Origin of the sequence: Streptomyces sp. NPDC048584 (genome assembly GCF_043199595.1) — a bacterium.
In the GTDB taxonomy this organism is placed as follows: Bacteria; Actinomycetota; Actinomycetes; order Streptomycetales; family Streptomycetaceae; genus Streptomyces; species Streptomyces edwardsiae.
The window spans coordinates 1-55,354 of the sequence record NZ_JBICWF010000002.1 but is presented as its reverse complement, the minus strand read 5'-3'; the positions used below and the strand labels follow the sequence as shown (position 1 = coordinate 55,354).

Annotated in this window: 53 protein-coding genes, 4 tRNA genes and 4 pseudogenes (1 of these 61 cut by a window edge); 16 read left to right on the top strand and 45 right to left on the bottom strand. The window is 69.7% G+C overall.

Features of this window, described 5'->3' with window-relative positions:
• A protein-coding gene (gdhA, locus tag ACGFR9_RS04445; protein ID WP_393202862.1) for an NADP-specific glutamate dehydrogenase crosses the window boundary here: on the bottom strand, positions 1-886 show its 5' portion. It extends 473 nt beyond the left edge of the window; the window shows 886 of its 1,359 coding nt (coding positions 1-886); its start codon is at positions 884-886; its stop codon lies beyond the left edge, outside the window.
• A gap of 243 nt (positions 887-1,129) precedes the next feature.
• On the opposite strand from gdhA, the gene ACGFR9_RS04440 reads away from it, so the two are divergent.
• Both ACGFR9_RS04440 and ACGFR9_RS04435 read left to right on the top strand, forming a co-directional pair.
• A complete protein-coding gene (locus tag ACGFR9_RS04440) occupies positions 1,130-2,356 on the top strand; it encodes a sensor histidine kinase (RefSeq protein ID WP_393202860.1) in 1,227 nt (408 codons plus the stop codon).
• Positions 2,353-3,015 (top strand): response regulator, encoded by a 663-nt coding sequence (locus ACGFR9_RS04435; protein ID WP_393202858.1) that lies wholly within the window; start codon positions 2,353-2,355, stop codon positions 3,013-3,015. The genes ACGFR9_RS04440 and ACGFR9_RS04435 overlap by 4 nt, the downstream gene beginning before the upstream one ends.
• Positions 3,016-3,082: 67 nt before the next feature.
• On the opposite strand, the gene ACGFR9_RS04430 is transcribed toward ACGFR9_RS04435, so the two are convergent.
• A complete protein-coding gene (locus ACGFR9_RS04430) occupies positions 3,083-3,544 on the bottom strand; it encodes a hypothetical protein (protein ID WP_393202856.1) in 462 nt (153 codons plus the stop codon).
• A gap of 229 nt (positions 3,545-3,773) precedes the next feature.
• Positions 3,774-3,935 carry a DUF397 domain-containing protein gene (locus ACGFR9_RS04425; RefSeq protein WP_393202854.1) on the bottom strand — a complete coding sequence of 54 codons (162 nt, stop codon included), beginning with the start codon at positions 3,933-3,935 and terminating at the stop codon, positions 3,774-3,776.
• Between ACGFR9_RS04425 and ACGFR9_RS04420 the strand changes: the two are divergent.
• Together ACGFR9_RS04420 and ACGFR9_RS04415 are read left to right on the top strand one after the other, a co-directional pair.
• Positions 3,892-4,026: pseudogene (locus ACGFR9_RS04420) on the top strand (transcriptional regulator); the annotation flags it as partial. The gene ACGFR9_RS04425 and the pseudogene ACGFR9_RS04420 sit on opposite strands and share 44 nt — an antisense overlap.
• Positions 4,023-4,121, top strand: a pseudogene (locus tag ACGFR9_RS04415) (DUF397 domain-containing protein); the annotation flags it as partial. The pseudogenes ACGFR9_RS04420 and ACGFR9_RS04415, both read left to right, overlap by 4 nt.
• A gap of 87 nt (positions 4,122-4,208) precedes the next feature.
• On the opposite strand, the gene ACGFR9_RS04410 reads toward ACGFR9_RS04415, so the two are convergent.
• From ACGFR9_RS04410 to ACGFR9_RS04400, 3 genes are all read right to left on the bottom strand, one after another.
• Positions 4,209-5,372, bottom strand: a complete 1,164-nt coding sequence (locus ACGFR9_RS04410; RefSeq protein WP_393202852.1) for an endo-1,4-beta-xylanase — start codon at positions 5,370-5,372, stop codon at positions 4,209-4,211.
• A gap of 97 nt (positions 5,373-5,469) precedes the next feature.
• Complete coding sequence (locus ACGFR9_RS04405) at positions 5,470-6,369, bottom strand: LLM class flavin-dependent oxidoreductase (RefSeq protein WP_393202850.1); 900 nt, start codon at positions 6,367-6,369, stop codon at positions 5,470-5,472.
• A 19-nt stretch (positions 6,370-6,388) separates the two neighbouring features.
• Entirely contained in the window at positions 6,389-7,405 is a 1,017-nt protein-coding gene (locus ACGFR9_RS04400; RefSeq protein WP_393202848.1) for an aldo/keto reductase, read from the bottom strand.
• A gap of 146 nt (positions 7,406-7,551) precedes the next feature.
• Here ACGFR9_RS04400 and ACGFR9_RS04395 point away from each other — a divergent pair, with 146 nt between their 5' ends.
• On the top strand, positions 7,552-8,157 hold the full coding sequence (locus ACGFR9_RS04395; protein ID WP_393202846.1) for a TetR/AcrR family transcriptional regulator: 606 nt from the start codon (positions 7,552-7,554) through the stop codon (positions 8,155-8,157).
• A gap of 50 nt (positions 8,158-8,207) precedes the next feature.
• Here the strand turns inward: ACGFR9_RS04395 and ACGFR9_RS04390 are convergent, their stop codons facing one another.
• The 5 genes from ACGFR9_RS04390 to rpsL all read right to left on the bottom strand — a co-directional run bounded on the left by ACGFR9_RS04390 (position 8,208) and on the right by rpsL (position 13,206).
• Entirely contained in the window at positions 8,208-8,651 is a 444-nt protein-coding gene (locus ACGFR9_RS04390) for a hypothetical protein (RefSeq protein WP_393202844.1), read from the bottom strand.
• Between the two features lie 181 nt (positions 8,652-8,832).
• On the bottom strand, positions 8,833-10,026 hold the full coding sequence (gene tuf, locus ACGFR9_RS04385; RefSeq protein ID WP_393202842.1) for an elongation factor Tu: 1,194 nt from the start codon (positions 10,024-10,026) through the stop codon (positions 8,833-8,835).
• A 169-nt stretch (positions 10,027-10,195) separates the two neighbouring features.
• Positions 10,196-12,322 carry an elongation factor G gene (gene fusA, locus ACGFR9_RS04380; RefSeq protein ID WP_393202840.1) on the bottom strand — a complete coding sequence of 709 codons (2,127 nt, stop codon included), beginning with the start codon at positions 12,320-12,322 and terminating at the stop codon, positions 10,196-10,198.
• Positions 12,323-12,361: 39 nt separating this feature from the next.
• Positions 12,362-12,832 carry a 30S ribosomal protein S7 gene (rpsG, locus tag ACGFR9_RS04375; RefSeq protein ID WP_005481264.1) on the bottom strand — a complete coding sequence of 157 codons (471 nt, stop codon included), beginning with the start codon at positions 12,830-12,832 and terminating at the stop codon, positions 12,362-12,364.
• Between the two features lie 2 nt (positions 12,833-12,834).
• Positions 12,835-13,206, bottom strand: a complete 372-nt coding sequence (rpsL, locus tag ACGFR9_RS04370; RefSeq protein ID WP_003948652.1) for a 30S ribosomal protein S12 — start codon at positions 13,204-13,206, stop codon at positions 12,835-12,837.
• Between the two features lie 413 nt (positions 13,207-13,619).
• Between rpsL and ACGFR9_RS04365 the strand changes: the two are divergent.
• Positions 13,620-13,955 (top strand): annotated as a pseudogene (locus tag ACGFR9_RS04365) (cyclic nucleotide-binding domain-containing protein); the annotation flags it as partial.
• A 66-nt stretch (positions 13,956-14,021) separates the two neighbouring features.
• Here ACGFR9_RS04365 and ACGFR9_RS04360 read toward each other — a convergent pair.
• From ACGFR9_RS04360 to ACGFR9_RS04305, 12 genes are all read right to left on the bottom strand, one after another.
• A complete protein-coding gene (locus ACGFR9_RS04360) occupies positions 14,022-14,552 on the bottom strand; it encodes a DUF1707 and DUF4190 domain-containing protein (RefSeq protein ID WP_393202838.1) in 531 nt (176 codons plus the stop codon).
• A gap of 177 nt (positions 14,553-14,729) precedes the next feature.
• Entirely contained in the window at positions 14,730-18,641 is a 3,912-nt protein-coding gene (locus tag ACGFR9_RS04355; protein ID WP_393202836.1) for a DNA-directed RNA polymerase subunit beta', read from the bottom strand.
• A 94-nt stretch (positions 18,642-18,735) separates the two neighbouring features.
• On the bottom strand, positions 18,736-22,221 hold the full coding sequence (gene rpoB / locus ACGFR9_RS04350; RefSeq protein WP_393202834.1) for a DNA-directed RNA polymerase subunit beta: 3,486 nt from the start codon (positions 22,219-22,221) through the stop codon (positions 18,736-18,738).
• Positions 22,222-22,477: 256 nt separating this feature from the next.
• Positions 22,478-22,654, bottom strand: a complete 177-nt coding sequence (locus tag ACGFR9_RS04345) for a hypothetical protein (protein ID WP_158713695.1) — start codon at positions 22,652-22,654, stop codon at positions 22,478-22,480.
• Positions 22,655-22,800: 146 nt separating this feature from the next.
• The gene (gene rplL, locus ACGFR9_RS04340; RefSeq protein WP_030220906.1) at positions 22,801-23,181 is read right to left on the bottom strand and encodes a 50S ribosomal protein L7/L12; all 381 of its coding nucleotides are present in this window, start codon (positions 23,179-23,181) and stop codon (positions 22,801-22,803) included.
• A 147-nt stretch (positions 23,182-23,328) separates the two neighbouring features.
• Entirely contained in the window at positions 23,329-23,859 is a 531-nt protein-coding gene (gene rplJ, locus ACGFR9_RS04335) for a 50S ribosomal protein L10 (RefSeq protein ID WP_030220903.1), read from the bottom strand.
• Between the two features lie 297 nt (positions 23,860-24,156).
• Entirely contained in the window at positions 24,157-25,095 is a 939-nt protein-coding gene (locus ACGFR9_RS04330) for a hypothetical protein (RefSeq protein ID WP_393202832.1), read from the bottom strand.
• A gap of 169 nt (positions 25,096-25,264) precedes the next feature.
• Positions 25,265-25,990 carry a 50S ribosomal protein L1 gene (gene rplA / locus ACGFR9_RS04325; protein WP_030220897.1) on the bottom strand — a complete coding sequence of 242 codons (726 nt, stop codon included), beginning with the start codon at positions 25,988-25,990 and terminating at the stop codon, positions 25,265-25,267.
• 82 nt (positions 25,991-26,072) lie between these two features.
• Positions 26,073-26,507: a 50S ribosomal protein L11 gene (gene rplK, locus ACGFR9_RS04320; protein ID WP_004927359.1), complete on the bottom strand. Its 435-nt coding sequence runs from the start codon at positions 26,505-26,507 to the stop codon at positions 26,073-26,075.
• A gap of 167 nt (positions 26,508-26,674) precedes the next feature.
• Positions 26,675-27,529, bottom strand: a complete 855-nt coding sequence (gene nusG, locus ACGFR9_RS04315) for a transcription termination/antitermination protein NusG (protein WP_393202829.1) — start codon at positions 27,527-27,529, stop codon at positions 26,675-26,677.
• Between the two features lie 80 nt (positions 27,530-27,609).
• A complete protein-coding gene (gene secE / locus ACGFR9_RS04310; protein ID WP_030220886.1) occupies positions 27,610-27,897 on the bottom strand; it encodes a preprotein translocase subunit SecE in 288 nt (95 codons plus the stop codon).
• 111 nt (positions 27,898-28,008) lie between these two features.
• Positions 28,009-28,081, bottom strand: a tRNA-Trp gene (locus ACGFR9_RS04305).
• Between the two features lie 271 nt (positions 28,082-28,352).
• Here ACGFR9_RS04305 and ACGFR9_RS04300 point away from each other — a divergent pair.
• Both ACGFR9_RS04300 and ACGFR9_RS04295 read left to right on the top strand, forming a co-directional pair.
• Positions 28,353-29,579, top strand: coding sequence for a pyridoxal phosphate-dependent aminotransferase (locus ACGFR9_RS04300; RefSeq protein ID WP_393202827.1), 1,227 nt, complete (start codon positions 28,353-28,355; stop codon positions 29,577-29,579).
• A gap of 123 nt (positions 29,580-29,702) precedes the next feature.
• A complete protein-coding gene (locus ACGFR9_RS04295; protein ID WP_393202825.1) occupies positions 29,703-30,773 on the top strand; it encodes an adenosine deaminase in 1,071 nt (356 codons plus the stop codon).
• Between the two features lie 192 nt (positions 30,774-30,965).
• Here ACGFR9_RS04295 and ACGFR9_RS04290 read toward each other — a convergent pair whose 3' ends face one another.
• The 6 genes from ACGFR9_RS04290 to ACGFR9_RS04265 all read right to left on the bottom strand — a co-directional run bounded on the left by ACGFR9_RS04290 (position 30,966) and on the right by ACGFR9_RS04265 (position 33,518).
• On the bottom strand, positions 30,966-32,021 hold the full coding sequence (locus ACGFR9_RS04290) for a UDP-N-acetylmuramate dehydrogenase (protein WP_393202823.1): 1,056 nt from the start codon (positions 32,019-32,021) through the stop codon (positions 30,966-30,968).
• A gap of 51 nt (positions 32,022-32,072) precedes the next feature.
• Complete coding sequence (locus ACGFR9_RS04285) at positions 32,073-32,501, bottom strand: MaoC family dehydratase (protein ID WP_393202821.1); 429 nt, start codon at positions 32,499-32,501, stop codon at positions 32,073-32,075.
• A 5-nt stretch (positions 32,502-32,506) separates the two neighbouring features.
• Positions 32,507-32,959, bottom strand: a complete 453-nt coding sequence (locus ACGFR9_RS04280; RefSeq protein ID WP_393202819.1) for a MaoC family dehydratase N-terminal domain-containing protein — start codon at positions 32,957-32,959, stop codon at positions 32,507-32,509.
• Between the two features lie 113 nt (positions 32,960-33,072).
• Positions 33,073-33,237, bottom strand: a complete 165-nt coding sequence (gene rpmG / locus ACGFR9_RS04275; protein WP_003948671.1) for a 50S ribosomal protein L33 — start codon at positions 33,235-33,237, stop codon at positions 33,073-33,075.
• Positions 33,238-33,326: 89 nt separating this feature from the next.
• Positions 33,327-33,399: transfer RNA gene (locus ACGFR9_RS04270), tRNA-Met, on the bottom strand.
• Positions 33,400-33,445: 46 nt separating this feature from the next.
• Positions 33,446-33,518 (bottom strand) — tRNA-Thr (locus tag ACGFR9_RS04265).
• 212 nt (positions 33,519-33,730) lie between these two features.
• On the opposite strand from ACGFR9_RS04265, the gene ACGFR9_RS04260 reads away from it, so the two are divergent.
• On the top strand, positions 33,731-34,996 hold the full coding sequence (locus tag ACGFR9_RS04260) for an amidohydrolase family protein (RefSeq protein WP_393202817.1): 1,266 nt from the start codon (positions 33,731-33,733) through the stop codon (positions 34,994-34,996).
• 64 nt (positions 34,997-35,060) lie between these two features.
• Positions 35,061-35,717 carry an NAD(P)H-binding protein gene (locus tag ACGFR9_RS04255; RefSeq protein ID WP_393202815.1) on the top strand — a complete coding sequence of 219 codons (657 nt, stop codon included), beginning with the start codon at positions 35,061-35,063 and terminating at the stop codon, positions 35,715-35,717.
• Between the two features lie 14 nt (positions 35,718-35,731).
• Here ACGFR9_RS04255 and ACGFR9_RS04250 read toward each other — a convergent pair whose 3' ends face one another.
• Positions 35,732-35,944: a hypothetical protein gene (locus ACGFR9_RS04250; RefSeq protein ID WP_393202813.1), complete on the bottom strand. Its 213-nt coding sequence runs from the start codon at positions 35,942-35,944 to the stop codon at positions 35,732-35,734.
• A gap of 111 nt (positions 35,945-36,055) precedes the next feature.
• Positions 36,056-36,137, bottom strand: a tRNA-Tyr gene (locus ACGFR9_RS04245).
• 228 nt (positions 36,138-36,365) lie between these two features.
• On the opposite strand from ACGFR9_RS04245, the gene ACGFR9_RS04240 reads away from it, so the two are divergent.
• Complete coding sequence (locus ACGFR9_RS04240; protein ID WP_030220858.1) at positions 36,366-36,854, top strand: YajQ family cyclic di-GMP-binding protein; 489 nt, start codon at positions 36,366-36,368, stop codon at positions 36,852-36,854.
• A gap of 85 nt (positions 36,855-36,939) precedes the next feature.
• Here ACGFR9_RS04240 and ACGFR9_RS04235 read toward each other — a convergent pair whose 3' ends face one another.
• On the bottom strand, positions 36,940-37,206 hold the full coding sequence (locus ACGFR9_RS04235) for a GlsB/YeaQ/YmgE family stress response membrane protein (RefSeq protein ID WP_030220856.1): 267 nt from the start codon (positions 37,204-37,206) through the stop codon (positions 36,940-36,942).
• Positions 37,207-37,299: 93 nt separating this feature from the next.
• On the opposite strand from ACGFR9_RS04235, the gene ACGFR9_RS04230 reads away from it, so the two are divergent.
• Entirely contained in the window at positions 37,300-38,544 is a 1,245-nt protein-coding gene (locus ACGFR9_RS04230) for an APC family permease (protein WP_393202810.1), read from the top strand.
• Positions 38,545-38,661: 117 nt separating this feature from the next.
• On the opposite strand, the gene ACGFR9_RS04225 is transcribed toward ACGFR9_RS04230, so the two are convergent.
• From ACGFR9_RS04225 to ACGFR9_RS04165, 13 genes are all read right to left on the bottom strand, one after another.
• Complete coding sequence (locus ACGFR9_RS04225) at positions 38,662-39,228, bottom strand: SMI1/KNR4 family protein (RefSeq protein WP_393202808.1); 567 nt, start codon at positions 39,226-39,228, stop codon at positions 38,662-38,664.
• Positions 39,229-39,343: 115 nt separating this feature from the next.
• The gene (locus ACGFR9_RS04220; protein ID WP_030220849.1) at positions 39,344-39,745 is read right to left on the bottom strand and encodes a YccF domain-containing protein; all 402 of its coding nucleotides are present in this window, start codon (positions 39,743-39,745) and stop codon (positions 39,344-39,346) included.
• Positions 39,742-40,602, bottom strand: coding sequence for a zinc metalloprotease HtpX (gene htpX / locus ACGFR9_RS04215; protein ID WP_393202806.1), 861 nt, complete (start codon positions 40,600-40,602; stop codon positions 39,742-39,744). Before htpX ends, ACGFR9_RS04220 begins: the two co-directional genes overlap by 4 nt.
• A gap of 213 nt (positions 40,603-40,815) precedes the next feature.
• Entirely contained in the window at positions 40,816-42,315 is a 1,500-nt protein-coding gene (locus ACGFR9_RS04210; RefSeq protein WP_393202804.1) for an NADH-quinone oxidoreductase subunit N, read from the bottom strand.
• Positions 42,312-43,886, bottom strand: coding sequence for an NADH-quinone oxidoreductase subunit M (locus tag ACGFR9_RS04205; protein ID WP_393202802.1), 1,575 nt, complete (start codon positions 43,884-43,886; stop codon positions 42,312-42,314). Before ACGFR9_RS04205 ends, ACGFR9_RS04210 begins: the two co-directional genes overlap by 4 nt.
• Positions 43,887-43,892: 6 nt before the next feature.
• Positions 43,893-45,887: an NADH-quinone oxidoreductase subunit L gene (locus ACGFR9_RS04200; RefSeq protein WP_393202800.1), complete on the bottom strand. Its 1,995-nt coding sequence runs from the start codon at positions 45,885-45,887 to the stop codon at positions 43,893-43,895.
• Positions 45,884-46,291 carry an NADH-quinone oxidoreductase subunit NuoK gene (gene nuoK, locus ACGFR9_RS04195; RefSeq protein ID WP_393202798.1) on the bottom strand — a complete coding sequence of 136 codons (408 nt, stop codon included), beginning with the start codon at positions 46,289-46,291 and terminating at the stop codon, positions 45,884-45,886. The genes ACGFR9_RS04200 and nuoK overlap by 4 nt, the downstream gene beginning before the upstream one ends.
• Positions 46,291-46,923, bottom strand: a complete 633-nt coding sequence (locus ACGFR9_RS04190) for an NADH-quinone oxidoreductase subunit J (RefSeq protein WP_393202796.1) — start codon at positions 46,921-46,923, stop codon at positions 46,291-46,293. Before ACGFR9_RS04190 ends, nuoK begins: the two co-directional genes overlap by 1 nt.
• Positions 46,920-47,471 (bottom strand): NADH-quinone oxidoreductase subunit I, encoded by a 552-nt coding sequence (locus ACGFR9_RS04185; RefSeq protein ID WP_030220831.1) that lies wholly within the window; start codon positions 47,469-47,471, stop codon positions 46,920-46,922. Before ACGFR9_RS04185 ends, ACGFR9_RS04190 begins: the two co-directional genes overlap by 4 nt.
• The gene (locus ACGFR9_RS04180) at positions 47,471-48,439 is read right to left on the bottom strand and encodes an NADH-quinone oxidoreductase subunit H (protein ID WP_393202794.1); all 969 of its coding nucleotides are present in this window, start codon (positions 48,437-48,439) and stop codon (positions 47,471-47,473) included. Before ACGFR9_RS04180 ends, ACGFR9_RS04185 begins: the two co-directional genes overlap by 1 nt.
• Complete coding sequence (locus ACGFR9_RS04175) at positions 48,436-49,905, bottom strand: NADH-quinone oxidoreductase subunit C (protein ID WP_393202792.1); 1,470 nt, start codon at positions 49,903-49,905, stop codon at positions 48,436-48,438. Before ACGFR9_RS04175 ends, ACGFR9_RS04180 begins: the two co-directional genes overlap by 4 nt.
• Positions 49,902-50,537, bottom strand: a complete 636-nt coding sequence (locus ACGFR9_RS04170) for an NADH-quinone oxidoreductase subunit B (protein ID WP_393202790.1) — start codon at positions 50,535-50,537, stop codon at positions 49,902-49,904. Before ACGFR9_RS04170 ends, ACGFR9_RS04175 begins: the two co-directional genes overlap by 4 nt.
• On the bottom strand, positions 50,528-50,929 hold the full coding sequence (locus ACGFR9_RS04165; RefSeq protein WP_393202788.1) for an NADH-quinone oxidoreductase subunit A: 402 nt from the start codon (positions 50,927-50,929) through the stop codon (positions 50,528-50,530). The genes ACGFR9_RS04170 and ACGFR9_RS04165 overlap by 10 nt, the downstream gene beginning before the upstream one ends.
• 231 nt (positions 50,930-51,160) lie before the next feature.
• Here ACGFR9_RS04165 and ACGFR9_RS04160 point away from each other — a divergent pair, with 231 nt between their 5' ends.
• The 4 genes and pseudogenes from ACGFR9_RS04160 to ACGFR9_RS04145 form a co-directional block, all read left to right on the top strand.
• Positions 51,161-52,420 carry a sensor histidine kinase gene (locus ACGFR9_RS04160; protein ID WP_393202786.1) on the top strand — a complete coding sequence of 420 codons (1,260 nt, stop codon included), beginning with the start codon at positions 51,161-51,163 and terminating at the stop codon, positions 52,418-52,420.
• Between the two features lie 110 nt (positions 52,421-52,530).
• On the top strand, positions 52,531-53,895 hold the full coding sequence (locus tag ACGFR9_RS04155) for a sensor histidine kinase (protein ID WP_393202784.1): 1,365 nt from the start codon (positions 52,531-52,533) through the stop codon (positions 53,893-53,895).
• Between the two features lie 442 nt (positions 53,896-54,337).
• The gene (locus ACGFR9_RS04150) at positions 54,338-55,009 is read left to right on the top strand and encodes a response regulator transcription factor (protein ID WP_030220815.1); all 672 of its coding nucleotides are present in this window, start codon (positions 54,338-54,340) and stop codon (positions 55,007-55,009) included.
• 148 nt (positions 55,010-55,157) lie between these two features.
• Positions 55,158-55,354, top strand: a pseudogene (locus tag ACGFR9_RS04145) (2-oxoglutarate ferredoxin oxidoreductase subunit alpha); the annotation flags it as partial.

Here is a 55,354-nt window from a genome sequence, read left to right as displayed (position 1 = left end):
TGACCCGGCCGCGCTCGACCTCCTTGATCTGCCGCAGCAGCTCCAGGTCGATGCCCTTCTCGTCGACGACATAGCCGCCGGAGTCCGAGCAGGTCACCGGGTTGGCGCCGAGGGCGGTCAGCTTCTGGATGGTGTAGATCGCGACGTTGCCGGAGCCGGAGACGACGGCGGTCTGGCCCTCCAGGTCCTCGCCGCGCTCGCGCAGCATCGCCTCGGCGAACAGCACGTTGCCGTAGCCGGTCGCCTCGGGCCGGATCAGCGAGCCGCCCCAGCCGGCGCTCTTGCCGGTGAGCACGCCGCCCTCCCAGCGGTTGGTGATCCGCCGGTACTGGCCGAAGAGGTAGCCGATCTCGCGGGCGCCCACGCCGATGTCACCGGCCGGGACGTCGGTGTACTCGCCGATGTGGCGGTGCAGCTCCGTCATGAAGGACTGGCAGAACCGCATCACCTCGGAGTCGCTGCGGCCCTGCGGGTCGAAGTCGCTGCCGCCCTTGCCGCCGCCGATGCCGAGACCGGTCAGGGCGTTCTTGAAGATCTGCTCGAAGCCGAGGAACTTGATGATCCCGAGGTTCACCGAGGGGTGGAACCGCAGTCCGCCCTTGTACGGGCCGAGGGCGCTGTTGTATTCGATCCGGAAGCCCCGGTTGACGTGAACCCGGCCCTGGTCGTCCTGCCACGGCACGCGGAACAGGATCTGCCGCTCCGGCTCGACCAGCCGTGCGACAAGCCCCGGCTCGGCGTATTCCGGGCGCGCGGCGAGCACCGGGGCGAGGGTGTCCAGCACCTCGCGGGCGGCCTGGTGGAACTCGGGTTCGGCCGGGTTACGGCGCTCGATCTCGGATCGCAGCAGGTCCAGCGAGGTCTTGGGGTCGGGTCGTGAGGTCACGAGGTCCCTTTCTGGCGCGGCTGACACCGGTACGGGGACCGGTGATGGGCGCTCGGCGCCGTTGCCGCGCGCAGGACAGCGGCCGCTCGGGGGCGTGAGGGGAAGGTTGCCCGAAGCGGCCAGCCTTTCAGTGTTACCTCTGTGTAAACCGGAACGGCAAGAACCGCGCACGATTGTCCGCTATTTGAGACCCGTTGTGCGGGGACCGGGACGGCCCGCCGGGGTCGGCCGTAGCATCCCGCGATGACCCCGTCTCGATTACGCCGCCTGCCGCCTGTCCTGGCCGACACCGCCGTCGCCGTCGGTTTCGCGGCGGTCGGCTGTATCGCGGGCGCCTACTACCGGCCGCCCGGCTGGCACGCCTTCGACGGGCCCGGCTACGCCCTGTCCTGTCTGACCGCGCTGCCGCTGGCGGTACGACGCCGGCTCCCGGTGACGACGGTGCTGGCGTCGGCGGCCGCGTACGCGGTGTATCTCGGCCTCGGCTACCAGCCGTCCGTGAACGTCTGGACACCGGTCGTCGGCCTGCTCAGCGTGGCCGGATGCCGTCCGCTCGCCGTCTCCTGGGCGGCGGCCGCCCCGGTGGCCGGGGTCATGGCGCTGAGCGGTCTCTCCGGCCGCCTCCACCCCGCGCTGGTCGTCGCCCAGGCCGCCCTCGTCCCGGTGGTGGCCATCGCCTTCGGCCATACTCGCTACCTCCTCGTCCGCGCCAACGCCCGGCTGCGTGAGGTCACCGCGGACCTGGTGGCCGAGCAGGAGGCGCGCGCCCGCAACGCCGTCACGCTGGAACGCATGGCGATCGCACGGGAGTTGCACGATGTGGTGGCCCACCACATGTCGGTGATCACCATCCAGGCGGGGCTCGCGGAGACGGTGCTCACCTCGGACGTCCCGGCGGCGCGGAGCGCTCTGCGGACCGTCGCCGAGACCGGGCGCGGCGCGCTCGACGAACTGCGGCGCCTGCTCACCGTCCTGCGCGTCCAGTCCGACGACGACGGCCAGGACGCCCCGTACGAGGCGGCGCCCCGCCTCGACAGGCTGCCGGAACTGGTCGGCGGCGCCGCCGCGGCGGGCCTGGACATACGGTTCACGGCGGCGGGCGAACCGGTCCCTCTGCCGCCCGTCGTCGACGTGTGCGTCTACCGGGTCGCCCAGGAGGCACTCACCAACGTCATCAAGCACGCCCCCGGCGCGCGGGTGGACCTCACTCTCGAGTACACCCCTGACCAGGTCGTTCTCGCGATCCGCGACGACGGCGGCGCGCACGGTCGCGTTCGTACGGGTGAGCGACCTGAAACCGTCCCCGGCTCGGGACTCGGCTTGATCGGCATGCGGGAACGGGCCAGGATCTGCGGGGGACGCCTGTCCGCGGCGCCGCGGCACGGAGGCGGGTTCGACGTCGAGGTGGCCCTCCCGCTGCGTGAGCCGCGCCGTACGCGCCGGGAGGAGTCGGAGGAGCAGGGACCATGACACGCGTACTCGTGGTGGACGACCAGGAACTGGTCAGAGCCGGCCTGGCCTCCCTGCTCCGTACGGCTCCGGACATCACCGAGGTGCGGGAGGTCTCCGACGGCGAGACGGCCGTCGACGCGGCGGACCGCGAGCGGTTCGACGTCGTCCTCATGGACATCCGGCTCCCCGGCATGAACGGCATCGCCGCCACCGAGGCGATCCTGCGGAAGGTGCCGGACCCGCCGCATGTGATCGTGCTGACGACGTTCGACGTCGACGAGTACGTGTACGCGGCGTTACGCGCCGGCGCCAGCGGCTTCCTGCTCAAGGACACCTCGCCGCGGCGGCTCATCGAGGCTGTCGGCGTCGTGACCCGCGGCGAGATGCTCTTCGCCCCGGCCGTCACCCGCCGCCTGGTGGAGGCCTACACCTGCCGGCCCGCCTCGGCGGTCGAACCGGAGACGGTGTCCGGCCTGACCGCGCGCGAGCGGGAGGTCCTGCGGCTGGTCGGCCTGGGCATCGACAACGAGGCCATCGCCGGGCAACTGCACGTCACCGAAGGCACGGTGAAGACACATCTGCACCGGATCATGACCAAGCTCTCCCTCAACAGCCGTGCCCAGGCGGTCGTCATGGCGTACGAGAGCGGGCTGGTCGTCCCCGGCCAGGCCCGCTGACCCGCCGACCCGCCGACGGCGTGGCGCACCACTCCCCCCTCGGTGGTGCGCCACGCGCTTCCACACGTCAGCCGTCGACGCTCACGTGCGAGGCCTCGGCACAGCTGCTGAGCGTGTTGTTGCTGTTGAAGAGGCACACCTTGATGCCCACCCTGTCACCGGGGAGAACGTTGTCGTACGCCTTGAAGGGGTCCCAGACGACAGCGGCGCCGGCCAGCCCGTTGGTGTTGTTCTTGGCCCCGAGGTAGACATTGCCGATGATGTCGTTGGAGAGCCATGCGTACGCCCGGACGCCCTTGCCGTCGCTGCAGTAGTCGTGGATGACGAGGTAGTCGTCGTTGTTGCCGCCGCCCGGGGCGCCGGCGCCGTAGTCGACGAAGTCGACCGCGCCGCATCCGCCGCCCGTCGTGCCGACCGAGAAGCTGTCGTTGGTGCCGGCGACGGCGGCCTGGGCGCCGAACAGCATCGCCGCGGTGACGAACGCGGACGTGGTGAACGCCGCCCGGGCGGCCCTGACACGGAAGTTCATGGTGCTTCCCCCAATTCGGTGTGGTCGGCCGCCGCGTCCCTTGTCGCGCCGGCCCAGGCCCTTCGACCTGCGCATGACACTACGAGCGCCGCTCCACACCGTCGTCCAGCCCAGACCTGAGATGTACGGCCCGCCGTGTGTTCAGGGCCGTATACCGGTGGTTGACCCCCACGGCAACGCGCCCCGCCCCCGACGTCAACCGGGGGCGGGGCACGCTCGGTTCGGAGCGTCAGCGCTCCGAGCTGTACGCCACGAAACTCGCCCAGGCGACGGGGTCGACCGCGAGCTGTGGGCCTGCGGCGTTCTTGGAGTCACGGATGTGAATCGTGCGGGGCGCTATGGCGATCGCGTACAACGGTCGCCCCACCTCGGATCCGAGGCAGCTCCGCATCCTCGAACTGCGGTATGGCACCATCCGGGCGCCGGCGCTCCCGCCCGAGGAGTCGCTGGCCTTCATCGAGCAAGTGCTTGGAGAGACATGACACGCATGGCCTCTGCCGGAGACACCTCCGAGCTGAAGTGGTTCAAGAGCAGCTACAGCAGCGGCCCCGACGGCGATTCCTGCGTGAGGGCGGCACGCTCCTGAGCGTGCCGCCCCGGGACCCGGGCGGCCGAGCTGCTGACGGTCAGGCGCGGGCGGTGCGAGCTGGACCCGCGTGCGGGGTCAGGGCTTGTGGTGGTTGCCGCAGTCGTCCTTTCGGGCCGCCTCCTTCAGGGTGTCCCGCAGGGCGTAGAAGGCAGGCTTGCGGGTGTAGTCGTCGGTCATGACGTTCGCGAAGCCCTCGCCCTCGAAGAACACCGGGACCCACGAGTACTTGTCGGTGAAGCCCCAGATGGTGAACGAGTTGCAGCCGTCGACGGCCAGGCACGCCTCGAGCGTCCGCTGGTAGTAGTCGGCCTGCTGCCGCTCCTGTGCCTCGGTGGGTGTGCCGCCCTCCGGGACGTCCATACGGACGTCCAGTTCGGTGACGGCGGTCTCCAGGCCGAGCGCGTCGAACCGGCGCAGGTTGTCCTCCAGGTCGCCCGGGAAGCCGTACCGGGTGCTCAGGTGCCCCTGGACGGAGAAGCCGTGCACCGGCACCCCCTGGTCGAGCAGATCCCGGATGAGGGCGTAGTACGCGTCGCTCTTCGCGTTGACGCTCTCGACGTTGTAGTCGTTGAAGAACAGCTTCGCCTTCGGGTCGGTCTTGTGGACCCACCGGAAGACGTCCGCGACGATGCCCGGCCCCAGCTCGCGGATCCATATGTTGTCCTGCGTGCGCAGGTTGCCCTGGTCGTCGAAGATCTCGTTGGCGACGTCCCACTGCTGAATCCGGCCGGCGTAGCGGCCGACGACGGTGGTGACGTGCTCGCGCAGGATGGCGCGCAGCTCCTTCTTGGAGAAGTCGCCCTGCTCCAGCCATGCCGGGTTCTGGCTGTGCCACAGCAGGGTGTGGCCCCGTACGACCTGGTGGTTGCGCCGGGCGGACTCGACGATCGCGTCGGCCTGCTCGAAGTCGTACCGGTCCCGCTCCGGGTGGATGTAGTCCCACTTCATCTGGTTCTCTGGGGAGACCGAGCTGAACTGGCGCCCCAGGATCTTCCGGTACTCCTTGTCGTAGGTGAAGGGGTCCGGGTAGTCCTGCTCCAGGTGGTGGCCGCCGCCCGCCACCGCGGTACCCACGACGAAGCCTTCCGGAGCTGCCGAACGCAGCCGGTCATGCTTGGCGTTGGAGTGCGGGGCGGCCTTCCGGCCGGCCGACGGGTCGGCGGCGGCCGAGCCCGTCATCAGGGGCAGGGCCAGGGCGGCGGTGGCGAGGGCCACGGTGGCGAAACGAATGGATCTCATGCGGGGAGTCTCATTCCCATCGTCGTTCTCGAATGTTTCGATGACTGATGCGAAACATTAGGGATGGGCGGACCGTACGGTTCGGCCGAGTGGCGCGTCAATACCCGTGCACGCGGTCGCTCCCCCGGTGTGCGCCGATGAGCTCGTCGGCGACCCACCGCGCGACGCCTGCGGGATACGGTGCTCCCAGCCCGAGGACGATGTGCCCGAACCCCGCGTCAACCGCTTCGCCGATCGCCTCGATCGTTTCGCTGGGCCGGTCGTAGTCCACGGGCAGATGGATCGAGCGGACGATCGAGGACGGGTCGCGGCCGATGTCCGCGCAGTAGCGGTCCAGCAGGGCACCGCGGCGGACCACGTCGTCGATGTCGCCGCCCGGGATGTTCCACAGGTCCGCGTGCTCGGCGACCACACGCAGGGTCGCCGCGGAGCGTCCGCCGATGAGGATCGGCGGGTGGGGCCGCTGCACGGGCTTCGGGCTGCCGAAGGCCCCGGTGAGCCGGTGGTGGGTGCCGTGGAAGTCGAAGGGTTCCTTCTCGGTCCACAGCCGCCGGATCACCGTGCAGGCCTCGGCGAGGCTCTCCACCGCCTGCGCCGGGGGCTGGAAGGGCAGTCCGTGCGCCGGGTACTCGCGCCAGGCCTGGGGCGGGTTCGGACGGGAGCCGACGCCGATGCCCAGGTCGAGCCGACCGCCGGAGACGATGTCGACGGTCGTAGCGATCTTGGCGAGCAGCGCCGGCGGCCGGAACCGGTTGCTGGTCACCATCACCCCCAGGCGCAGCCGCCGGGTCTGCGCCGCGAGGGCCGAGAGCAGTGTCCAGCCCTCGTAGGTGGGTCCGTCGGGGTCTCCGAAGATGGGCATGAGGTGGTCGAACAGCCAGGCGTGCTCGATCTCCGGGACCGCGTCCGCCTCGCGCCAGACGCTCAGGATGTTGTGGTAGTCGACCTGCGAGGGAGCGGTCATGATCCCGAAACGCGGTCGGGGTGCGGATGCCATGGGTCGAGCCTCCGGTTGGTCAGCGGCGCCGGAGTGACGCCTCGAGGAGGGCGGGCGGGGCGTCGAACTTCTCGTGTGCGGCCAGGTCGAGGCCGGGGGCGACGATGTCGTCGATCGCATCCAGCACGTCGGCGGAGAGCACCGTGTCGGCGGCGGCGAGCTGCGCCCGCAGGTGTTCCGGCGTGCGCGGACCTATGAGCGCGCCGGTCACACCCGGATGCGCGGTCACGAAGCCGAGCGCCAGCTCGATCATCGTCAGCCCGGCCTCGTCGGCGACCGCGGCCAGCCGCTCGACGGCGTCGATCCTGGCCCGGTTGGCGGGATGGGAGAGGTCGAAGCGTTCGGGCAGGACCGCCGAGCGGTGTGTGGCGATGTCCCGGCCCTTGCGGACCGCGCCCGACAGCCAGCCCGACGCCAGCGGACTCCACACCAGCACGCCGAGTCCGTACTCCTCGCTCACGGGCAGCACGTCAGCCTCGATTCCGCGCTGCAGGATCGAGTAGCTGGGCTGCTCGGTGACGTACCGGCTCAGCCGCAGCTCACGGGCGGCCCACTGAGCCTGCACGATGCGGTACGCGGGGAAGGTGGAGGAGCCGAAGTAGCGGATCTTTCCGGCTCGCTGGAGGTCGGTCAGGGCCGAGAGGGTCTCCTCGTCGCTGGTGGCCGGGTCCCAGCGGTGCATCTGGTAGAGGTCGACGTGGTCCACGCCGAGCCGGCGCATGCTGTCCTCCAGCGCGGTGACCAGCCAGCGGCGCGAACCGCCCTGCCGGTTGCGCTCCCCCATCGGCATGGTCGCCTTCGTGGCCAGCACGATGTCGTCGCGCCGGCCGGCGATGGCCTTGCCGACCATCTCCTCCGACTCCCCCGCGCTGTACCAGTCGGCGGTGTCGATCAGATTGACGCCGGCCTCCAGGGCCGCGTCCACGAGGGCCGTGGCCTCGTCCTGGGTGGTGCGGCCGATCCCACCGAAGTTCATCGCGCCGAGCGCGAGGGTGCTGACCTGCACGCCGGTGCGGCCGAGGGTGCGGTATTGCATGGCCGTGTCTCCTCACGGGTAGAAACGGAACACTGTTCCGGTGCGCTGGCAACGATACGGAACAATGTTCCGCTTTGGCAAGGGTGAGAGTGCGCGGGCATGCGTGAGACCATGCGGGGGCGTGCGAGAGGTGGAGGAACGACGCGGTGAACCAGACCGACGAGGGCGACAGGCCGACGGCCCCGGCACAGCGCAAGGACGCCCGGCGCAACAAGGAGACGCTGCTGGAGGCGGCCGCCGCGGCCTTCATCGCGTCGGGCGTGGACGCCCCGGTGCGCGACATCGCCTCGCGGGCCGACGTGGGCCTCGGGACCCTCTACCGCCACTTCCCGACCCGGGCGGACCTGATCATCGGCGTCTACCGGCACCAGGTCGAGGCGTGCGCCGAGGCCGGACCGGCCCTCCTGGCCGCCGCACCCACCCCGCACACGGCGCTACGGCAGTGGATCGACCTCTTCGTCGACTTCCTGGTCACCAAGCACGGGCTCGCCGCCGTCCTGCACTCCGACCACTCCGGCTTCGAGGGCCTGCACGCCTACTTCCTCGACCGCCTGCTGCCCGTCTGCGCCCAGCTCCTCGACGCCTCGGCCACCGCCGGCGAGATCCGCGCCGACATCGACGCCCTCACCCTCATGCGCGGCGTCGGCAACCTCTGCATCGGCGCGGAAACGGACCCCGACTACCACGCCCGCCGCCTGGCGGGCATCCTCGTCGACGGCCTGCGCCGGCCCACGGGCCATCACGCCCCCTGACCCGGGGCGGCGGCACCACCGCCGAGGACTTCACCCGCTGAACGCCCGGGTCAGCCGGCGGTCTCCGCGAAGACCTCGGCCGCCGACGTCGCCGTGATGGCCCGCGTGAACCAGAGGCTCAGCACTTCGGGATCGCCGCATCCGGCAATGCGGTCACGGTCGCCCTCGGTGACCTCGACGCCACGATGGCTCAGAAGGACCAGGATGCCCTTTGCCTGCCCCTCGGCCCGCCCCTCGGCCCGAAGTTGCTGAGCGGTCTGCGACTGGAAGAACGAGAGGTCGACGGCCATGAGACGCCTCCAGAGATCCGCGGCCTGCGTCGTGCAACGTGTCACCCGCCGCTCCAGTGGCCGTGTCTCCGTGAGGTCGGTGGAGAGCTCCGTGGCGGTCATGGGTGGGGGGAAGGCGACGCCCCGGTTCCTGGCGACGCGCGCGAAGAGGCCCGGTTCCTGCTGGAAGATCCGGTGCAGGGCCTCATGGGATGAGCTGACCATGAGGCGAAGTTAGGGGAGCGACGGCACGTGCCGTATGCACATGCCGTGCCGTTCCCGCGATCGAGTGATCGCTACTGCGGCGGAGTTGACGTCCGCTCACGCGAAAGGGCCCGCACGACCGAAGTCGTGCGGGCCCTCTCAGGTGCTCGCAAGCAGGAGCTACCAGGTCAGATCAGCAAGCTTACTTGTTGATCTTGGTGACCTGGCCGGCGCCCACGGTCCGGCCACCCTCACGGATGGCGAACTTCAGGCCCTCCTCCATGGCGACGGGCTGGATGAGCTCCACCTTCATCTCGGTGTTGTCACCCGGCATGACCATCTCGGTGCCCTCGGGGAGGGTCACGACGCCGGTCACGTCCGTCGTACGGAAGTAGAACTGCGGGCGGTAGTTGTTGAAGAACGGGGTGTGACGGCCACCCTCGTCCTTCGACAGGATGTAGGCCTGGGCCTCGAACTCGGTGTGCGGCGTGACCGAACCGGGCTTGATGATGACCTGGCCGCGCTCGACGTCCTCGCGCTTGATGCCACGAAGCAGCAGACCGACGTTCTCACCGGCCTGGCCCTCGTCGAGGAGCTTCCGGAACATCTCGATGCCGGTGACCGTGGTGGTGGTCTTCTCCTGCTTGATACCGACGATGTCGACGGTCTCGTTGACCTTGAGGACACCACGCTCGATACGACCGGTGACGACGGTGCCACGGCCGGTGATCGTGAAGACGTCCTCGATCGGCATCAGGAACGGCTTGTCGACGTCGCGCTCGGGCTGCGGGATGCTCTCGTCCACGGCCTTCATGAGCTCGAGGACGGTGTTGCCCCACTCCTTGTCGCCCTCGAGGGCCTTGAGCGCGGACACCTTGACGACCGGCAGGTCGTCGCCCGGGAACTCGTACTCGGAGAGCAGCTCACGAACCTCGAGCTCGACGAGCTCCAGGATCTCCTCGTCGTCCACCATGTCGGCCTTGTTCAGGGCGACGACGATGTACGGGACGCCGACCTGGCGGGCCAGGAGCACGTGCTCCTTGGTCTGCGGCATCGGGCCGTCGGTGGCCGCGACCACGAGGATGGCGCCGTCCATCTGCGCCGCACCCGTGATCATGTTCTTGATGTAGTCCGCGTGACCGGGGCAGTCGACGTGGGCGTAGTGACGCTGCTCGGTCTGGTACTCGACGTGGGAGATCGAGATCGTGATACCGCGCTGGCGCTCTTCGGGAGCCTTGTCGATCTGGTCGAAGGCCGAGGCCTCGTTCAGGTCCGGGTACGCGTCGTGCAGCACCTTGGTAATGGCGGCCGTGAGGGTCGTCTTACCGTGGTCGATGTGACCGATGGTGCCGATGTTGACGTGCGGCTTAGTCCGCTCGAACTTCGCCTTCGCCACTGGGGTCCTCCTGTGGAGTGGTTCTGTACGCCTTACTCATCGGCGCCAGGTGATCTTTGCTGGGAAACCCGGGCCAGAGGCATTCCGCCGGGTTGATGGCGGAATGCCCACTTGCAGGCTCCGGGGTCAAGCCTAAAGCGTGAGAGGGGGGTCCGTTGAACGGAGTCCCTTACTCGCCCTTGGCCTTCGCGATGATCTCCTCGGCGACGTTCCGCGGAACCTCGGCGTAGGAGTCGAACTGCATGGAGTAGCTGGCACGGCCGGACGTCTTGCTGCGCAGGTCGCCGACGTAGCCGAACATCTCCGAGAGGGGCACGAGACCCTTCACGACGCGGGCACCGGCCCGCTCCTCCATGGCCTGGATCTGGCCACGGCGGGAGTTGATGTCGCCGATGACCTCACCCATGTAGTCCTCGGGCGTGGTGACCTCGACGGCCATCATCGGCTCCAGGAGCACGGGAGAAGCCTTGCGCGCGGCCTCCTTGAAGGCCTGCGATCCGGCGATCTTGAACGCGAGCTCGGAGGAGTCGACCTCGTGGTAGCCACCGTCGATGAGCGTGACGCGGACGCCCGTCATCTCGTAGCCGGCCAGGATGCCGAACTGCATGGCCTCCTGCGCACCGGCGTCGACCGAAGGGATGTACTCCTTCGGGATGCGGCCACCGGTCACCTTGTTCACGAACTCGTACGAGGCGTCGCCGCCCTCGATCGGCTCGATCGCGATCTGCACCTTGGCGAACTGACCGGTACCACCGGTCTGCTTCTTGTGGGTGTAGTCCACGCGCTCGACGGCCTTGCGGATCGTCTCACGGTAGGCGACCTGGGGCTTGCCGACGTTGGCCTCGACCTTGAACTCACGGCGCATACGGTCGACCAGCACCTCGAGGTGCAGCTCGCCCATACCACCGATGATGGTCTGGCCCGTCTCCTCGTCCGAGTGGACCTGGAAGGACGGGTCCTCCTCGGCCAGACGCTGGATCGCGACGCCCAGCTTCTCCTGGTCGCCCTTCGACTTGGGCTCGATGGCGACCTGGATGACCGGCGCCGGGAAGTCCATGGACTCCAGGATCACCGGGGCCTTGTCGTCGGACAGCGTCTCACCGGTGGTGGTCTGCTTCAGGCCCATGACGGCGACGATGTCACCGGCGCCCACCGACTCGATCTCCTCACGCTTGTTGGCGTGCATGCGGTAGATCTTGCCGATGCGCTCCTTCTTGCCCTTGACGGAGTTCAGCACGGCGGTGCCGGACTCCAGGCGGCCCGAGTAGACCCGGACGAAGGTGAGCTTGCCCAGGTGCGGGTCGCTCATGATCTTGAACGCGAGCGCGGCCAGCGGCTCGTCCTCGGACGGCTTGCGCTTGACGACGACCTCGGGGTCCTTGACGTCGTGGCCCTCGATGGCCTCGACGTCGAGCGGGGTCGGCAGGTAGCGCACGACCGCGTCGAGCAGGGGCTGGACGCCCTTGTTCTTGAACGCGGTACCGCAGAACACCGGCGTGACGGTGGTCTCGGCGGACTTGCCGGAGGCGATGGTGATGCGACGGATCGCGGCGTACAGCTGCTCCGTGGTGGGCTCCTGGCCCTCCAGGTACAGCTCCATCAGCTCTTCGTCGTTCTCGGCGACGGCCTCGAGCAGCTTGCCGCGCCACTCCTCGGCGGCCTCGGTGTGCGTGCTCGGGATGTCGACCACGTCGTACATCTCGCCCTTGGTGGCCTCGGCGGACCACACGTAGGCCTTCATCGTCACGAGGTCGACGACGCCCTTGAAGTCGGCCTCGGCACCGATCGGCAGCTGCATGACGAGCGGCTGCGCACCCAGGCGGTCGCTGATCATGTCGACACAGCGGTGGAACTCGGCACCGGTGCGGTCGAGCTTGTTGACGAAGCAGATACGCGGGACGCCGTAGCGGTCCGCCTGACGCCACACCGTCTCGGACTGCGGCTCGACACCGGCGACACCGTCGAACACCGTCACGGCACCATCGAGGACGCGCAGCGAGCGCTCCACCTCGACGGTGAAGTCGACGTGTCCCGGGGTGTCGATGATGTTGATCGTGTAGTCGTTGTCCTCGAGCGGCCAGTGACAGGTGGTCGCAGCGGAGGTGATGGTGATACCACGCTCCTGCTCCTGCTCCATCCAGTCCATGGTGGCAGCGCCCTCGTGGACCTCACCGATCTTGTAGGAGACGCCGGTGTAGAACAGGATCCGCTCGGTGGTCGTCGTCTTGCCCGCGTCGATGTGGGCCATGATCCCGATGTTGCGGACCTTGGCCAGGTCAAGTGAAGTGGTAGCCATAAGGCTTCAGTCTTCTCTCGGTCTCGATGTGGGTAGCGACTACCAGCGGTAGTGCGCGAAGGCCTTGTTGGACTCGGCCATCTTGTGCGTGTCCTCGCGCTTCTTCACAGCGGCACCGAGGCCGTTGGAGGCGTCGAGAAGCTCGTTGAGCAGACGCTCGGTCATGGTCTTCTCGCGACGGGCGCGGGAGTAACCGACCAGCCAGCGCAGCGCGAGCGTGTTGGCACGACCGGGCTTGACCTCGATCGGAACCTGGTACGTCGCACCACCGACACGGCGGGACTTGACCTCGAGGGTCGGCTTGATGTTCTCCAGCGCGCGCTTCAGCGTGATGACCGGGTCGTTGCTGGTCTTCTCGCGCAGGCCCTCCATGGCGCCGTACACGATGCGCTCGGCGGTGGAGCGCTTGCCGTTCAGCAGCACCTTGTTGATCAGGGAGGTCACCAGAGGAGAACCGTAGACCGGGTCGATGATGACCGGGCGCTTCGGGGCGGGGCCCTTACGAGGCATTTCTACTTCTCCTTCTTGGCGCCGTAGCGGCTGCGGGCCTGCTTGCGGTTCTTGACACCCTGGGTGTCGAGCGAACCGCGGATGATCTTGTAGCGAACACCGGGCAGGTCCTTCACACGGCCGCCGCGCACGAGCACGATGGAGTGCTCCTGCAGGTTGTGCCCCTCACCCGGAATGTAGGCAGTGACCTCGATCCCGCTGGTCAGACGCACACGCGCGACCTTACGCAGGGCCGAGTTCGGCTTCTTCGGGGTGGTCGTGAACACACGCGTGCAGACGCCACGGCGCTGGGGCGAACCCTCGAGTGCGGGCGTCTTGTTCTTCTCGACCTTGTCCTGCCGGCCCTTTCGGACCAGCTGCTGGATCGTAGGCACTACTTCTCCGGTTTCTGTGTGCCGAATGGTGAAGCTAACCTGAAACATTCACCGACCCACGCGGTCGGGTGTGTCGAATCCTGCGGACTCCCACCGCGAGGCAGAAGAAGGCGCTGAATTACGGTGGCCGTGTCTCGCCCTCCGGTGCGGTGTGATGGCACGCACGAAGGCCAGGGCACACCCCAGGCACAAGGTCTGAGCGTACCTACCGCATACGCTGCGGTCAAAACAAATGCCGTACGGCCCGGCACGCCGGACTTCTCCCACTTCATCCAGCGTACGCTCCGTGAGCACCCCCGCCCGTTCCGTGGCCGGTCCGTGGCCGATATGTCGTGTTGGCCGGATCGCGCCCTTTACATGGGGGCGGTCAGTACTTTGATCCGTCCGCCGCACAGGAACGGGGGGGCAGCCTGATGACATCGGCGTCGCACGGACCGGACGACGGCGGTCCGGAGGACCGGGTGCCGTTTCCGGCCCGTCTGGAGAGCCAGGAACGGACCGCGCTGCTCTCGCTCGGCCGGGAGCTGCGGTTCGCTCCCCGGGTCGTGCCGCTGCACCAGCGTGAGCCCTCCTCCCACGTCCTCTTCCTGGTCCAGGGCTGGACGAAGGTCACAGCCGCGGCGGCCAACGGCTACGAGGCGCTGCTCGCCCTGCGGGGTGCGGGCGACGTCGTCAGGGAGTCGGCGGCGCTGACCGGGCGTCCCCGGTCGGCGGCGGTGACCGCGCCGGAGGCGGTGCGGGCGGTGGCCCGGCTGCACCACCTGCGGCCGTACCTCCAGCCGACGCGCTGAACCCGCGGAGCCCGAGCGGGCCGGTCAGGCCGAACCCGCCACGACGGCCAGCAGGCCGACGAAGCCCAGGAACACCGCCCAGCCGGCGATCGACAGCCAGCCGAGCACCAGCCCGGTCACGGCGAGGCCGTCTCCGCCCTCGCCGGTGCGGCGCATCTCGGACTGGGCCAGGTGGCCGAGGATCACGGCGGGCAGCCCCGTGAGCCCGCCGGTGACCACGCACAGGACGCCGCAGACCATCGAGGCGACCGCCTTGCCGTTGGTCCTCGGCTGCAACCTGGGCAGGAAGGTCGCCGGCACCGGTCCGGCGGCCGCCACCGGATGCGGCACCGGGCCCTGTGGCAGATCGGCGACCAGCAGCGACAGCTCCGCGACGGTGCGGGCCGCATAGGCCCGGGCGACACGCTTCTCGAACTCGGGATGCTCCAGCCTGCCCTCGCCGTACCCGGCCCGCAGCACGTCCACCGCGCGCTCGCGGTCGGCGTGCGAGGCCAGCATCGACGGGGCGCCGGGCCCCTGCAACGGGTTGCCCTGCCACGGAGTCGGGTACGACACGGCTGCCTCCCGGGGGCGGGGCGGATGTCCCCGATGAACGGTTTCACCCACTTGAACGCACCGTACCGGGCGTTTGGTTCCACCGCGTCCTTCCCGCGGTGCGGGCACCCGGCTCCCGGTACGCCGAAGGGCGGCCACCCACGGGGTGACCGCCCTTCGGTTCATGCGCGCACTCGCCTACTGGTTGTACGGACCGTAGTCGTAGTCCTCCAGCGGGACGGCCTGGCCGGAGCCCGTGCCGAAGGGCGAGTAGTCGATGTCGTCGTAGCCGACGGCCGAGTACATCGCGGCCTTGGCCTCCTCGGTCGGCTCCACCCGGATGTTGCGGTAGCGGGACAGGCCCGTACCGGCCGGGATGAGCTTACCGATGATGACGTTCTCCTTGAGGCCGATGAGGCTGTCGGACTTGGCGTTGATCGCCGCGTCCGTCAGCACCCGGGTCGTCTCCTGGAAGGAGGCGGCCGACAGCCAGGACTCCGTCGCCAGCGAGGCCTTGGTGATACCCATCAGCTGCGGACGACCGGAGGCCGGGTGACCGCCCTCCTGGACCACACGACGGTTCTCGGTCTCGAACTTCGAGCGCTCGACCAGCTCACCGGGCAGCAGCTCGGCGTCGCCGGACTCGATGATCGTCACCCGGCGCAGCATCTGCCGGATGATGATCTCGATGTGCTTGTCGTGGATCGACACACCCTGCGAGTTGTAGACCTTCTGGACCTCGCCGACCAGGTGGACCTGGACGGCACGCTGACCCAGGATGCGCAGCACGTCGTGCGGGTTGGTGGCACCCACGGTGAGCTGCTGGCCGACCTCGACGTGGTCGCCCTCGCCGACCAGGACCTTGGCACGCTTCGAGATCGGGAACGCCGTCTCGTCGCTGCCGTCGTCCGGGGTGACGACGAGCTTCTTGGTCTTCTCGGTCTCCTCGATCCGCACGCGGCCGGAGGCCTCGGAGATCGGGGCGACACCCTTCGGCGTACGGGCCTCGAAGAGCTCGACGACACGGGGCAGACCCTGGGTGATGTCGTCACCGGCCACACCACCGGTGTGGAAGGTACGCATCGTCAGCTGGGTACCGGGCTCACCGATGGACTGGGCGGCGATGATGCCGACCGCCTCACCGATGTCGACCAGCTTGCCGGTGGCCAGCGAACGGCCGTAGCACATCGCGCAGGTGCCGACGGCGGACTCGCAGGTCAGGACCGAGCGGGTCTTGACCTCCTCGACGCCGCGGGAGACGAGCTCCTCGATGAGGACGTCGCCCAGGTCCGTGCCGGCCGGGGCAAGCACCTGACCGTCGACGACGATGTCCTCGGCGAGGCAGCGCGCGTACACGGAGGTCTCGACGTCGCCCTCCTTGCGGAGCACGCCCGTCTCGTCCCGGCTCGCGATCTTGAGGCGCAGACCGCGGTCGGTGCCGCAGTCCTCCTCGCGGATGATGACGTCCTGGGAGACGTCGACCAGACGACGGGTGAGGTAACCCGAGTCGGCGGTACGCAGAGCGGTGTCCGCCAGACCCTTACGGGCACCGTGCGTGGAGATGAAGTACTCCAGCACGGACAGACCCTCACGGAACGAGGCCTTGATCGGACGCGGGATCGTCTCGTTCTTCGCGTTCGACACCAGACCACGCATACCGGCGATCTGACGCATCTGCATCATGTTGCCTCGTGCACCCGAGTTCACCATCATGAAGATCGGGTTGGTCTTCGGGAAGTTCTCGTTCATCGCCTCGGCGACCTCGTTGGTCGCCTTGGTCCAGATCGCGATGAGCTCCTGCGTGCGCTCGTCCTTGGTGATCAGACCGCGCTCGTACTGCTTCTGGACCTTCTCGTCCTGCGCCTCGTAGCCCTTGACGATCTCCTTCTTCGCCTCGGGAACGACGACGTCGGAGATGGCCACGGTGACGCCGGAGCGGGTGGCCCAGAAGAAGCCGGACGCCTTCAGGTTGTCGAGCGTCGCCGCCACGATGACCTTCGGGTAGCGCTCGGCGAGGTCGTTGACGATCTCCGAGAGCTGCTTCTTGCCGACCTCGTAGTCGACGAACGGGTAGTCCTCGGGCAGCAGCTCGTTGAAGAGCGCGCGGCCCAGCGTGGTGTTCAGCCGGAAGGGGTCACCCTGCTGCCACTCCCCGCTGTCGGACGCGGCGCCCTCCTCACCCGCCGGCGGGGTCCAGCCGCGCGGCGGGATGGTGCCGACCGGGAAGCGGATGTCGATCCTCGACTGGAGCGACAGCTCGCCCGCGTCGAAGGCCATGATCGCCTCCGCGACCGAGGCGAAGGAACGGCCCTCGCCCTTGAGGTCGCGCATCTCGCCGTCGGTGGTGAGGAAGAACAGACCGAGGACCATGTCCTGGGTCGGCATCGTCACCGGGCGGCCGTCGGCCGGCTTGAGGATGTTGTTCGAGGACAGCATCAGGATGCGGGCCTCGGCCTGCGCCTCCGCGGACAGCGGAAGGTGCACGGCCATCTGGTCACCGTCGAAGTCCGCGTTGAACGCGGTGCAGACGAGCGGGTGGATCTGGATGGCCTTGCCCTCGACCAGCTGCGGTTCGAAGGCCTGGATGCCGAGGCGGTGCAGCGTGGGCGCACGGTTCAGCAGAACCGGGTGCTCCGCGATGACCTCTTCGAGGACGTCGTACACGACCGTGCGGCCGCGCTCGACCATGCGCTTGGCGCTCTTGATGTTCTGCGCGTGGTTCAGGTCGACCAGGCGCTTCATCACGAACGGCTTGAAGAGCTCCAGCGCCATGGCCTTCGGCAGACCGCACTGGTGCAGCTTCAGCTGCGGGCCGACGACGATGACGGAACGCGCCGAGTAGTCGACTCGCTTGCCGAGCAGGTTCTGACGGAAGCGGCCCTGCTTGCCCTTGAGCATGTCGGACAGCGACTTCAGCGGACGGTTGCCGGGGCCCGTCACCGGGCGGCCGCGACGGCCGTTGTCGAAGAGCGCGTCCACGGCCTCCTGGAGCATGCGCTTCTCGTTGTTCACGATGATCTCGGGCGCGCCGAGGTCGAGAAGCCGCTTCAGGCGGTTGTTGCGGTTGATGACACGGCGGTACAGGTCGTTCAGGTCGGAGGTCGCGAAGCGGCCACCGTCCAGCTGCACCATCGGACGCAGGTCCGGCGGGATGACCGGCACGCAGTCCAGCACCATGCCCTTGGGGCTGTTGCTGGTCTGCAGGAACGCGGAGACGACCTTGAGGCGCTTGAGCGCACGGGTCTTCTTCTGGCCCTTGCCGGTACGGATGATCTCGCGGAGACGCTCGGCCTCCTCCTCGAGGTCGAAGGACTCCAGGCGCTTCTGCAGCGCCGCGGCACCCATCGAGCCGTCGAAGTACGTGCCGAAGCGGTCGCGCAGCTCGCGGTAGAGCAGCTCGTCGCCCTCGAGGTCCTGGACCTTGAGGTTCTTGAACCGGTTCCACACCTCGTCGAGGCGGTCGATCTCGCGCTGCGCACGGTCGCGCAGCTGCTTCATCTCACGCTCGGCGCCCTCGCGCACCTTGCGGCGCACATCGGCCTTGGCACCCTCGGCCTCGAGCTCGGCCAGGTCGGTCTCGAGCTTCTTGGCCCGGGCCTCCAGGTCGGCGTCGCGGCGGTTCTCGACCTGCTGGCGCTCGACGGAGACATGGGCCTCCAGCGAGGGCAGGTCGCGGGTGCGGCGCTCCTCGTCGACGTACGTGATCATGTACGCCGCGAAGTAGATGACCTTCTCCAGGTCCTTCGGGGCGAGGTCGAGCAGGTAGCCGAGGCGCGACGGTACGCCCTTGAAGTACCAGATGTGCGTGACGGGCGCGGCGAGCTCGATGTGGCCCATCCGCTCACGGCGCACCTTGGCGCGGGTGACCTCGACGCCACAGCGCTCACAGATGATGCCCTTGAAGCGGACGCGCTTGTACTTGCCGCAGTAGCACTCCCAGTCCCGGGTCGGACCGAAGATCTTCTCGCAGAAGAGTCCGTCCTTTTCGGGCTTGAGCGTGCGGTAGTTGATCGTCTCGGGCTTCTTGACCTCGCCGTGGCTCCACTGACGGATGTCGTCAGCGGTGGCCAGGCCGATCCGGAGCTCGTCGAAGAAGTTGACGTCGAGCACTATGCGTCAATCCCTCTCAGGGTTGTAAGTCATGGGGTCTGAAACGGGGGTCCTGGGGTCGGCGGCCTTCAGGAAGAAGGCCGCCGGACTCCCGTCAGACCTCTTCGACGCTGCTCGGCTCGCGCCGGGACAGGTCGATGCCGAGCTCCTCCGCCGCGCGGAAGACGTCCTCGTCGGTGTCACGCATCTCGATGGACATACCGTCGCTGGACAGCACCTCCACGTTCAGGCACAGGGACTGCATCTCCTTGATGAGCACCTTGAAGGACTCGGGGATGCCGGGCTCGGGGATGTTCTCGCCCTTGACGATGGCCTCGTAGACCTTCACTCGGCCGGTGACGTCGTCGGACTTGATGGTCAGCAGCTCCTGGAGGGCGTAGGCGGCGCCGTACGCCTCGAGTGCCCACACCTCCATCTCGCCGAACCGCTGGCCACCGAACTGAGCCTTACCACCCAGCGGCTGCTGGGTGATCATGCTGTACGGACCGGTCGAACGCGCGTGCAGCTTGTCGTCGACCAGGTGGTGCAGCTTGAGGATGTACATGTAGCCGACCGAGATCGGCTCCGGGAACGGCTCACCCGAGCGGCCGTCGTACAGCCGCGCCTTGCCGGAGGGGAGCACCATGCGCTCGCCGTCCCGGTTCGGGATGGTGTGCTGGAGCAGACCCGCGAGCTCGTCCTCACGCGCGCCGTCGAAGACCGGGGTGGCGACGTTGGTACCGGGCTCGACCTTGTCGGCGCCGATGACCTGGAGCCGCTCGGCCCACTCCTCCGCGAGGCCGGAGACGTCCCAGCCGCGGCTGGCGAGCCAGCCGAGGTGGATCTCCAGGACCTGTCCCGGGTTCATTCGGGACGGGACACCCAGCGGGTTGAGGATGATGTCGACGGGCGTGCCGTCCTCCAGGAACGGCATGTCCTCGATCGGGTTGATCTTGGAGATGACGCCCTTGTTGCCGTGCCGGCCGGCGAGCTTGTCACCGTCGGTGATCTTGCGCTTCTGCGCGACGTAGACGCGCACCAGCTGGTTGACACCGGGGGGAAGCTCGTCGCCCTCCTCGCGGTCGAAGACGCGGACGCCGATGACCTTGCCGATCTCGCCGTGCGGGACCTTCAGCGAGGTGTCGCGGACCTCACGGGCCTTCTCACCGAAGATCGCACGCAGCAGGCGCTCTTCCGGGGTCAGCTCGGTCTCACCCTTGGGCGTGACCTTGCCGACGAGGATGTCGCCGGCGACGACCTCGGCACCGATGCGGATGATGCCGCGCTCGTCGAGGTCGGCGAGGACCTCCTCGGAGACGTTCGGGATGTCCCGGGTGATCTCCTCGGGGCCGAGCTTGGTGTCACGGGCGTCGACCTCGTGCTCCTCGATGTGGATCGAGGAGAGGACGTCGTCCTGCACGAGGCGCTGCGACAGGATGATCGCGTCCTCGTAGTTGTGGCCCTCCCACGGCATGAAGGCGACCAGCAGGTTCTTGCCGAGCGCCATCTCGCCGTTCTCGGTGGCGGGGCCGTCGGCGAGGACCTGGCCGGTGATGATCCGGTCGCCCTCGTTGACGATGACCTTCTGGTTGACCGAGGTGCCCTGGTTGGAGCGGGAGAACTTCGCCAGGCGGTACGTGATGTACGTGCCGTCGTCGTTGGCGGTGGTGATGTAGTCCGCGGAGACCTCCTGGACCACACCGTCCTTCTCGGCCTTGACCACGTCGCCGGCGTCGACGGCGGAGCGGTACTCCATGCCGGTGCCGACGAGCGGGGACTCGCTCTTGATCAGCGGCACGGCCTGGCGCATCATGTTCGCGCCCATGAGGGCACGGTTGGCGTCGTCGTGCTCGAGGAACGGGATCATGGCGGTCGCGACCGACACCATCTGGCGCGGCGAGACGTCCATGTAGTCGACCTCGTCGCCGGGGACGTAGTCGACCTCTCCGCCGCGGCGGCGGACCAGGATCCGGTTCTCCACGAACCGCATGTCGTCGTTGAGCGGCGCGTTGGCCTGCGCGATGACGAAGCGGTCCTCCTCGTCGGCGGTCAGGTAGTCGACCTCGTCGGTGACCTGGCCGTCGACAACCTTGCGGTACGGCGTCTCGATGAAGCCGAACGGGTTGATCCGGCCGTACGAGGCGAGCGAGCCGATCAGACCGATGTTCGGGCCTTCCGGCGTCTCGATCGGGCACATGCGGCCGTAGTGCGACGGGTGCACGTCGCGGACCTCGAAGCCGGCCCGCTCACGGGAGAGACCACCCGGGCCGAGGGCGTTCAGACGACGCTTGTGCGTCAGCCCCGACAGCGGGTTGTTCTGGTCCATGAACTGGGACAGCTGGCTGGTGCCGAAGAACTCCTTGATGGAGGCGACGACCGGCCGGATGTTGATCAGGGTCTGCGGCGTGATCGCCTCGACGTCCTGGGTGGTCATGCGCTCGCGCACGACACGCTCCATACGGGCGAGCCCCGTACGGACCTGGTTCTGGATCAGCTCGCCGACGTTACGGATGCGGCGGTTGCCGAAGTGGTCGATGTCGTCGGTCTCGACGATGATCGAACGCCCGGAGCCGCCGACCGTCTCGACCTCGCCGGCGTGCAGCTTCACCAGGTACTTGATGGTGGCGATGATGTCGTCGGTGGTGAGCACGCCGGCGTCCAGCGGCTCGTCCCCGCCGAGCTTCTTGTTCACCTTGTAGCGGCCGACCTTGGCCAGGTCGTAGCGCTTGGGGTTGAAGTAGAGGTTCTCGAGCAGCGTCTGCGCGGCCTCACGCGTGGGGGGCTCGCCCGGACGGAGCTTGCGGTAGATGTCGAGCAGCGCGTCGTCCTGGCCCTGGGTGTGGTCCTTCTCCAGGGTGGCGCGCATGGACTCGTACTCGCCGAACTCCTCGAGGATCTGCTCGGTGGTCCAGCCGAGCGCCTTCAGAAGGACGGTGACGGACTGCTTGCGCTTGCGGTCGATGCGTACGCCGACCATGTCGCGCTTGTCGATCTCCATCTCCAGCCAGGCACCCCGGGACGGGATGATCTTGGCGGAGAAGATGTCCTTGTCGGACGTCTTGTCGATGCTGGAGTCGAAGTAGACGCCGGGCGAGCGGACCAGCTGGGACACCACGACACGCTCGGTGCCGTTGATGACGAAGGTGCCCTTGTTCGTCATGAGCGGGAAGTCGCCCATGAAGACGGTCTGGGACTTGATCTCGCCGGTCTCGTTGTTGGTGAACTCGGCGGTGACGAAGAGCGGGGCGGCGTACGTGAAGTCGCGCTCCTTGCACTCGTCGATGGAGTTCTTCGGCGGCTCGAAACGGTGGTCACGGAAGGTCAGGGACATCGACCCGGAGAAGTCCTCGATCGGGGAGATCTCTTCGAAGATCTCCTCCAGACCGGACTTGGTGGGGACGTCCTGGCCGTTCTCGAGAGCCTCCTCGACCCGACTCTGCCAGGCGGTGTTGCCGAGCAGCCAGTCGAAGCTCTCGGTCTGCAGCGCGAGCAGGTTCGGAACCTCGAGAGGCTCCTTGATCTTTGCAAAGGAAATGCGCAGCGGGGCGGTGCTGGCGCCGTTGTTCGTATTCGCGGTCGAGGCGTTGCGCGAGGCGGCCAAGAGGGGGTCCTTCCGAGGGCTCGGACTCACTACGCGCGTACCGGCCCCCCACTGGGCAGAGAGACAGACATCCCAGGTCAGAGATGATCCAGTCGTCCATACTCGAGTGAGGGCATGCCCCTGGTGACGGGCAGGGGACAGCTAACAGGCAGCGCAAAGGGTCAGTGTAGCCACTTGGCACACTGATGTCCAATGCCGGTCCGCGAGACCGGTGGAGGCCCTCGTTCTTCTCAACTCCTGCGACAAGGCGCTGCCCTCAACGCACCGTGATACTGCCCTCTTTGCCGTCGATCCATGCCTCGGATTCGGATCCTTGTGACGACGCGTCCTGAGAATTGCGCGCCGCGTGCGGTTCGTCAAGGCCCCCCTTGCCGTGACCGCCTGCCACCAGGCGATCTTCACGGCCGGTGGAGGCCACAACGAAGATCACCATACCCCCCGCCGTCCCGGGGGCAAGGCAGCCGCCTCCGACCCCCCGGTACGCCGAAGAGCGACCACCCGGATGGATGATCGCTCCTCAGCGCTCGAGCGTTACACGTCCCTGGGGACGCGCGCCGGGTCCTGGGGACCCGGAGGGTGTTACTTGACCTCGACGGAGGCGCCGGCGCCCTTGAGGGACTCGGCGGCCTTCTCGGCGGCGTCCTTGGCGACCTTCTCGAGGACGGGCTTCGGGGCGCCGTCCACGAGGTCCTTGGCCTCCTTCAGACCCAGGGAGGTCAGCTCACGCACAACCTTGATGACCTGGATCTTCTTGTCGCCGGCACCGGTGAGGATGACGTCGAACTCGTCCTGCTCGGCAGCAGCCTCGGCCGGGGCGGCAGCGGCGGCCGGGGCGGCGGCGACGGCAGCGGCGGCGGTGACGTCGAACTTCTCCTCGAAGGCCTTCACGAACTCGGAGAGCTCGATGAGGGTCATCTCCTCGAACTGCGCGAGCAGGTCTTCCTGGCTGAGCTTCGCCATGATGGCGGTCCTTCCACTAATTCGGCAGATGCCGGATGTACGGGGTGAGGCGGGCGTGTGCCTTACGGCATTACTGCGTAGACGTCGGGCCCGCGTCGACCCTCACCTCATGCGGTTCATGCGGCGAGGATCGGAAAGCGAGCCGAATTACTCGGCACCGCCCTGCTCGGCCTGCTTGGCACGGAGCGCGTCCACGGTGCGGACGAGCTTCGAGGGGAGCGCCTGGAGGAGCTGAGCAGTCTGCGTCTGCTTGCCCTTGAAAGCGCCCGCCAGCTTGGCGAGCAGAACCTCGCGGGACTCGAGGTCCGCAAGCTTCTTGATCTCGTCGGCGGACATCGCCTTGCCGTCAAGGACACCGCCCTTGATGACGAGATTCGGGTTGTCCTTGGCGAAGTCACGAAGACCCTTCGCCGACTCCACCGGGTCACCGGTGACGAAGGCGACTGCCGTCGGACCGTTGAACAGGTCGTCCAGCGTCGAGATACCGGCCTCGTTGGCCGCAATCTTGGTCAGCGTGTTCTTCACCACGGCGTACTGGGCGTTCTCACCGAGCGAACGGCGCAGCTGCTTGAGCTGAGCCACGGTGAGACCGCGGTACTCGGTCAGCACGGCGGCGTTGGAGTTGCGGAACTGGTCCGTCAACTCGGCAACCGCGGCAGCCTTGTCGGGCCTCGCCATAGAGCCTCGGCCTCCTTCCGGGTGATTCGGACCGCGCGGACCCGAAGGAGGACTGGGGAAAACGAAACGCCCCGGCGCAGGCGCACGGGGCGTAGCTCAACCGGTTGTTCGCTTCCTTGCGGCAGCGAGCTCCGGGAACTCTTCCACTGACACCTGCGCGGGTCGTCCGCAGTTCAGCGGATCCTTCGGCCACCGTATGCTCTGATGAGCACACGGCAACGACCAGCGGTCTTTGGCTTCTGTGGAAGAGTACGCGAACGGATCGGCGACAAGCAAATCGGCCGATCGGGGGCGTTCCTAGGCGTCGGCGCCCAGGTCCTCCAGGTCCTGGAGCATCTCCATGAAGTCGACCGTCTCGCTCGCCGCCGGCGCCTTGACCTCGGCTGCGGCTCCGTAGTCGGAGTAGTGGGCGGTCATCTTCATCGTGCCCTCGGACATCTGCATGCCGACGGTCATCTTGGCCGGGTAGTCGTCCTCGTTGACCCAGACCTCGGTGTCGTAGCCCTTCAGGCCGCTCTTCTTCATGTTGGCGACGAGCTGCTCACGCTCCTCGCCGGTGAACACGCCGTCCAGCGCCTTGTTGGCGTCGAGCATCTCCTCGATGCTCAGCGTGCCCTTGTAGTGCTGCGTCCGGACCCCGTCGACCTTCTCCGGGCCCACGTGCTTGAGGCTCTTGGAGCCGAGCAGCATGGCCAGCTGCTTCGCCGGGTCCTGGTTCATGTTCTCCAGGCCGCCGGTCATCTGCTTCTGGACCGCGGGGTCACCGGTCGCCTCGGCCATGGCACCGAAGTCCATCTTCATCCAGCGCTTGCCGTCCATCTCGGCGGCCGACTCCGCGCCCATGTCCACGTACATGACGCCGTCCAGCATGATCATGCGGGACTGCTCGGGAGCGTCCGGGGAGCCCTCGGTGAGCGCCGAGCCCTTCAGGGTGACGTCCATGACGGCCGGGTCCCAGCCCTGGACGCCGGACATCTCCATGCTCCCGCCGCCCATCGGGCCGGCCGGCATCTCCATCGTCATGCGCACCTTGGAGGACTTGGCCTCCGAGGTGTTCTTGAAGGCGGCCTGGAGGACTTCCGTCATCTCGTTCTGCGTCTGGACCTTGGACTCCGTGGAGCCTCCGGCCTTCTTCTTCGTCCCGCCCCCGTTACCGTCCTGACAGCCCGCCACGCCCGCGACGACGGCCACGGCCGTCAGACAGACCCCCACACGCTTCCATGCGGCCATGCCCATGAATCCCACCCCTGGTTGATTTGTTCGCTGTGCTACGTCTGTGAACGCAATGAGACCGTAGCCCACTCCACTGACACTGTCGTACGAAAAAACCCGCCCCCGTGTCTCGGGCGAGACACGGGGGCGGGGTGTGCTGTGGTGCACGGGCCGGTCGGTCGGCCCGCCCGGCTCAGACGGCGGCCGGGTCCTCCTCGACGAGGAGGTTGCGGGTGCGGTTCGAGTCGAGCGGAATGCCGGGGCCCATCGTGGTGCTGATGGCGGCCTTCTTGATGTAACGACCCTTGGCGGCCGACGGCTTCAGACGGAGGATCTCCTCCAGCGCCGCGGCGTAGTTCTCCACCAGCTTGGTGTCGTCGAACGACGTCTTGCCGATGATGAAGTGCAGGTTCGAGTGCTTGTCGACGCGGAACTCGATCTTGCCGCCCTTGATGTCGTTGACGGCCTTGGTGACGTCCGGGGTCACGGTGCCGGTCTTCGGGTTCGGCATCAGACCACGGGGACCGAGCACGCGGCCGAGGCGGCCGACCTTGCCCATGAGGTCCGGGGTGGCGACGACGGCGTCGAAGTCCAGACGGCCCTTCGACACCTCGTCGATCAGCTCGTCGGCGCCGACGATGTCGGCGCCCGCGGCGCGTGCGGCCTCGGCACGGTCACCGGTCGCGAAGACCAGGACCCGGGCGGTCTTGCCGGTGCCGTGCGGGAGGTTCACGGTGCCACGGACCATCTGGTCGGCCTTGCGCGGGTCGACACCCAGGCGGAAGGCGACCTCGACGGTGCCGTCGAACTTGCTCGTGGACGTCTCCTTGGCGAGACGGACGGCCTCGAGCGGGGCGTACTGCTTCTCCCGGTCGATCTTGGCGTCCGCAGCGCGGAGAGACTTGCTGCGCTTGCTCACTGAAAGCTCCTGTGGAATCTGAGGAGTCGTGGTCCGGGCCGAGCCGGCCCTTCCACTACTGCTTGGCTTGCGGGGGTGGAGGTCAGCCCTCGACCGTGACGCCCATGGAACGGGCGGTGCCGGCGATGATCTTCTCGGCGGCGTCCAGGTCGTTGGCGTTGAGGTCGGGCATCTTCGTGGTGGCGATCTCACGGACCTGGTCACGCGTGATCTTCGCGACCTTGGTCTTGTGCGGCTCGCCGGAGCCCTTCTCCACACCCGCGGCCTTGAGGATCATCTTGGCGGCCGGCGGGGTCTTGGTGACGAAGGTGAAGGAACGGTCCTCGTAGACCGTGATCTCCACCGGGATGACCCAGCCACGCTGCGACTCGGTCGCGGCGTTGTACGCCTTGCAGAACTCCATGATGTTCACGCCGTGCTGACCCAGCGCGGGGCCGACCGGCGGGGCCGGGTTCGCGGCACCGGCCTGGATCTGGAGCTTGATGAGCCCCGTGACCTTCTTCTTCTTGGGAGGCATGACTCTCCGGGTCCTTTCGATTCGGGTCCTGCCCGCGTCAGGGGACAACCCGGACGCAGGCATACCGCACAACGATAACGGGTATGGATGCGCGGCCAAAAACCGCGCAGGTCAGCCAAGTGCGCGAGCACTCGGCTGACCTGCGCGGAAGCTCTGTGCCAGAAGGACTAGTTCTTCTGGATCTGGTCGAAGGAGAGCTCGACCGGCGTCTCCCGGCCGAAGATCTCCACCAGGCCCTTGACCTTCTTGGAGTCGGGGTTGATCTCGTTGATGGTCGCCTGCAGCGTGGCGAACGGGCCGTCGGTGACGGTGACCGAGTCGCCGACCTCGAAGTCCAGCACCTGGACCTCGACCTTGCGCTGCGGGGCCGGCTTGCCCTCGGCCTCGGCTGCCTCGCGGGCGGCCTTCTCCTCGGCCTCCGGGGCGAGCATCTTCACGATCTCGTCCAGCGTCAGCGGGTAGGGGTCGTAGGCATTGCCCACGAAGCCGGTGACACCGGGGGTGTTGCGGACGACACCCCAGGACTCGTTCGTCAGGTCCATGCGGACCAGGACGTAGCCCGGGAGCTTGTTCTGCTTGATCGTCTTGCGGTCGCCGTTCTTGATCTGGACGACCTCTTCCTGCGGCACCTCGGCCTGGAAGATGTAGTCCTCGACGTTCAGCGAGACGGCGCGCTGCTCCAGGTTGGTCTTCACCCGGTTCTCGTAGCCCGCGTAGGTGTGGATGACGTACCACTCGCCGGGCAGCGTCCGCAGTTCCTCGCGGAGTTTCTCGACCGGGTCGCGGTCGTCCTCGGGCTCTTCGGCCTCCTCGGCCGCTTCCACGGCCTCGGTGGTCTCGTCCGTCTCGGTGGTCTCGTCCGCGTCGGCGCTCTCGTCCGCGTCGGTGTCGGCAGCCTCGGCCTCGGCGGAGGCCTCGGTGTCCTCGACGTCCGCGCCCTCGACGGCGGCGAGCGCGTCCTCGGCGGACTCGGCCCCTTCGCCGTAAGGCTCGACGGCGTCGTTCACGTTCGGGTCAGACACGGTGGCTGCTTCTTCCTGGATGCAAGGGGTGGAACATGCGAAAAGGAGCGCCGGATACCTCGGCGCTCTTCGCTCTCGGCTCAGCCGAAGACGTACTTGGCGGCGTGGCTGAGGCCATAGTCGATCAGGGTGATCAGACCGATCATCAGGACGACGAAGACGATCACTGCCGTCGTGTACGACGTCAGCTGATTCCGCGTCGGCCAGACGACCTTGCGGAGCTCCGCGACGATCTGACGGTAGAAGAGGGCGAGGCGCTTCAGCGGGCCCTTCTTGGCCCGCTTGCCGCCCTTGCGGGCCTTCTTCTTGGAATCCGGTGCTTCGTCCTGGGCATCAGGCATGTCGATGGAGCCCACGGCGTCCGTCACTCGTCCTCACCTGATTCCGGGTCGTGGCCGTGCCGCGCCCGGTTCGAGCCCGCACGGCGGTGCATTGCTGTACGTACATGCGCACACATCCTGGCGAAGGTGTGTGTATAGCAGGGCCGGAGGGACTTGAACCCCCAACCGCTGGTTTTGGAGACCAGTGCTCTACCAATTGAGCTACGACCCTTTGTGCGTTCCCCAACGTACCGCATCCGACCGGATGCTTGGTGTACACCGGCTGAGCGCGGGCCGCTGAAGGCCAACGAGGTGAGAGTGTACGTGTTCCTGGGCCGGGCGTCGAACAGAAAGTGCCTGGGAGGGGCGCTCCGGCGGAAGATCGTCCTGGCCGGGCGGCGCCGGCGGTGCCGATCCGGACTGGTGTTCAGGGGTTTACCCGGACCTGTTCACTCCGTGAAACCCCCGTGCCGCGTGGGTTTCCGGTCTGGAACGATGGGCCCATGAGCGCTGCAACCCCTCCCACCGAGCGCCGGGTCTCCGCCCGAGTCGGCGCGATCTCCGAGTCCGCCACCCTCGCCGTGGACGCCAAGGCCAAGGCCCTCAAGGCCGCCGGGCGACCGGTGATCGGCTTCGGCGCCGGTGAGCCCGACTTCCCGACGCCGGACTACATCGTCGAGGCCGCGATCGAGGCCTGCAAGAACCCGAAGTACCACCGGTACACCCCGGCCGGCGGTCTGCCGGAGCTGAAGTCCGCGATCGCCGCCAAGACGCTGCGCGACTCCGGCTACGAGGTGGACCCCTCCCAGATCCTGGTCACCAACGGCGGCAAGCAGGCCATCTACGAGGCCTTCGCCGCGATCCTCGACCCGGGCGACGAGGTCATCGTCCCGGCGCCGTACTGGACGACGTACCCGGAGTCGATCCGGCTGGCCGGCGGTGTTCCGGTGGAGGTCGTCGCCGACGAGACCACCGGCTACCGCGTGAGCGTGGAGCAGCTGGAGGCGGCCCGCACCGAGCGGACGAAGGTCGTCCTCTTCGTCTCCCCGTCCAACCCGACCGGCGCGGTCTACAGCGAGGCCGAGACCGAGGCGATCGGCCGCTGGGCCGTCGAGCACGGCCTGTGGGTGCTCACCGACGAGATCTACGAGCACCTGGTCTACGGCGACGCCGTGTCCGTGTCGCTGCCCGCGCTGGTGCCCGAGCTGCGCGACAAGTGCGTCGTGGTCAACGGTGTGGCGAAGACCTACGCGATGACGGGCTGGCGGGTCGGCTGGATCATCGGCCCGAAGGACGTGGTGAAGGCCGCGACCAACCTCCAGTCGCACGCCACGTCCAACGTGTCCAACGTCGCCCAGATGGCCGCACTCGCCGCCGTGTCCGGGAACCTGGACGCGGTCGCGACGATGCGGGAGGCGTTCGACCGGCGGCGCAGGACCATCGTCCGGATGCTCAACGAGATCGACGGTGTGGTCTGCCCGGAGCCCGAGGGCGCGTTCTACGCCTACCCCTCGGTGAAGGCGCTGCTCGGCAAGGACATCCGCGGCAGGCGTCCGCAGAGCTCGGTCGAGCTGGCGGCGCTCATCCTCGAGGAGGCCGAGGTCGCGGTGGTACCGGGTGAGGCGTTCGGCACACCCGGCTATCTGCGGCTGTCGTACGCGCTGGGTGACGAGGACCTCGTCGAGGGTGTGAGCCGCCTCCAGAAGCTGCTCGCGGAGGCCCGCGACTGACGTCGTCTCCTACCTCGCAGGGGCGCCCGGGATCTCCCGGGTGCCCCTGTTCGTTTGTGCGAGCAAGACCACTAAAGGGGAAAGCGCTACCGGGACGGCGAGGGTGTGCGGCAGGATCGGCGAATGCTGAGCTCTTCAGGGGGGCACCCCCCGAACCCCCCGCGTGTGCGTGATCTCTCCGAACTGCCCAAGGCCCATCTGCACCTGCACTTCACCGGGTCCATGCGGCCCACCACCGTGCTGGAACTGGCCGACAAGTACGGCGTGCGCCTGCCCGAGTCGCTGACCGACGCGCTGACGAGCGGGGAGCCGCCGAGACTGCGGGCCACGGACGAGCGCGGCTGGTTCCGTTTCCAGCGGCTGTACGACGCGGCGCGCTCGTGCGTGCGGGAGCCCGAGGACATCCAGCGGCTGGTGCGGGAGGCGGCGGAGGAGGATCTGCGGGACGGCTCCGGGTGGCTGGAGATCCAGGTCGACCCGACGTCGTACGCGCCCCGGCTGGGCGGGCTGATCCCGGCGCTGGAGATCATCCTGGACGCGGTGGACACGGCGCGGCGGGACACCGGGATCGGGATGCGGGTGCTGGTGGCCGCCAACCGTATGAAGCATCCGCTGGACGCGCGCACCCTGGCCCGGCTGGCGGTGCGGTACGCGGACCGGGGCATCGTCGGGTTCGGCCTCTCCAACGACGAGCGGCGCGGGATGGCCCGCGACTTCGACCGGGCGTTCGCGATCGCGCGCGAGGGCGGGCTGCTGTCGGCACCGCACGGCGGCGAGCTGACCGGGCCCGCGTCGGTGCGGGACTGTCTGGACGACCTGGAGGCGGACCGTATCGGCCATGGCGTACGGGCGGCGGAGGACCCGCGGCTGCTGCAGCGGCTCGCGGACCGCCAGGTGACGTGCGAGGTGTGCCCGGCGTCGAACGTGGCCCTGGGCGTCTACGACAAGCCGGAGGACGTCCCCCTGCGCACCCTCTTCGACGCGGGTGTCCCGCTGGCCCTGGGCGCCGACGATCCCCTGCTCTTCGGCTCCCGCCTCGCGGCCCAGTACGAGCTGGCCCGCCACCACCACGCCTTCACGGACATGGAACTGGCCGAACTGGCCCGTCAGTCGGTACGCGCCTCGACAGCTCCGGACTCAGTGAAGTCGGACCTCCTGTCAGGCGTGGACACCTGGCTCACCACCCCCGCCTGACCGCGGGCAACCGCGCCGCGGAGGCAGACGCGACAACTCCGTCGTCAGTGTGGGCGATCGGACCGCGGGCGGCACGGGTGGGCACAGCGGTACCCCGCGAACGCCGGCTGCGCAACGGCCCCGGCCCCCGCGACCACCGGGCCGCGTCACACCCCGCGCCCAGCCCTCGCCCCCCCGGCAACGGAGATTCCGCTACAGGCTGACGCCCACCGTCACCGGTTCGTTGACCAGGGTGATGCCGAACGCCTCGTGGACGCCCGCGACGACCTCGCGGGCCAGCGCGAGAAGGTCCTCGGTGGTCGCGTCCCCCCGGTTGGTGAGTGCGAGGGTGTGCTTCGTGGAGATGCGGGCCGGGCCGTCGCCGTAGCCCTTGGTGTAGCCGGCCTTGTCGATCAGCCAGGCGGCGGAGGTCTTGGTGTGGCCCTCGCCCGCGGGGTACGCGGGAGGCTCCACGCCGTCGCCGAGGCGTTCCCGGACACGCGCGCGGAAGGCGGTGAACGTCACCTCGTCGAGGACGGGGTTGGTGAAGAAGGAGCCGGCCGACCAGGTGTCGTGGTCCTCGGGGTCCAGGACCATGCCCTTGCCCGCCCGGAGCTTCAGCACCGTCTCGCGGGCCGTGGCCAGCGGTACCCGCTCGCCCGGCGCGACGCCGAGGACGCGGGCCGTCTCGGCGTACTTGACGGGTCCGGAGAGGCCGCCCGCGTCCTCCAGCCGGAAGCGCACGCGCAGCACGACGTACCGCTCGGGGTCGGCCTTGAAGCGGCTGTGGCGGTAGGAGAAGGCGCACTCCTCGTTGCCGAGGGTGACGGTCTCGCCGGCCCTGCGGTCGTAGGCGACGACCTCGGTGATCGTGGAGGAGACCTCCTGGCCGTACGCCCCCACGTTCTGGATCGGGGTGGCGCCGGCCGAGCCGGGGATACCGGCCAGACATTCGACTCCGGCGAGGCCGGCTTCCACGGTGCGGGCGACGGCGTCGGTCCACACCTCGCCGGCCGCCAGCTCCAGCCGCGTACCGTCCAGGGCGAAGCCCTTGGTCGCGACGACCAGGGCGGTGCCGTCGAAGCCCTTGTCGCCGATGACCAGGTTGGAGCCGCCGCCGATGACCAGCAGCGGCGTACCGCTGTCGTCGGCCTCGCGGACGACGGCGATCACCTCGTCGTCGGTCGTCGCGGTGACCAGCCGGGTCGCGGGACCGCCCAGCCGGAAGGTGGTCAACGGGGCGAGGGGGGCGTCGTGGAGTTCCTGCACGGGCTCAAGACTACGAGACGGCACCGACAGCCCCGCCCCCGATGTGTCGGCTCAGCTCAGCCGGACGACCGCCCGCGACATGCCCAGCACCTTCTGGCCGGCGCTCATCGCGAGGAGGTCCACGCGGACCGTGTTGTCGTCGAGCTTGACGGCGACCTTGCCGCTGACCTCGATGACGGCGCCCTGCTCGTCGTCGGGGACGACTACCGGACGGGTGAAGCGGACGCCGTACTCGACGACCGCGCCCGGGTCGCCCACCCAGTCGGTCACCACGCGGATCGCCTCGGCCATGGTGAACATGCCGTGCGCGATCACGTCGGGCAGGCCGACCTCCTTGGCGAACCGCTCGTTCCAGTGGATCGGGTTGAAGTCGCCGGAGGCACCCGCGTACCGGACAAGGGTGGCGCGCGTCACGGGGAACGTCTGTGCGGGCAGCTCGGTGCCGACCTCGACGTCGGCGTAGGAGATCTGTGCCGTCATGTGCTTCACGCCTCCTCGGCCCCGCGGGCCACCAGCTTGGTCCAGGCGGTGACGACGTGTTCGCCGTGCTGGTCGTGCACCTCGCCGCGGATGTCGAGTATGTCGTTGCCGCCCATCGAACGGATCGTCTCGATGGTCGAGGTGACGGTCAGCAGGTCACCCGCGCGCACCGGACGGACGTAGGCGAACTTCTGGTCGCCGTGCACCACCCGGCTGTAGTCCAGGCCGAGCCGGGGATCGGCGACGACCTGCCCGGCGGCCTTGAAGGTGATGGCGAAGACGAAGGTGGGCGGGGCGATCACATCGGGGTGGCCGAGCGCCTTGGCGGCCTCCGCGTCCGTGTACGCCGGGTTGGCGTCCCCCACCGCTTCGGCGAACTCGCGGATCTTCTCCCGGCCCACCTCGTAGGGCTCGGTGGGCGGGTAGCTCCGCCCCACGAAGGACTGGTCGAGCGCCATGCGCGCGGCACCTCCTGTGTCTGACTGGGTCTGCCTGGGTGTCTGGTCCGACGGGAAAACGACACGAGGCCGCCCCCCTTGGCTGGGGGGACGGCCTCGTGTACGAGCCTGTTTTATCGCGTTTCGCGGTGCGCGGTGTGCGCGTTGCAACGCGGGCAGTGCTTCTTCATCTCAAGACGGTCCGGGTTGTTACGCCGGTTCTTCTTGGTGATGTAGTTCCGCTCCTTGCACTCCACGCAGGCCAGCGTGATCTTCGGGCGGACGTCGGTGGCAGCCACGTGAGTGCTCCTTGACGGACGGATCGACTGTATTTACGCAAGCAAGAGTAGCCGATCGAAGGACCGACCCCGCAATCGGCTACTGTCTGTAGCGGTGACCGGACTTGAACCGGTGACACAGCGATTATGAGCCGCTTGCTCTACCGACTGAGCTACACCGCTTTGATGCGATCGGACCCCGCCTCGCGACAGGAACCTCACACACCAGAGCCCCAAAACGGAATCGAACCGTTGACCTTCTCCTTACCATGGAGACGCTCTGCCGACTGAGCTATTGGGGCGAGCGATGAAGACATTACACGCTCCGCCGCCGATCGCCCAAATCCGTTTCGGCCCCCGCTTCCGGGACGGACCACGCCGGTACGACTATTGGCCTCCTGCCGGCGAGGGCCGACCCCCCGGCCTAGGCTCGACTCACTCTGCGTGATCTTTTCCGCGCGATCCTCCCCGCGTGACCTTGCCCTCCGTGCGCAGCCCGAGCCCCTGGAGTGCGATGCCCGACAGTCGGCCGCAGCCACCGCCCCGCCCGCCCTCGTCGCCGGGGCCGGTGCCGGTCGATCCGGCCCCGCTGCTGCTGTGCGGCGCGCGTCTCACCGACGGCCGGACCGTGGACGTACGGCTGGGCGGCGGGCGCATCGAGGCGGTCGGTACGGCCGGCAGCCTGGCGGCGGAGGGCACGCGCGCGTACGGCACGCGGGTCGACCTCACCGGCTATCTCCTCCTGCCTGCCCCCGCCGAACCTCACGCCCACGCGGACACCGCCCTGTCCGCCGACGCCGGCGGCCCTGTCTCGTACGACCCCCGGGACGTCCAGCGGCGTACGACGGAGGCGGCGCTGCTCCAGCTCGGGCACGGGGCGACGGCGCTGCGGGCCCATGTGCGCGTGGGTGACATGGCCGGGCTCGGCGCGCTGACCGCCGTACTGCGGACGGGGCGTTCGCTGCGCGGGCTGGCCGAACTCACGACGGTGGCCATGCCCCGGCTGCTGACGGGGGTGGCCGGGGCGGACGGGCTCGCGGTGCTGCGGGACGCGATGAAGATGGGCGCGTCCGCGGTGGGCGGCTGTCCGGACCTCGACCCTGATCCCACGGGCTATGTGGAGGCGGTCCTGGAGCTCGCCTCCGAGCACGGCTGTCCGGTCGACCTGCACACGGACGCCCCCGATCCCGTCCGGCTGGCCCGGTTCGCGGCGATGGCGGGCGGGCTGCGGCCAGGGGTCGCCGTCGGGCCGTGCGGCGGTCTCGCCCGGCTGCCGGCCGAGTCGGCCGCCCGGGCGGCGGACCGGCTCGCGGCGGCCGGGGTGACGGTGGTGTGCCTGCCGCAGGGCGGCTGTGGCGCCGTCGACCGCCGGGGCGTGGCTCCGGTACGGCTGCTGCGGTCGGCGGGGGTGCGGGTGGCCGCCGGAAGCGGGGCGCTGCGGGACGTGTCGAACCCGGTGGGCCGCGGCGATCCGCTGGAGGCGGCGTATCTGCTGTCCTCCCGCCACGGGCTGTCCGCCGACGACGCCTGTACGGCGGTGGGCGCGGCGGCGCGGGCGGCCCTGGGGCTGCCCGAGGTGCGCGTGGAGGCGGGTTTCCCGGCCGAACTGCTGGCGGTGCGCGGGGAGAAGCTCTCGGGGGCGCTGTCGTCGGCGTACAGCCGCGTCGTGGTGCACGCGGGGCGGGTGGTGGCGTGGACGAGCGCGGTGCGGGAGTACTGCGGTTCGGCGCCGGCGGAGGAGGGGACGGGGTTGCCGAGGCAGGGCCGGGGGCCCGCGTAGCACCCGTGCGGCTCCGGGGGGGGTTGCGCGGCGGACGGGGGCGCCCCGGCGTACGGTCGGAAGCATGCGCATTGTCATCGCTGGTGGTCATGGTCAGATCGCGCTGCGGCTGGAGCGGTTGCTCGCCGCGCGCGGGGACGAGGCGGCGGGCATCATCCGCAAACCCGGACAGGCGGACGAACTGCGGCGCCTGGGTGCCGAACCGGTCGTGCTGGACCTGGAGTCGGCGTCGGTGGAGGAGGTCGCGGAGCGGCTGGAGGGCGCGGACGCGGCGGTGTTCGCGGCGGGCGCCGGGCCGGGCAGCGGTGTGGGCCGCAAGGAGACGGTGGACAGGGCGGCGGCGGTCCTCTTCGCCGACGCGGCCGTCCGCGCGGGCGTACGGCGCTTCGTGATCGTGTCGTCCATGGGCGCGGACCCGGCGCACGAGGGCGACGAGGTCTTCGACGTGTACCTGCGCGCCAAGGGCGAGGCGGACGCGTACGTACGGGGCCTGGACGCCCTGGACTGGACGGTCCTGCGCCCGGGCCGGCTCACCGACGACGCCGGCACCGGCCGGGTCCGTCTGGAGGCCCACACGGGCAGCGGGCCGATCCCGCGCGACGACGTGGCCGCCGTACTGGCCGAACTGGTGGACTCCCCCGCGACGGCGGGGCTGACCCTGGAACTGATCAGCGGCCCGGCGCCGGTGTCGGTGGCGGTGAAGTCGGTGGCCGGGAACTAGGGCCTGTCCCGCGGTCAGAAGAGGGGCATCTGCCCCGGGAATTCGGGCACGGTGTAGCCGTCCAGCGAGGGCTGTTCCGCGCCGAGTTGGGCGGGCCTGCGCGACCCGGGGCAGGAGGTCAGTTCCCCGATCCGCCGGGCGCCGGGCGGATCGTGCCGCGCGTACCGCCCGGCGACGACGGCGATCTCACGACGGCACACGGGACAGCCACGGCGACGGGACGACATGCGCCCAGTGTGCCCCGCACCCGCCCCACAGGAACACCGGACGCCCACGCACACGAAAAGACCCCTTCCGGACTGCGTTTCCGCAGTCCGGAAGGGGTCTCTTCCCCAGTGTGGCGGCGCCAGGATTCGAACCTGGGAAGGCTGAGCCGGCAGATTTACAGTCTGCTCCCTTTGGCCGCTCGGGCACACCGCCGGGGTTGCTGCCGTCGTACCGCTTTTCGGCGGTGCTCCTTGGCAACGACGTAAACAATACCCGATGGGCAGGGGTGCTCCGCCACCCGATTGATCGCCACCGGGGGGCCCGGCGGGTGACTAGGCTGGTCCGGATGCGGCCGGGTACCGACGCCGGGCTCGGGGGCCGCCTCACGTACGCATCCGGTGCGCTGCCCGGTACGCACCCCGATTCAAGGAGCCACAGGACATGGCCGACTCCAGTTTCGACATCGTCTCGAAGGTCGAGCGGCAGGAGGTCGACAACGCCCTCAACCAGACCGCCAAGGAGATCTCCCAGCGCTACGACTTCAAGGGCGTGGGCGCCTCGATCTCATGGTCCGGGGAGAAGATCCTCATGGAGGCGAACTCCGAGGACCGGGTGAAGGCCGTCCTCGACGTCTTCCAGTCCAAGCTGATCAAGCGGGGCATCTCCCTGAAGGCCCTGGACGCGGGCGAGCCCCAGCTCTCGGGCAAGGAGTACAAGATCTTCGCGTCCATCGAGGAGGGCATCTCCCAGGACAACGCGAAGAAGGTCGCGAAGATCATCCGCGATGAGGGCCCGAAGGGCGTGAAGGCGCAGGTGCAGGGCGACGAGCTACGCGTCAGCTCCAAGAGCCGCGACGATCTGCAGACCGTCATCGCGCTGCTCAAGGGCAAGGACTTCGAATTCGCGCTGCAGTTCGTGAACTACCGGTAGGTCCGGTGACGGACGCGAAGGGCGGGCATCGTGAGGGTGCCCGCCCTTTCCGCCCGCCGGCTGCCGTCCGGGGCGAGCCGCCCGGTCAGCTGCGTGAGTTGCCGAACAGGATGCGGTAGGCGATCAGCAGGACCAGCGAGCCCCCGATCGCGGCGACCCAGGTGGTGCCGTCGTAGAAGTCCTTGGTGACCGGATGGTCGAGCCAACGCGCCGATATCCAGCCGCCGATGAACGCGCCGACGACTCCGATGAGGGTCGTGCCGATGAGGCCGCCCGGGTCGCGGCCGGGTAGCAGGAACTTCGCTATCGCCCCGGCCAGCAGTCCGAGAATGATCCAGCTGATGATCGTCATGCCCTGCACCTGCCCCTTTCCCGCTGCTCTTGCACCCTGACAGACGTCACCCGTCCATCTCGTGGTTGCACCCGCTCAGTAGGGTGCCGTCCCGTGACAGACACCTCCGGTCCTCGGTTGCGGCGCACGCTCGGCGTCGGTGACGCCGTGATCATCGGTCTCGGCTCGATGGTGGGGGCCGGCATCTTCGCCGCCCTCGCCCCCGCCGCGCACGCGGCCGGCTCCGGGCTGCTGCTCGGGCTGGCGGTGGCCGCCGTGATCGCCTACTGCAACGCCACGTCGTCGGCGCGCCTCGCCGCCCTGTACCCGGCGTCGGGCGGCACGTACGTGTACGGGCGTGAGCGGCTCGGGGAGTTCTGGGGTTATCTCGCCGGCTGGGCGTTCGTGGTCGGGAAGACGGCGTCCTGCGCGGCAATGGCGCTCACCGTCGGCGCGTACGTCTGGCCTGGGCAGGCGCACGCCGTGGCGGTCGCCGCCGTCGTGCTGCTGACCGCGGTGAACTACGGCGGTGTCCAGAAGTCCGCGTGGCTGACGCGGGCGATCGTGGGTGTGGTCCTGGCTGTCCTCGCTTGTGTGGTGGTCGTGTGCCTGACGTCGGGGCATACCGATGCCGGGCGGCTGGACATCGGGCTCTCGGGGGGTGTGGGCGGGGTGCTCCAGGCGGCCGGTCTGCTGTTCTTCGCCTTCGCCGGGTACGCCCGTATCGCGACCCTCGGTGAGGAGGTCCGGGATCCGGCACGCACCATTCCGCGGGCGATCCCACTGGCCCTGGGTATCGCGCTGGTGGTGTACGCGGCTGTCGCTGTGGCCGTCCTCTCGGTGCTGGGGTCGACGGGGCTGGGTGATGCCACCGCGCCGCTCACCGACGCCGTGCGGGCCGCGGGGTTCGGCGAGCTGGTGCCGGTGGTGCGGGCGGGTGCTGCGGTGGCCGCGCTGGGTTCGCTGCTCGCCCTGATCCTGGGGGTCTCGCGGACGACGCTGGCCATGGCGCGGGACCGTCATCTGCCGGGTGCTCTCGCGGCCGTGCACCCGCGGTTCCGGGTGCCGCACCGGGCGGAACTGGCCGTGGGCGCGGTGGTCGCCGTCCTGGCCGCCACGGTGGACGTACGGGGCGCGATCGGTTTCTCCTCCTTCGGTGTGCTGGCGTACTACGCGGTGGCCAACGCCTCGGCCTGGACTCTCGACACCCGGCCGGCGGCGAGGGCTCTGCCGGCGCTGGGACTCGCCGGATGCCTGGTACTGGCGTTCTCCCTGCCGTGGATCTCGGTGAGCGCGGGCGCGGGGGTGCTGGCGGCGGGTGCGGCGGCTTACGGCGTGCGGCGGTGGGCGGGGCGGTAGCCCTGTCGCCGGGCTGCCGGGTGACCGGTGGCGCCCCGGCCGTCGTCGGATGCCTCGCGACCGCGCCGTCCGGCGGCGCACGGTACGGCCCCGGGGTGTCGTGGCCGGCCGGCTCGGTCAGGAGGTCCGCAACTGCGTTGCGAGGTCGGTGTAGCCGGGCCAGGGGGGCAGGTCCATGCCCTCGTTGTCCTCCTCGTACCAGCCCGTGCCCTGGATCCAGGAGTGGAGCCAGTCCGTGAGGGCGGGGGCGTCGAGGAACCAGGCGTGGTCGGGGTCGCCCGGGTTGGGTTCGAAGAGGAGGACGGCGGCCCGGGGTGAACGGCAGTCGACGCAGGCGTACATGCCGCAGCCCCAGTGGGATATCGGCAGCACACCCTCCGGCCAGGGCCAGTCGGGATCCTGGCGGCCGCTCTCGCGGTTGGCCAGGTACTGGACCACCGCGGCCGGCTCACCGGAGGGCGGGCCGTCCAGCAGGGGCAGCAGACCGTACTCGGGGCCGAATCCGCCGTCCGCTATGCGCAGATAGAGCTCGGCGAGCAGTGGGGGCAGGGCGAAGCCCAGCGTGCCCTCGGCGCGGGCCAGTGTGGCCGCGTCGACGGGGTCGGGGAGGGAAGGCCAGCCCCATGGGCGGGTGTTGCGGGCCTTGTCCGCCACCTGTGTCAGCAACTGCTCGTGCTCGGTCATGCATTCATCATGCGCGCCGCCACCGACAATCGTGCGGGCCTGTGGACAACCTCCGGCCTGTGGACAACTCCCTCGCCCTGCCAGGCCGTACCACGGTGGACCCGGCCCTGCTGCCCTACCAGCGCGAGGTGTCCGTGAACGCCTGGTCCGTCCGTACGATCTCGCGGCCCAGCGGGAGCAGGGAGACCGGGATCAGCTTGAAGTTGGCGATGCCGAGCGGGATTCCGATGATCGTCACGCACAGGGCGATGCCGGTGACGATGTGGCCGAGCGCAAGCCACCAGCCGGCCAGCAGCAGCCAGAGCACGTTGACGAGGAAGGACGGCGCCCCTGCGTCCCGGCGCTCGACCGTCGTGTATCCGAAGGGCCACAGGGCGTAGACGCCGATCCGGAACGCGGCGACGCCGAAGGGGATACCGATGATGGTGATGCACAGCAGCACGCCCGCGAACAGATAGCCGAGGAAGAGCCAGAAGCCGCTGAACACGAGCCATATGACATTCAGAATGGTCTTCACTGGTGACCTGCCATCCTCTCGAGCCGGGCGATGCGTTCCGCCATCGGCGGGTGGGTGGAGAACATCTTCGAGAACCCCTGGCCGGGGCGGAACGGGTTGGCGATCATCATGTGGCTGGCCGTCTCGATACGGGGCTCGGGGGGCAGAGGGAGCTGTTTGGTGCCGTGTTCCAGCTTGCGCAGCGCGCCCGCGAGGGCCAGGGGGTCGCCGGTGAGCTGGGCGCCCGAGGCGTCCGCCTCGTACTCACGGGAGCGGCTGATGGCCAGCTGGATGAGGGAAGCGGCGAGCGGTCCGAGGATCATGATCAGCAGCATGCCGAGAAGGCCGGGGCCGTCGTCGTCGTCCGAGCGGCCGATCGGGATCAGCCAGGCGAAGTTGACCAGGAACATGATCACGGACGCGAGGGCGCCGGCGACCGAGGAGATCAGGATGTCGCGGTTGTAGACATGGCTCAGCTCATGGCCGATGACACCGCGCAGCTCCCGCTCGTCGAGCAGTCGCAGGATGCCTTCGGTGCAGCACACCGCGGCATTGCGCGGGTTGCGGCCGGTGGCGAAGGCGTTGGGGGCCTCGGTCGGTGAGATGTAGAGCCGGGGCATGGGCTGGCGGGCCTGGGTGGAGAGCTCGCGGACCATCCGGTACAGCCCCGGTGCCTCGAACTCGCTCACCGGGCGGGCGCGCATCGCACGCAGGGCCAGCTTGTCGCTGTTCCAGTACGCGTACGCGTTGGTGCCCAGCGCGATCAGGACGGCGACGACGAGCCCCATGCGGCCGAAGAAGCTGCCGATGACGATGATGAGCGCGGACAGTCCCCCGAGGAGGACTGCGGTCCTGAGCCCGTTGTGCCGGCGGTGCACGGTACGCCCTCCAAATCATGCGGCAGGGGGACCCTTGCTTGCTGATCTTCCTTGTGACCTGCGCTGTCCACTGGTCTCGTGGTGCCACGTCCAGTGGACCCTCCCGTACCGGTCAACGCGAGGCGAAGGGCACTAGTTCCCTTGTGCGCGCGGTGGCGCGTGTCAACCGTCCGGGTGATGGCACGCGCGTGTGCCCGGGTGGAGGGGGTTTCCTCAGAAGAGCCCGGTGCCGGTGAAGCGCAGGACCAGCTGCGGTGCGCCGGACAGGGCGATGCCGAGGACGCCGGTGAGGGCGAGGGCGGCGGTGAGGGGCGCGGGGAGCCGGTGCTTCATGGGTTCGCCCTCGGGAGCGCGGAACAGCAGGGCCGTCCACCGCAGGTAGTAGACCAGCGCGATGACGACGTTGACGGCCATGACGACGGCGAGCCAGCCGAGTCCGGCGTCGACCGCGGCGGAGAACACGGTGACCTTGGCGAAGAGTCCGATGATGCCCGGCGGGAGTCCGGCGAGGCAGAGCAGGAAGAAGCCCAGGAGGAGCGCGGTGAGGGGGCTGGCGGCGTAGAGGCCGCGGTAGTCGGCGACCCGGTTGAGGCGGTGCGCGCGGCCGACGAGGGCGGCCACCGCGAAGGCGCCCAGGTTCACGGCGCCGTACATGAGGGCGTAGGCGACGGTGGAGCCGATCGACTTCTCGGCGTCGCCGGAGTACGCGGCGGCGGCGATCGGTACCAGGAGGTAGCCGGCCTGACCGACGGACGACCAGGCGAGAAGGCGTACGGCGCTGTACGCGCGGGCGGCCTGTTGTGCGAGGGCGCCCACGTTGCCGACGGTCATGGTGAGGGCGGCCAGGGCGGCGAGGGCGGGTCCCCACACATGGGCGTACGACGGGAGGGCGACGACGGTGACGAGGATGAGCCCGGAGAAGCCGACCGCCTTGCCGATGACGGACAGGTAGGCGGCGATGGGCAGGGGGGCGCCCACATAGGTGTCGGGGACCCAGAAGTGGAAGGGGACGGCGGCGGTCTTGAAGGCGAAGCCGACAAGGGTGAGGACGACGCCGGTCTGGGTGAGGGTGTGGAGCTGTCCGTCGACGTTCTGGACGCGTTCGGCGACCAGGGTGAGGTGGAGGGTGCCGGTGGCGGCGTAGACGAAGCTGATGCCGAGCAGGCTGACGGCGGTGGCGGTGACGGAGGACAGGAAGAACTTCAGGGCCGCTTCGGAGGACTTGCGGTCGCCGTGTCTGAGGCCGACGAGGGCGAAGGCGGGCAGGGAGGCGACCTCCAGGGCGACGACGAGGGTCGCGAGGTCGCGTGAGGCGGGCAGGAGGGCGGCGCCGGCGGCGGAGGAGAGGAAGAGGAACCAGTACTCGCCCTCGGGGAGCCGTTTGGAGTCGTCCTTGAGGGCGGTGACGGACAGCAGGGCTGCCAGGAGGGCGCCGCCGAGGACCAGGAACTGGATGGCGAGGGTGAAGCGGTCCGCGGTGTAGCTGCACACTCCCTCGTCGCCGACGAGGCAGAAGGTGCTGCGGTCGGCGTCGAGGAGGGGCAGCAGCATCAGCGTGGCGGCGGCGAGTCCGGCCACCGAGAGCCATCCGAGGAGCGGCTTCCTGGTCTCGCTCACGAACAGGTCGGCGACGAGGACGACGAGTCCGACGACCGCCGTGATGGTGGGCGGCGCGATGGCCAGCCAGTCAACGGACTGGACGAGGGAGCTCATCGGGTGCCTCCTGCGAGGAGCTGCTGCACGGCCGGGTCGGTCAGCCCGAGGAGGGCCTTGGGCCACAGGCCGACGACGACGGTGAGGACGACGAGCGGGGTCCAGGCCGCGAACTCGTAGGAGCGCACGTCCGCGAACCTCGGGGAGTCGTGGGGCGCGGCGCCCATGCAGACCCTGCGTACCACGATCAGCAGGTAGGCGGCGGTCAGCAGGGTGCCGAACGCGCCGATCGCCATGAAGGTGAGGAAGGCGGGGCGGCTGAGGCCTTCGGCGGGGTCGAAGGCGCCGAACAGGGCGAGCATCTCGCCCCAGAATCCGGCGAGGCCGGGCAGGCCGAGGGAGGCGACGGCGGCGAAGGCGAGCAGGCCGCCGAGGCGCGGCGCCCTGCCGTAGAGGGCGGCGCCGGTCTCCTTGGCGAGGGTGTCGAGGTCGGTGCTGCCGGTGCGGTCCTTGAGGCCGCCGACCAGGAAGAACAGCAGTCCGGTGATGAGGCCGTGGGCGATGTTGGCGAACAGGGCGCCGTTGACGCCGGTCGGGGTCATCGTCGCGATGCCGAGGAGGACGAAGCCCATGTGGCCGACGGAGGAGTAGGCGATGAGGCGCTTGAGGTCGCCGTTCGCGCCGCGCCTGGTGAGGGCCAGGCAGGCGAGGGATCCGTAGATGACGCCAACGACGGCGAACGCGGCGAGGTACGGCGCGAAGGTGCGGAAGCCGTCCGGCGCGGCGGGCAGCAGGATGCGTACGAAACCGTACGTGCCCATCTTCAGCAGGACTCCGGCCAGCAGGACCGAGCCGACGGTCGGGGCGGCGGTGTGGGCGTCGGGCAGCCAGCTGTGCAGCGGCCACATCGGGGTCTTGACCGCGAGCCCGATCCCGATCGCCAATACGGCGATGACCTGCACGGATGTGGTCAGTGACCGGCCGTTGTCAGTGGCGAGTGCCACCATGTCGAATGTGCCCGCCTCGATTCCGATCAGGAGCAGGCCGAGCAGCATCACGACGGAGCCGAGCAGCGTGTAGAGGATGAACTTCCAGGCGGCCTCGGCCCGGCCCTCGCCGCCCCAGCGGGCGATGAGGAAGTACATGGGGATGAGGACGGTCTCGAAGGCGAGGAAGAACAGGATCAGGTCGAGGACGGCGAAGGTCGCCAGGGTTCCGGACTCGAGGACCAGCAACAGGGCGACGAACGCCTTCGGGGACGGACCCGTGGGCGGCTTGAAGTAGGAGTGGAGCGCGCAGAGGAAGGTCAGCAGCGCGGTCAGGACCAGAAGGGGGAGGGAAATGCCGTCGGTTCCGAGGTGGATCCGCACGTCGAGTGCGGGGATCCAGCTGATGTCGGTGGTGGCCTGCATCCTCGACGGCTGGTCGTGGTCGAAGCCGAGCGCGAGGACGATCGCCGCGATGAGGACGGCGCCGGTGACGGTGACCCCGTGGCGGAGCACTGCCTGGTCGGGTGACTTCCCCTTCAGTCCGGGCGGGGCCGGCAGGAGAGCGGCGACGGCGCCGAGGAGCGGTCCGACGACGATCAACGCCAGAAGGACCTGCATCACGGACTCGTTGATATCGATCACGCCTGCTCACGCTCCCGTGGCGACGAGGACGGCGACGACCGCGAGGACGACGGTGCCGGCGAGCAGCGCGCTCACATAGGTCTGCAGATTGCCGGTCTGGGCCCGTCGTACGGCGGCGCCGAGCCAGCGGGGCAGCGTGCCCGCGCCCCGTACGTAGGTTTCGACGACCTCGCGGTCGAGGAACCGGACGAGGCTCGCGCCGGCCCGCACCGGGCGGACGAAGAGGGCCGTGTACACGGCGTCCAGGTGGAAGCCGGCGGCCGCGTGGCGGTGCAGCGGGCCGAGCAGCAGCCGGCCGGGGTCGGACGGGTCGGGTGCGTAGGCGATGTCGCCGTAGGCCGGTTCGTGGCTGGCGATGGCCTCCGCCTCGACCAGCCCGGCGTCGCCCTCGGGGTGGGCGGCGACGGCGCCGAGGGGCACGCGGGCGGCGTGTGCGGTGGTGTGCCGCCAGGTGGCGTAGGTGACGATGCCGCCGACCAGGGCCACGCCCGTGCCGAGCACGGAGGTGGTGAGGGTCGGGGTGAGGTCGTGGCCGTCGAACCAGTCCGGCAGGACGCGGAAGGCGAACCCGCCGAGCGCGAGGGACGGTACGGCGAGCACCCACAGCACCGTGGTCATCGTCAGCGGTTGCCTGCCGTGGTCGGGTGCCTCGGGGCCGTGTCCGCGGAAGGCCAGCAGCCACAGCCGTGTCGCGTACGCCGCGGTGAGCAGGGCGGTGACGAGGCCGGCGAGGAGGACGATCCAGCCCGCCGCCGCGGGGGCGTGTCCGGTGTGGCCGGTGACGACGTGTTCGGCGACGCCGAGTACGGCCTCCTTGGAGAAGAAGCCGCTGAAGGGCGGGATCGCGGCGAGCGCGAGGAGCGCCACGGTCATCGTCCAGTAGGCGTCGGGGACGCGGTCGCGCAGGTGGCCCATGCGGGACATGGCGGCCAGCGAGTTGGTGCCGGCGGCGTGGATGATCACGCCGGCGGCGAGGAACAGCAGCGCCTTGAAGGCGCCGTGGGACAGGAGGTGGAAGACGGCGGCGCCGCGGTCGGCGACGGCGAGGGCGCCGGTCATGTAGCCGAGCTGGCCGATCGTCGAGTAGGCGAGGACACGTTTGATGTCGTCCTGGGCGAGGGCGGCGAGCGCCGAGCCGGCCATGGTCACGGCGGCCATGACGGCGAGGACGACCATGGCGGCCTGCGAGGCCTCGAAGAGCGGAAGGAGACGGGCGATGAAGTAGACGCCGGCGGCGACCATGGTCGCGGCGTGGATCAGCGCGGAGACGGGGGTCGGGCCCGCCATCGCGTCGGGGAGCCAGGTGTGCAGCGGGAACTGCGCCGACTTGCCGGCCACGCCCGCCAGGAGCAGCAGGGCGATCAGGGTGGGGTGTTCGATGCCGCCGTTGGCGACGGCGCCGAGGACGCGGGTGATGCGGAAGGACCCGGCTTCGGTGGCGAGGGCGAACAGGCCGATGAGGAAGGGGACGTCGCCGAGTTTGGTGACCAGGAAGGCCTTGAGGGAGGCGGCGCGGGCCTCGGGGGTCTCCCAGTAGTGGCCGACGAGGAAGTAGGAGCAGATGCCCATGACTTCCCAGCCGACCAGCAGGACCATCAGGTCGCCGGAGTAGACGACCAGGAGCATCGCGGAGGTGAACAGGGAGACCAGGGCGGCGTAGGAGGGGTAGCGCGGGTCCTCGCGCAGGTAGCCCGTCGAGTAGATCTGCACGCAGCCGGCGACGACGGTGACGACGACGGCGGTCAGGGCGGCGAAGCCGTCGATGTGCAGGGCGAGTTCCACCGGGACCGAGCCGGTGGGCGTGAGCTCGGTGACGACGTCGACGGCCTGGTGCCCGCCCTGGCGCCGGGCGACCGTGGCGGCCAGTGCGAGGGAGGCGAGGGTCGGCAGGACGGCGAGCGGGCGGACGAAGCCGGGGGCGGTGCGGCCGAGGAGCAGGCCGGCGATCGCGCCGAGGAAGGGAAGGAGGGGGACGAGGACGGCGAGGGTGGTCGTGGTCACGCGGTGGCCTCAGCCTTCTCGCCGGCCGTCCGGGACCCGGGGATTTCACGGCCGGTGGTGTCACTGTCGGGGCCGTCGGGCTCGTGGCCCTCGGCGGTGTCGCGGAGCTTGTCGATGTCCGAGGTGCCGCGGTTGCGGTACACGGCGAGGACGATCGCCAGGCCGATGCCGATCTCGGCGGCGGCGATGGCGATGGTGAACAGGGCGAGGGCCTGGCCGGAGTGCAGGGTGTCCTCGGCGGTCCGGCTGAGCCAGACGTCGAAGGCGACCAGGTTCAGGTTGACGGCGTTGAGCATCAGCTCGACCGACATCAGGACGAGGATCGCGTTGCGGCGGGCGAGGACGCCGTACAGGCCGGTGCAGAAGAGGAGGGCGGACAGGACCGCCGGATAGGCGAGGTGCATCAGCGGGTCCCTTCCGTGTCGCGCCGGGTGTCCGTCGCGTCGGAGGCGGCGTCGGCCTTCGCCTTGCGGGACAGGACGATCGCGCCGACGAGGGCGGCGAGGAGGAGGACGGAGAGGGCCTCGAAGGGGAGGACCCAGTGCTGGAAGAGGCTCGCGCCGGTGACGTCCGTGGAGCCTGCGGGGGCGCCGTCCAGGTCGATCCAGGTGGTGCGGAAGGCGTCGGTGACGACCCAGACGAGGGTGCCGGCGGCGGCCAGGGCCACGGCGAGGGCGACCGGGCGGTTGCCGGAGTCGGCGTCCGGGGAGCGGCCGATGGGGGCCCTGGTGAGCATCAGCCCGAACAGGAGGAGGACGACGACGGAACCGACGTAGATGAGGACCTGCACCCAGGCGATGAACTCGGCGGTCAGCAGGAGGTATTCGACGGCGAGGCCGCCGAGGGCGACCACCAGCCACAGGGCGGCGTGCACCAGCTGCCGGGTGGTGACGGTGATGACGGCGGCCCCGAAGGTGACCAGGCCGACGAGGAGGAAGGCGATCTCCACGCCGGTCGGGGAGAGGAAGCCGTGCGTCCCGGCGGCGGTGGTGGTCGTGGCGTGCGCGGCCGTTCCCGCGGCTGCGGCGAGGGTCACGACTCCCCTTCCTGCGGTTCGGCCTGGGCGGCGGCGAGCTTGTCGGCGGTCTTGCGGGCGGCGGCGAGTTCCTTGGGCTCCTCGGCGCCGGGGTCGAGGGCGGGCGGGGCCGGGACGGTCCACATCCACTCGCGGAGCTTGTCGCGTTCGTGGGTGAGGTCGCGGATGTCGGTCTCGGCGTACTCGAACTCCGGGGACCAGAACAGGGCGTCGAAGGGACACACCTCGATGCAGATACCGCAGTACATGCAGAGGGAGAAGTCGATGGCGAACCGGTCGAGGACGTTGCGGCTGCGGTCGCGGCCGCCGGGGGTCGCCGCCGGCACCGTCTCCTTGTGGGAGTCGATGTAGATGCACCAGTCCGGGCACTCGCGGGCGCACAGCATGCAGACCGTGCAGTTCTCCTCGAACAGGCCGATCACTCCGCGGGTGCGGGGCGGGAGGTCGGGCTGGGTGTCCGGGTAGGGGGCGGTGACGGACTTCTTCGTCATCGTCCGCAGGGTGACGGCCAGGCCCTTGGCCAGGCCGGAGCCGGGGATGGGGGCCATCAGAGGAACACCACCTTGACGACGCCGGTGAGGGCGATCTGGGCGAGGGAGAGGGGGACGAGAAGGGTCCAGGAGAACTTCTGCAGCTGGTCCTCGCGCATCCGGGGGTAGGTGACGCGCAGCCAGATGACGACGAAGGCGAGGACGGCGGTCTTCAGCAGGGTCCAGACCCAGCCGAGCCCGTCGGCGCCCCAGGGGCCGTGCCAGCCGCCCAGGAAGAGGACGGTGGTCAGGCCGCACAGGACGACGATCCCGGCGTACTCGGCGAGGAGGAAGAGCGCAAAGCGCAGGCCGGTGTACTCGGTGTACGCGCCGAAGATGATCTCCGAGTCGGCGACCGGCATGTCGAAGGGCGGCCGCTGCAGTTCGGCGAGGCCGGCGATGAAGAAGACGAGCGCGCCGGTGATCTGCCAGGGCAGCCACCACCACTCGAACGCGTCGAGGATGCCGACGAGGGAGACGGTGCCGGCCGCCATCGCCACCGAGGCGGCGGTGAGGAGCATCGGGAGTTCGTAGGAGAGGAGCTGGGCGGCGGTGCGCAGGCCGCCGAGGAGGGAGAACTTGTTGGCGGAGGCCCACCCGGCCATGAGCGAGCCGAGCACGCCGACGCCCATCACGGCGAGGACGAAGAACACTCCGGCGTCCAGCACCTGGCCGACCGCGCCCTCGCCCGGGCCGATCGGGATGGCGAGCAGCACGAGGAGGTACGGCAGGAGGGCGACGGCGGGGGCGAGCTGGAAGATACGGCGGTCCGCGCCGGCCGGGACCACGTCCTCCTTCTGCGCGAACTTCACGCCGTCGGCGATGAGCTGGGCCCAGCCGTGGAAGCCGCCGGCGTACATCGGGCCGAGGCGGCCCTGCATGTGGGCCATCACCTTGTGCTCGGTCTGACCCACGATCAGGGGGAGGGTGAGGAAGACGACGAACACGACCAGGAGCCGCAGAGCGACGTCGAGCACGTCGTTCACCGCGGGCCTCCTGTGGGGTCGTCGGGGGTGGGGTTGTCGGGGTCGTCGGGGCCGTTCTCCGTGCCGGGGCCGTTCTCCGTGCCGGACTCGTTCTCCGCGCCGGACTCGGGACTCGTACCGGTCCCACGCGCGGCACCGGGGCCCGCCTCGGCCCCGGTTTCCGGCTCCGGGCCGGAGTCCACGGCCGCGTCCCCTTCCGGCCCTTCCGGCTCTTCCGGCTCGCGGGCCGGGTCGGCTTCGGGCTGCGACGCGTCCTTCGGGTCGGATCGGCCGAAGGCCGGGCGGTCGTGGTGCCAGGGGGCGTCCGGGCTGCGTGGGGCGACGGGCGGCTTCTCGTTCCGGCGGTCCTCGGCGGGCGCGGACTCGTCGGCTGTCGCCGCCGGTTCATCCGACGGCTCCGGCGCACCGCGCCGGCTCGCGGACCCCTCGGACGCGGAACGAGCCCGGCGGGGGCCGCCGGACGTGGGAGCGCCGGGGCGCTGTGACGTCGGCCCCTCGCTCGCACCGCGCGCACGGCGTTCGGGGGGAGCCTCCGCCGGTCGGCTCGCGGAGTCCGGGGGCTCAGGGGCCGTTCCACCCGGCCGGCCGGCCGAGTCCGGCGACCCGGGACGCGTGCCCGCCACCTCGCTCGCGGAGTGCGGAGCTTCGGGGCGCCTCTCCGTCTGGCTCGCCGAGCCCTCCGCCGCCGTACGCGTACGCCGCGGACGGGCCGCGGGTTCCGGAGTCGCCGACTGGCTCGCCGAACCCTCGCCCGCCGTACGCGTACGCCGCGGACGGGCCGCGGGTTCCGGAGTCGCCGACTGGCTCGCCGAGCCTTCGCCCGCCGTGCGGGTGCGGCGGGGGCGGTCTGTTGCGGCGCCTGCCGTCGCTCGGGTCGGGCGGGTCGGGGCCGGGGGGAGTTGGCCCTTCTGGGGGCCCCATTCGTTGGGGTCGGGGACGCCCGGCGGAAGCATCTGGCGGCGTTTGGGGGTGCCGTGTTCGGACTCGCCGGGTTCCTTCGCGCCGGGCCAGGCCTTGGCGACCCGGGCGGCGAGGACGAAGTCCTTGCGCAGGGGGTGGCCCTCGAAGCTGTCGGGGAGGAGGAGGTGGTCGAGGCCGGGATGGCCGGTGAAGTCGACGCCGAACATCTCGTGTGTCTCGCGTTCGTGCCACGCGGCACCCGCGTAGACGTCGACGGCGGAGGGCAGCACCGGAGCCTCGTGCGGGACCGTGGTGCGCAGCAGCAGACGCCGTACCGGGGCCAGGGCCGCGACGTGCACCGTGACGCGGAAGCCCGTGCCGGGTTCGTCGACCGCGCTCAGCCAGTCGAAGAAGGTGCAGCCGAGACGGTCGCGCGCGGTCTCCAGGGCGGTGATCCAGGAAGCGGACGGTACGTCGACGGTCAGGACGCCGTACGACTCCTCCGCCGTGGCCTCCGTACCGAAGAGTTCCCCGGCGCCGGCCGGGAGCCAGCCGGCCGCGGTCATCGGCCCTCCCCCTCACCCGAGGGCGGCCGCACCAGCCCGCTCCGCAGCGCCGCCGCGGACGGCCGCGCGCCGGACGCGGATCCGTACCGCTCCCCCAGCGACTCCCGCGCGATCTTCTCCTGGAGTTTCAGGATCCCCTGGAGCAGCGCCTCGGGCCGGGGCGGACAGCCGGGGACGTAGACGTCGACCGGGATGATCTGGTCCACGCCCTTGGTGACGGAGTAGGAGTCCCAGTACGGCCCGCCGCAGTTGCTGCACGCGCCGAAGGAGATGACGTACTTCGGCTCGGGCATCTGCTCGTACAGCCGCTTCACCGCGGGCGCCATCTTGTCGGTGACCGTGCCGGAGACGACCATCAGGTCGGCCTGGCGCGGCCCCGGCGCGAAGGGGATGACGCCGAGGCGGATGAAGTCGTGGCGGGCCATCGACGCGGCGATGAACTCGATCGCGCAGCAGGCGAGGCCGAAGTTGAACACCCACAGCGAGTAGCGGCGGCCCCAGTTGAGGACCACCTTCATCGGCTCGGGGGCCAGCCGGGCGAGCGCGCCGAGCCTCCCCCTGGCTTCGCCGGGGGGACCCCCAGGCTCGGGAAGCAGGACCGGCTCGGAGGCGGCGGCGGGGTTCACGTCCATGTCAGGACGCCCTTCTTGTATGCGTACAGCAGTCCCACGGCGAGGAAGCCGAGGAAGATGAACATCTCCACGAGGGTGGTGGCGCCGTAGCCGTCGGCGGCGAAGACGGTCGCCCAGGGGAAGAGGAAGATCGAGTCGACGGCGAAGATCACGTAGAGGAAGGCGTAGACGTAGTAGCGGACCTGGGTGTGCGCCCAGCCCTCGCCGACGGGGTCGACTCCGCACTCGTACGTCAGCAGTTTCTCCGGTGTCGGGACGACGGGCCGCAGCAGGCGTCCCGCCCCGAAGGCGACGGCGACGAACAGCACGCCGACGGCGGCGAGCAGTCCGACGACCGAGTAGGACTGGAAGTAGTCCGCCGCGACGACGGTGACGACGGTCGGTTCCCGCACGTCCGCCCCTCACTCCCTTGATCGGCGCCCTGGCCCTCACCCGTGCCGTGCCGTTGGTCCGTACCGGTGACCGCCACGGTCCGACGATCTGTACGCACGGGAGTCTAGGCCCTGTTAAAGGCACGGTAAGCAGCCCGTCACGGCTCGGCATGCGGGGGTGGGGATTTCCCCCGTGCGTCCTGGCGGTCCGCCTCATGGCGCGATCCCCCGGCTTTCGGCACGCTAAGCCCCATGACCGAACCTTTCCCGACTCCGGGCACGCCCGTCACCGCGGCCGCGGAGCCGGCCGAGCGCGGCGACCGGCCGCCGCCGGCCCGTTTCGCCTACGACGCGCACACCTGGAAGGAGATCGCCCATCTCCTGGCGAACCTGCCGGTGTCGCTGGTCGGCTTCGTCTACACGGTGACGATGCTGTTCACCGGTGCCGGACTGACCGTCACGGTGATCGGGTTCCCGCTGCTCGCGCTCGGACTCATGGGTTCCCGGCTGCTGGGCAGGCTGGAACGGGCGCGGGCCAGGAAGCTGCTCGGGGTGCGGGTGGACGAGCCGAGCAGGCTGCCGCTGCGGGGCCGTGAGGGGTTCTGGCCGCATCTGTGGATGGCGGTCAGGGACCCGGTGGGCTGGCGCACGGTCCTGTACGAGCTGATACGGCTGCCGTGGGGCATCGCCACGTTCGTCGTGACGCTGACCGGCCTGTTCGTGCTGTGGCCGGTGCTGCCGTTCATCGTGCGGGGCCTGGCCAACGCGGACCGGGCGATGGTGCGCGGACTGCTGTCGCCCTCCGACGAGCTGGAGCGGCGGATCGCGGAGCTGGAGTCGGACCGGGGGGTCGTGGTGGACACGGCGGCGGCGGATCTGCGGCGCATCGAACGGGATCTGCACGACGGGGCGCAGGCCCGGCTGGTCAATCTGGCGATGGGTCTCGGGCTGGCCAAGGAGAAGCTGCTGGAGGATCCCGACGCGGCGGCGACGATGGTCGCGGAGGCGCACGGCGAGGTCAAGCTGGCGCTGCAGGAGCTGCGGGATCTGGCGCGCGGCATCCACCCGGCGGTGCTGACCGACCGGGGTCTGGACGCCGCCCTGTCGTCGGTCGCCTCGCGCTGCACGGTGCCGGTGAAGGTGACCGTCGACCTGGACGAGCGGCCGGCCGCCGCGATCGAGGGCATCGCCTACTTCACCGTCTCGGAGCTGCTGCAGAACGTCAGCAAGCACAGCCGGGCCCGGTCCGCCGCGGTCGACGTGTGGCGGTCGGAGGGCCGGCTGCTGATGCAGGTGTGGGACGACGGGCGCGGCGGCGCGAGCCTGGACGGCGGAACGGGTATGCGGGGCCTCGCCGACCGGCTGGGCGCGGTGGACGGCCTGTTCGTCGTGGAGTCGCCCGAGGGCGGTCCGACGACGGTGACGGCGGAACTGCCGTGGCGGGACCGTTCCGGTGCCCTGGCCGAGGACGCGCGCGGGGCCGGGAAGGCGTCCGTGCGCGGCCGGAGGTAGGGAAAACCCCCCGCCGAAGACTGCGACGGACTCCATGGTCCGGCGACCTGCGACGGAGCAGTCTGGACGTACGACAGCACAGCCGCCGGACGAGGAGAAGGACGACGCCGATGGCCACGGAGTACGGACAGGGCTACGGGTTCCGCACGGACCCCGGACTTCCCGGGCACGCCGGGGAACGGCGGCACCGGCTGCCGGCCGCGCTGCGGGCGCCGGTCGAGGGACGCACCTGGCGCGAGCTGGGATTCGTGCTGCTGAGCCTGCCGATCAGCATTCTGCTGTTCACCTACGCGATCACCATGGTGTCGCTGGGGGCGGGCCTGCTGGTGACGTTCCTCGGGGTCCCGGTGCTGGCGGCGGGGCTCGCCGGCTGCCGCGGGTTCGGGGCGGTGGAGCGGGCGCGGGCGCGCGGGCTGCTGGGCCTGGAGGTGGGCGAGCCGGAGCCGCTGCGGATGAAGCGGCAAGGGTTCACGGCGTGGATGGGCGCCGTACTGAAGAGCGGCGCCTCCTGGCGGGCACTGCTGTACGCGGTGCTCCAGTTCCCGTGGGCGGTGCTGTCCTTCGTGGTGAGCGTGACCGTCTGGTCGGTGGGCTGGTCGTTGCTGACGTATCCGCTGTGGTTCTGGGTGTTCCCGATGTACACCGGGCAGGACGGCATACAGCTGTACGGCGACGAGCGGCACCAGATCTATCTGGACAACCCGTTCGAGATCACGGTCACGGCGGGTGTGGGGCTGCTGTTCACGCTGGCCACGCCGTGGATCGTGCGGGCGCTGACGATGGTGGACCGGGTGATGGTGTACGGGCTGCTGGGACCGTCGCGGCTGGCCACGCGGGTGGTGGAGCTGGAGTCGGACCGGGGGGCCGTGGTGGACACGGCGGCGGCGGACCTGCGGCGCATCGAGCGGGATCTGCACGACGGGGCGCAGGCCCGGCTGGTGGCGCTGGCGATGGATCTGGGGCTGGCGAAGGAGAAGCTGCGGGAGGATCCGCAGGTCGCGGCGCAGATGGTGGACGAGGCGCACGGCGAGGTGAAGACGGCGCTGCAGGAGTTGCGGGATCTGGCGCGGGGGATTCATCCGGCGGTGCTGACGGATCGGGGGCTGGACGCGGCGCTGTCGTCGGTCGCCTCCCGGTGCACGGTTCCGGTGCAGGTGGAGGTGGATCTGGGGGAGCGGCCGGCGCCGGCGATCGAGGGGATCGCGTACTTCACGGTCTCCGAGCTGCTGCAGAACGTGAGCAAGCATGCGCGGGCTACGTGGGCGGCTGTGGAGGTGTGGCGGACGGAGAACCGGCTGATGCTGCAGGTGGTGGACAACGGGGTGGGCGGGGCGGATGTCTCCGCGGGGTCCGGGCTGGCGGGGTTGGCGGAGCGGTTGGACGCGGTGGACGGGATTCTGGTGGTGGATTCCCCCGGCGGGGGGCCGACCCGGGTGACCGCGGAGTTGCCGTGGCGGGCGGAGCGGGTGCGCTGAGGATCGGTGGGGTGGGTGGTGCGGCCGGCACGGGTGCGGCCCGGCGCGGGTGCGGCCCGGCGCGGGCTGCTCCGCGTAGGGGTGGCGTTCGCGCTGCCCGGCGTTTGCGGGGTGCCGTCGCGCCCACCCGTGCGGAGGGGGTGGGCAGGTGCCCGGTGTTGGGGTGCAGCGGGGGGTGTTTGCGCGGCCCGGCGCTTGCGGGGTGCCGTCGCGCCCACCCGTGCCGCCCCAGCGGCACGATTGCCCGCGGAGGGCGGAGGGCGGAGGGGGGAGGGCGGAAGGCTGGGTGGGATGTGCCGTGCCTGCGGCGTGGGGCTCGGGGGTGTGAACCCCCCGATCCGTGTTGTCCCGCCGCGTCCCCCGGCGGAAGCTGGGATGCTGGGCCCGATGACCGGTTCGCCATGGGGGCGGGCCGGGTCGTGGGGCTGTGGGGGACGAGGACGTGGAGGACAGGGTGCGGGTGGTCATCGCCGAGGATTCGGTGCTGCTGCGGGAGGGCCTGACCCGGCTGCTGACCGACCGGGGGCACGAGGTCGTGGCCGGTGTCGGTGACGGGGACGCGCTGATCAAGACCATCACCGAGCTGGACGGGGAGAACCTGCTCCCGGACGTCGTGGTCGCCGACGTCCGGATGCCGCCGACGCACACGGACGAGGGGGTGCGGGCCGCGGTGCAGCTGCGCAAGTCTCATCCGGGCGTCGGGGTGCTGGTGCTGTCGCAGTACGTGGAGGAGCGGTACGCCACGGAGCTGCTGGCCGGTTCCAGCCGTGGGGTCGGCTATCTGCTCAAGGACCGGGTGGCCGAGGTCCGTGAGTTCGTGGACGCGGTGGTGCGGGTGGCGCGGGGCGGTACGGCCCTGGACCCCGAAGTGGTCGCGCAGCTGCTGGGGCGCAGCCGCAAGCAGGACGTGCTCGCGGGGCTCACCCCGCGTGAGCGGGAGGTCCTGGGGCTGATGGCGGAGGGCAGGACGAACTCGGCGATCGCCAGGCAGCTGGTGGTCAGCGACGGTGCCGTGGAGAAGCACGTCAGCAATATCTTCCTGAAGCTGGGGCTGTCCCCGAGCGACGGCGACCACCGCCGGGTGCTGGCCGTGCTCACGTACCTCAAATCCTGAGCGCGCCCGAAATCCTGAGCCCGCCCGCCGCGGAGTCGTCCAACATGCGAATGACCCGAGGAAGGCGACCCTTACGGACGTAGGGTTTATGCGGGGAAGGCCTGCGGGAAGGCCGTCCCGGACAGCCGCCTCGAGGAGGTCCAGTTCAGTGACCAGCCAGGTCAGCAGCGCAACGGAGCAGGCCGACGAAGCAGTCGTAGGAGAGCAGCGCACGACGGCGGGCGCGAAGGACGTCCGCCGGCTCGACCGAGTGATCATCAGGTTCGCGGGGGACTCGGGTGACGGTATGCAGCTCACCGGTGACCGTTTCACCTCGGAGACCGCGTCCTTCGGCAACGATCTGTC

Bases quoted from the DNA above. Each gene is read 5' to 3' on its own strand.
- ACGFR9_RS04295 (WP_393202825.1), top strand. From the start codon at position 29,703: ATGCTGAGCTCTTCAGGGGGGCACCCCCCGAACCCCCCGCGTGTGCGT.
- rplJ (WP_030220903.1), bottom strand. From the start codon at position 23,859: ATGGCGAGGCCCGACAAGGCTGCCGCGGTTGCCGAGTTGACGGACCAG.
- ACGFR9_RS04225 (WP_393202808.1), bottom strand. From the start codon at position 39,228: ATGACCGAGCACGAGCAGTTGCTGACACAGGTGGCGGACAAGGCCCGC.
- ACGFR9_RS04260 (WP_393202817.1), top strand. From the start codon at position 33,731: ATGCCCGACAGTCGGCCGCAGCCACCGCCCCGCCCGCCCTCGTCGCCG.
- ACGFR9_RS04185 (WP_030220831.1), bottom strand. From the start codon at position 47,471: ATGGCCCCCATCCCCGGCTCCGGCCTGGCCAAGGGCCTGGCCGTCACC.
- ACGFR9_RS04285 (WP_393202821.1), bottom strand. From the start codon at position 32,501: ATGACGGCACAGATCTCCTACGCCGACGTCGAGGTCGGCACCGAGCTG.
- ACGFR9_RS04255 (WP_393202815.1), top strand. From the start codon at position 35,061: ATGCGCATTGTCATCGCTGGTGGTCATGGTCAGATCGCGCTGCGGCTG.
- nuoK (WP_393202798.1), bottom strand. From the start codon at position 46,291: ATGCACCTCGCCTATCCGGCGGTCCTGTCCGCCCTCCTCTTCTGCACC.
- ACGFR9_RS04440 (WP_393202860.1), top strand. From the start codon at position 1,130: ATGACCCCGTCTCGATTACGCCGCCTGCCGCCTGTCCTGGCCGACACC.
- rplL (WP_030220906.1), bottom strand. From the start codon at position 23,181: ATGGCGAAGCTCAGCCAGGAAGACCTGCTCGCGCAGTTCGAGGAGATG.
- ACGFR9_RS04435 (WP_393202858.1), top strand. From the start codon at position 2,353: ATGACACGCGTACTCGTGGTGGACGACCAGGAACTGGTCAGAGCCGGC.
- ACGFR9_RS04330 (WP_393202832.1), bottom strand. From the start codon at position 25,095: ATGGGCATGGCCGCATGGAAGCGTGTGGGGGTCTGTCTGACGGCCGTG.
- fusA (WP_393202840.1), bottom strand. From the start codon at position 12,322: ATGGCTACCACTTCACTTGACCTGGCCAAGGTCCGCAACATCGGGATC.
- ACGFR9_RS04280 (WP_393202819.1), bottom strand. From the start codon at position 32,959: ATGGCGCTCGACCAGTCCTTCGTGGGGCGGAGCTACCCGCCCACCGAG.
- ACGFR9_RS04405 (WP_393202850.1), bottom strand. From the start codon at position 6,369: ATGGCATCCGCACCCCGACCGCGTTTCGGGATCATGACCGCTCCCTCG.
- ACGFR9_RS04300 (WP_393202827.1), top strand. From the start codon at position 28,353: ATGAGCGCTGCAACCCCTCCCACCGAGCGCCGGGTCTCCGCCCGAGTC.
- ACGFR9_RS04175 (WP_393202792.1), bottom strand. From the start codon at position 49,905: ATGACCGCGGCCGGCTGGCTCCCGGCCGGCGCCGGGGAACTCTTCGGT.
- ACGFR9_RS04410 (WP_393202852.1), bottom strand. From the start codon at position 5,372: ATGAGATCCATTCGTTTCGCCACCGTGGCCCTCGCCACCGCCGCCCTG.
- ACGFR9_RS04425 (WP_393202854.1), bottom strand. From the start codon at position 3,935: ATGCGGAGCTGCCTCGGATCCGAGGTGGGGCGACCGTTGTACGCGATC.
- ACGFR9_RS04240 (WP_030220858.1), top strand. From the start codon at position 36,366: ATGGCCGACTCCAGTTTCGACATCGTCTCGAAGGTCGAGCGGCAGGAG.
- ACGFR9_RS04250 (WP_393202813.1), bottom strand. From the start codon at position 35,944: ATGTCGTCCCGTCGCCGTGGCTGTCCCGTGTGCCGTCGTGAGATCGCC.
- rplK (WP_004927359.1), bottom strand. From the start codon at position 26,507: ATGCCTCCCAAGAAGAAGAAGGTCACGGGGCTCATCAAGCTCCAGATC.
- ACGFR9_RS04170 (WP_393202790.1), bottom strand. From the start codon at position 50,537: ATGGACGTGAACCCCGCCGCCGCCTCCGAGCCGGTCCTGCTTCCCGAG.
- ACGFR9_RS04390 (WP_393202844.1), bottom strand. From the start codon at position 8,651: ATGGTCAGCTCATCCCATGAGGCCCTGCACCGGATCTTCCAGCAGGAA.
- ACGFR9_RS04235 (WP_030220856.1), bottom strand. From the start codon at position 37,206: ATGACGATCATCAGCTGGATCATTCTCGGACTGCTGGCCGGGGCGATA.
- ACGFR9_RS04345 (WP_158713695.1), bottom strand. From the start codon at position 22,654: ATGGTGATCTTCGTTGTGGCCTCCACCGGCCGTGAAGATCGCCTGGTG.
- ACGFR9_RS04400 (WP_393202848.1), bottom strand. From the start codon at position 7,405: ATGCAATACCGCACCCTCGGCCGCACCGGCGTGCAGGTCAGCACCCTC.
- ACGFR9_RS04160 (WP_393202786.1), top strand. From the start codon at position 51,161: ATGACCGAACCTTTCCCGACTCCGGGCACGCCCGTCACCGCGGCCGCG.
- ACGFR9_RS04210 (WP_393202804.1), bottom strand. From the start codon at position 42,315: ATGAGCTCCCTCGTCCAGTCCGTTGACTGGCTGGCCATCGCGCCGCCC.
- ACGFR9_RS04430 (WP_393202856.1), bottom strand. From the start codon at position 3,544: ATGAACTTCCGTGTCAGGGCCGCCCGGGCGGCGTTCACCACGTCCGCG.
- ACGFR9_RS04155 (WP_393202784.1), top strand. From the start codon at position 52,531: ATGGCCACGGAGTACGGACAGGGCTACGGGTTCCGCACGGACCCCGGA.
- rpsG (WP_005481264.1), bottom strand. From the start codon at position 12,832: ATGCCTCGTAAGGGCCCCGCCCCGAAGCGCCCGGTCATCATCGACCCG.